Consider the following 55,896-nt stretch of genomic DNA (forward strand, 5'->3'; position numbering starts at 1 on the left):
GGATCAAACTCTCCATAAAATGAATTTGAATCCCAACCAAAAAGGAATCCGTCACAGAAATACATGACGGGGTTGTGCATCATGCACTGGCTTTTAACACACTGTTGAGTTCTCAAGAAACGGACGCTTGCGGGCGTTTCGCTTCGTCTTTATCTTCGCACCCCCTCGAATCCGTGTCAAATTGACTCGAATCCTTAAAGGTGGAGGAATGTCGCCGGACGCGCCGACTCCATAAGATTAGCAGCGCCTCCGAGTGCTCACGCCGCGTTCACCCGCCACGTAGGCCACGAATCGATCACGGCCGACCATAGACTCCCCACGTGAGCAGCTACACGCCGCCCGTGGCGAAGAAGATCCCGGCTGAACGCGTCCATCACGGCGACACCGTGATCGACGAGTACGCGTGGCTGGCCGGCAAAGACGACCCCGACACGATCTCCTACCTGGAGGCGGAGAACGCCTACCTGGAGCAGGAGACCTCTCATCTGACGGAGCTGCGCGAGCGAATATTCCAGGAGATCAAGGGCCGCACCCAGGAGACCGACCTGTCGGTGCCGAGCCGCAAGGGCGCGTGGTGGTACTTCACCCGCACCGAGGAGGGCAAGCAGTACGCCGTGTCGTGCCGGGTGCCCGCCGACAGCGAGACGCCTCCGGACATCACCGTCGGCGAGCGCCTGGACCACGAGCAGACCCTCCTCGACGGCAACGAGCTGGCCGGCGACAGCCCGTTCTTCTCCATGGGCACCAGCGCCGTCTCCCCCGACGGCACGATGCTCGCCTACTCGACCGACTTCACCGGCGACGAGCGGTTCACGCTCCGGTTCAAGGACCTGCGGACCGGTGAGCTGTTGCCCGACGAGATCGAGGGCATCTTCTACGGCGGCGCCTGGTCGGCCGACGGCTCGACGTTCTTCTACACCCGCGTCGACGACGCCTGGCGGCCGTTCCAGGTCTACCGCCACACCCTGGGCACCGGCGAGGACACCCTCGTCTACCAGGAGGACGACGAGCGGTTCTGGGTCGGCATCGCGCTGACGCGCAGCGAGCGCTACCTCGTGCTCGGCGCGGGCAGCAAGATCACCAGTGAGGTGCGCCTCCTCGACGCGGCGACGCCGTCCGGCGAGTTCCAGCTCGTGCGACCCAGGAAGACCGGCGTCGAGTACGGCGTCGACCACGCGGGCGGCTTCTTCTACGTGCTGCACAACGAGAACGCGCGCGACTTCGAGCTGGCCACCGCGCCGCTCGACGACCCCGGCGAGTGGACCCCGCTGGTCCCGCACCGCGACGACACCCGCCTGCTGGAGATCGACGCGTTCGCCGGGCACGCCGTGCTGCACTTCCGCCGTGACGGGCTGACCGGGCTCCGCGTGCTGCCGCACAACGGCGAGCCCCCGTACGAGATCGAGTTTCCCGAGCCGCTGTACGACGTCGGGCCGGCCGGCAACCCCGAGTTCGTGACGAACCGGCTCAGGCTGGCCTACACCAGCATGGTGACGCCCGCCAGCGTCTACGACTACGACCTGGCCACCCGCGAGCTGATCCTGTTGAAGCGGCGGCCGGTGCTGGGCGGTTACGACCCGGACGACTACGAGCAGTTCCGCGACTGGGCGACGGCCGAGGACGGCACCGAGGTGCCGGTCTCGATCGTCAAGCGCAAGGACAGCACGCTCCCGGCGCCGACGGTGCTCTACGGGTACGGCAGCTATGAGACGTCCATCGACCCGGCGTTCTCGGTGCCCAGGCTGTCGCTGCTCGACCGGGGGTTCGTGTTCGCGGTCGCGCACGTGCGCGGCGGCGGTGAGATGGGCCGCCGCTGGTACGAGGACGGCAAGCTCACCAGGAAGCGGAACACGTTCACCGACTTCGTGGCCGTGGCCCGGCACGTCAAGCAGGCCGGGTGGAGCTCGAAGGTGATCGCGCGCGGCGGGTCGGCGGGCGGGCTGCTCATGGGCGCGGCGGTGAACCTGGCGCCGGAGGAGTTCGCGGGCGTGGTGGCCGAGGTGCCGTTCGTGGACGCGCTCAACACCATCCTGGATCCGTCGCTGCCGCTCACCGTGATCGAGTGGGACGAGTGGGGCGATCCGCTGCACGATCCGGAGGTGTACGCCTATATGAAGGGGTACACGCCGTACGAGAACGTCGACGGCAGGACGTACCCGCCTATCCTCGCGATCACCAGCCTGAACGACACCCGCGTGCTGTACCACGAGCCGGCCAAGTGGATCGCGCGGCTGCGTGAGACGGCCGCGGGCGGGCCGTTCCTGCTCAAGACGGAGATGGGCGCCGGCCACGGCGGGCGCAGCGGGCGCTACGACGCCTGGCGGGAAGAGGCGTTCGCGCTCTCCTGGATAGTGGAGAGGGGCACGGCATGACCTATCTGGCCGATCCGGGGCGCTACGAGCGGCAGCCGTACAACCGGAGCGGGCGCAGCGGGCTCAGGCTGCCGGCGGTGTCGCTGGGGCTCTGGCACAACTTCGGCGACGACCGCCCGTTGTCGAACTCGCGGGCGATCCTGCGCCGCGCGTTCGACCTGGGCGTCACGCACTTCGACCTGGCCAACAACTACGGGGTGCCGTACGGGTCGGCGGAGCGGAACTTCGGCGCGATCTTCCGGCGGGACTTCAGGCCGTACCGGGACGAGCTGATCATCTCGACGAAGGCCGGCTACGACATGTGGCCCGGCCCGTACGGCGAGTGGGGGTCGCGCAAGTACCTGCTGGCCAGCCTGGACCAGTCGCTGGAGCGGATGGGCCTGGAGTACGTCGACATCTTCTACAGCCACCGGCCGGATCCCGACACGCCGCTGGAGGAGACGATGGGGGCGCTGGACCGGGCGGTGCGCTCGGGCAAGGCGCTGTACGCGGGCATCTCCAACTATCCGGCGGAGCGGACGGCGCAGGCCGCGAGGATCATGCGGGAGCTGGGCACGCCGCTGCTCATCCACCAGCCGTCCTACTCGATGATCAACCGATGGATCGAGGACGGGCTGCTGGACGTGCTGGAGGAGGCGGGCATGGGGTGCATCGTGTACTCGCCGCTGGCGCAGGGCCTGCTGACCGACCGCTATCTGCAGGGCGTGCCGGCGGACTCGCGGGCGGCCACCAGCCGGTTCCTCAGCCCCGACCGGATCGACGCGGAGCTGACCCGCGCGCTGAACGAGCTGGCCGGGGAGCGGGGCCAGACGCTGGCCCAGATGGCGCTGTCGTGGACGCTCAGGGACCCGCGGGTGACGAGCGTGCTGATCGGCGCGAGCAGCGTGCGTCAGCTGGAGGACAACGTGGCGTGCGTGGAGGGCCCGGTGTTCACGGAGGACGAGCTGAAGGCGATCGACGCGATCACAGCGCCTCGTGCCGCTGAAGGTAGGTGAACGCCGCCCAGCCGGGGAGCACCGGCAGCCAGAACGTGAGCAGCCGGTAGAGCAGCACGGCCGAGGTCGCCAGTTCCGCGGGCACCCCGGCCACGGTCAGGCCCGCCGTGAGCGACAGCTCGACCGCGCCCAGGCCACCAGGCGTGGGCGCGGCCGAGCCGATGGCGTTGGCCGTGAGGTAGACGACCGCCACCGTGGTGAAGCCGATCTCCCAGTTGAAGGCGTGCACGCACGCGTACAGGCAGAGCACGAACGTGAGCGTGATCAGGAGAGTGCCGATCGAGCCCTCGATCAGCTTGCGCGGCGACTGGAGCACGTCCAGCAGCCGGGGCAGCACGTTGGAGAACAGCCGCTTCATCCGCCGGGTCACCAGGCGGCGCAGCGGCGGCACCCCCAGCAGCACCACGACCAGCAGGGCGACCGCCAGCAGCGCCACGACCAGGCCGCGTGACGGGGTGAAGGTGCTGGCGGTGTTGGAGCCGGTGATGTAGGCGAACAGCAGCAGCAGCCCGATGTGGAAGGCCAGCATGACGAGCTGCGAGGCGCCCACGCTGGCCACCGCGAGGGCCGGCGCGATCCCGCGCTTCTGCAGGTAGCGGGTGTTGATGGCGACGCCGCCGACGGCGGCGGGCGCGACGAGCTTCACGAACGAGGCCGCGAACTGCACGAGCGTGGTCCGCCACAGCGGCAGGGAGTAGGGCACGAAGCCCCTGAGCATGACCGCGGCGGCCACGAAGCTGACGAACGAGGCGACCAGCGCGAGCACCGACCAGGCCCAGTTGGCCTGGACGACCACCTGCACCAGGTTGACCTGGCTGAGCTGGGAGAGCAGGAAGTAGGCGGCGAGCGTGCTGGCGATGATGGTGACCAGGGTGCGCGGCCGGAATCTCTCCAGCCGCATCTCCTCGACCTTGACCTCGGGTTCGAGTGCGACGATCTGCTCGCGGATGACGCCGAGGAGGTTCTTGTCCTTGGCCAGGGCCGAGCGGGTCTCGCGGGTCAGCGCGATGCGCTGGAGCAGCGGCATGGCCGCGGCGAGCGACTCCGTGCCCATGACCGCGTTCGCCGCGCGCACCGACCGCTCGGCGCCGACGCGCAGCGACAGGTAGACCAGGAGCTGGGCGATGTCGAGCCGGAGCAGCAGGTCACCGGCGGCGATCTCGCCGCTGCGGGCGTCGGTGAGCACGACCCGGCCGGCCTTGTCGAGGTGGATGCCCTCGCCGGTGAGCCGCCGGTGGGCGAGGCGCTGGATCTGCAGCAGGGACACCTGCTCCCAGATCTGGTGGAGGATGTCGTCGTCGATCTCCTCGGTGGGCACCTCGTCGAGCGGACGGGTGTCGATGTGCTCGTAGACGAGCAGCGCCGCTTCGGTGCCGATCTCGCTGGTGCCGAGCAGCCTGGGCGTGCTGGCTCCCGCCGCCTGCGCGGCGTACGCCATCAGGGCCTCGCGTTCGAGCTCGGCGCGGAGCGAGCGGATGGCTCTTCGCCTGGTCTCGGTGCTGAGCCGGAAGCGCCGCCACAGCCGGTACGGCAGGCCCGCCACCTGGCGGTCGCGGTCGAGCACGGTGACGTCGATCCGGGCGCCGTCGGCGAGCCCGACGGAGTAGCGGCGGCTGCCCTGGTGGTCGTCCTCGATGCGGCGGGCCGACACCGGCGCGAACGACAGCTTGCGCAGGGCCGCCACCACCGCGTTTCCCGGCGGCCTGGTGTTGGGGCTGCCGATCCCGTACAGGGTGGCGTAGCCGATGGCCATGCCGACCAGGACGGTGACGATGGCGCCCGGCAGGGTGATCTGCCTGCCGGAGTAGAGGGCGAGGATGTAGAGCGCGATCACCGTCCACATGAGCGCGCGCCAGGTCGGCCGGCGGGAGACGCGCACCGCGGTGGTGTAGGCGAGGACGGACGTGAGCAGCGTGTTGAGCGGCTCGATGCTGCGGCCGCCGGTGAGCAGCTGGCTGAGGTCGTCGGCGTTGCCCGCGAGGAGCCACTGGCCAGTCAGGAACGCGCCGACCATGCCGATGATGGCGGCGATCAGTCCTTCGGCGACGCGCAGGCCGTCGCGGTGGAAGACGCGCTCCACGGCGAAGGCGACGGGCACGATGAGCACCGCGGCGCCGCCGATGAACGTGGCGATCCGGCTGAGCAGCGGGACGAGGGTGGTGCCCTCCGTGACGTCCCGTTCCAGTCCGTACAGGGTCTGCTTGGCGACCAGGGCCAGCAGGATCACGGCGCCGAGCGCGGCCAGGGTGGCCAGCAGGCGCAGCAGGTCGGAGGGGCGGCGCAGGCGCTGCGGCAGGAGCGGCTCGACGACGTACACGTCAGGCTCGGCGCGCGCTCCGGCGGCGGACGGGCTCCTCTCGGGAGATCCCTCCGCGTCCTCGTGTTCATTGATGTCGGCCACCGACAGCGATTCTGCACCTTCCTCGCGGGACCGTACGTTCTTGCGGCCTTAGTGTCCCGAATCGTCACCTGGGATCGGGCATCGGGTACCCGACCTCTTGCCCGTAGTCTGTCTCTTATGCCAGGTGAATTGAGGGTTCTGGGGGCCTGTCCGCTCGATTGTCCTGACACCTGCTCCTGGGTGGTCACCGTGCGTGACGGCCAGGCCGTCTCGATGCGCGGCAATCCCGATCATCCTTACACCCGCGGCGCGCTGTGCGTGAAGGTCAACCGTTATCTGGAACACTCCAGGGCTGCCGACCGCATCCTTTACCCGATGCGACGGGTCGGGCCCAAGGGGTCGGGCCGGTTCGAGCGCATCAGCTGGGACGAGGCGCTGGAGGAGATCTCCGTACGGCTGCGCGGCATCGTCGAGGAGCACGGCGGTCAGGCGATCTGGCCCTACCTCGGCACCGGGTCGCTCGGTTACCTCCAGGGCTGCGAGGGCGTGGCGGGGCGGCGATTCTGGAACATGCTGGGCGCGTCCCGGCACTGGCTGAACATCTGCTCGACCGCCGGCAACTCCGGGCTGACGCTGACCAATGGCACCCCCGGCGGCATGGACCCGGAGAACTTCGCGCAGGCGAAGCTGATCCTGCTGTGGGGCACGAACCCGCTCACCAGCGGCCACCACCTGTGGAAGTTCATCCAGGACGCGCGCGCGGACGGCGCCCACGTCGTGGCCATCGACCCGATCCGCACCCGCACGGCCGACCAGGCGGACGAGCACCTGGCGATCCGGCCCGGCACGGACGCGGCGCTCGCGCTCGGCCTGCTCAACGTGGTGCTGGCCGAGGGCGCCCAGGACGAGGAGTTCCTGACCGCGCACACCGAGGGCTGGGAGAGCTTCCGGGAGGAGATCCTGGAGTATCCGGTCGAGCGGGTGGCGGAGATCACCGGCATCCCGGCCGAGGCGGTCCACAGGCTGGGGACGAGGCTGGCGCGCACCCGCCCCACCGCCATCCGCGCCACCATGGGCATCCAGCGGCACGCGGGCGGCGGCACCGCCCTGCGCACGATCGCCGCGATCCCCGGCGTGACCGGCGACTGGCGCCACCCCGGCGGCGGGGTGGCCTACTCGACCAGCGGCCACGCGCACCTCTCCATCGACACCCGTGACGACCTGCTGCCCGGCCCGGTGCGCACGCTCACCATGACCCGGCTGGGCTCGGAGCTGGCCAAGCCGGACTCGGTCAAGTGCCTGTGGGTGTACGCGGCCAACCCGGCGGGCTCGACCTCCGACGGCAACGCCGTGCGGGCGGGCCTGGCCCGCGAGGACCTGTTCACGGTGGTGGTGGAGCAGTTCCCGACCGACACCGTGGACTACGCCGACATCGTGCTGCCCGTCACCATGCAGACCGAGCACTTCGACCTGCACGCCGGCTACGGGCACCTCTACCTGCTGTGGAACGAGCCCGCGGCGTCCCCGCCCGGCGAGTGCCTGTCCACCACCGAGACGTTCCGGCGGCTGGCCGCGCACATGGGGATGACCGAGCCGTCGCTGTTCGACTCGGACCTGGAGCTGGCCGAGGACCTGCTGTCGAGCGGCCACCCGTCGCTGGAGGGCATCACGGTCGACCGGCTGCGCAAGGAGGGCTGGGTGCGGATGAACTACCCCGAGCCCTTCACCCCGTTCGCCGAGGGCTTCCCGACCAGGTCCGGCCGGATGCGCTTCCCGCCGCGTGGCAAGGCGTACGTCCCGTCGCGGTCCTCGCAGACCGACGGCGGGCTGGTGCTGATCACCCCGGCGCCGCACACCTTTCTGAACACCACGTTCGCGAACAACCCGGAGCTGCTGCGGCGGGCCAAGGACCCGGTGGTGCTGGTGCATCCGGCCGACGCGGCGGCCCGCGGGCTGTCGGACGGGCAGCGGGTACGGGTGCGCAACGCCTTCGGCGAGTTCCTGGCCGACGTGGAGGTCAGCGACCGGGTGGCGCCCGGCGTGGTGGCCTCGCCCAAGGGGCGCTGGCCCAAGCTCAGCCCCGGCGGCGCGAACGCGAACGCGGTGGTCGAGGAGCGCGACGCCGACCTGGGCAGGGGCGCGGTCTACCACGACAACCGGGTGGAGCTCATCCCCTGTGCCGGTCCATGAACGCGACGATCCGGTCGATGACCTCGCCGCCGTAGGAGCCGCGGAACAGCTCTGAGGCGTGCACGCTCTCGCCCTGGATGACATGGATCTGCCGGTCGGGGGCGCGGGTGGCGGCGTCATGGGCCGCCTGGAGGTCGTCGGCGCCGCCGTAGCCGTCGTTCTCGGTGCCGATCTGGAGCAACGGCACGGTGAGCTCGGCCGCGTCCTCGGCGTCGATGGCGCCGGACAGGGCGATCACCCCGGCCGCGCGCTCGCCGAACTTCGTCGCGGCGGGGACGGCGGTGGTGGCGCCGATGGAGCCGCCGGCGAAGAACACCCGCTCGGCGCCCTTCTTGGCCAGCCTGCGTGCCATGGCCAGCGCGGTGTCCTCGGGGCTGGCGTCGAACTTCCTGGCGTAGAGCAGCACGCGGTAGCCGGCGGCGACCAGCCGGTCGGAGAGCGGGCGCCAGGTGCACACGTTGCCGTTGTTCTCGTAGGAGATGACCACGCCGATTTCGCCGTCGCCGGTGATGACGCCCGGCAGACCGTCCCCGTACGTGAAGATCTCGCCATCGTCGCGGGTGTAGCAGCCGCTCACGTTCGGCCCCTTGGCCTTGGTCTTCGTGGGCGTGGGCGTGGTGGGCGTCGGAGTGGCCATGGGCGGACTCGGCGCCGGCTGTGCGGCGCGGTCCGTGCCCCCGCAAGCGGTCAACGCCAAGACGAGTAACACCGAGCCCGCGATCATGCGCATGGCCGCCCCTCTCCACCAGAAACTATGTCAGTTCTGACATAGTGTCCGGCACAATACCCTGGACGGACCATGACCTCAACGCTGGGATTCGCGATCCTCGCCGTGCTGGCCCGCGGCGAGCGCACCGGGTACGACATCGCCGCGTCCATGCGCAGGCCGCTGTCGTACTTCTGGACGGCAGGCCACAGCCAGATCCACACCGAGCTGCAGAAGCTGCTGGCCGAAGGGCTGGTGTCTTACGAGACGGAGGCCGGGCCGGGGCCGCAGGACAAGAAGATCTACCGCCTGACCGGCGAGGGCACCGCCGCGCTGCGCGGATGGATCACCGATCCGCCGCGCGAGCGGCCCGAGCGTGACGAGCTGGTGCTCAAGACGTACGCCGCCGCGCTCGCCGACCCGGCGGCGCTGCGCCGGCTCTTCGCGGACCAGCTCGCCAAGCACGAGGCGCGGCTGACCGAGTACGAGCGCGAGGAGGAGGCCATCGGTGGGCCGCCCGGGTTCGGCGACCCGCGCTGGGGCAACTACGCGGCGCTGCGCTGCGGACTCGGGTACGAGCGCCACCGGGCCGAGTGGTGCAGGTGGATGCTCGATCAGCTCAGCGAGAGCTTGTAGCCCTCGTGGGAGGCGGTGAAGCCGAGCGCGTCGTAGAAGCGGTGCGCGCCGGCGCGTGACTTGTCGGAGGTGAGCTGCACCATCGCGCAGCCGCGGGCGCGGGCGCGGTCGATCCCCCACTGGATCATCTTCCGGCCCAGCCCCTGCCCCCGCGTCGAGGCGGCCACGCGCACGGCCTCGATCTGGCAGCGCTCGGCGCCCAGCCGAGACAGCCCGGCCAGGTAGGTCAGCTGCATGGTGCCGACCACCTTCCCGTCGCGCTCGGCCACGATCAGCTCGTCCCACGGGTCCGCGTCGATGCGCTCGAAGGCGGCCAGATAGCGCGGGTCGCCGGGGTCGCCCTCGCGCTCGGCCCCCAGCGGGTCGTCGGCCAGCATGGCCACGATCGCGGGCACGTCGTCCGCACGGGCCGTCCGGAAGAGCAGTGACAGGACATAGTGGGATTCGGGGATGTCGGGGTTGGACGGCAGGCCCATGGTCTTCCCGGTGGGCGCGAACCCCTTGCCCGCGTAGAGCGCCCTGGCGACGGTGTTGTGGTCGACGCACCACAGCTCGACCTCGTCCAGGCCCTCCTCCCGGGCCCGCCCGATCGCCGCGTCCACCAGCCGCGAGCCGACGCCGCGGCCCCTGGCCTCCGGCGCGACCCACATGGACAGCAGGTGCGCCCGGCCCTCCTCGACCCGCACGCAGACCAGCCCCACGTCGCCGCCCTCGGCGACGGCCACCCGCCACCACGACCCGGACAGCCGCTCCCGCCACGTATCGGGGGTGAACCCGCTCTCCCTCTCGTAAGACGACCCAAAGGCGTCAGGCGCGTCTTGCAGCGCCCGCAACCGGACCGCCTTCAACCGCTCCCACTCGTCCGCGCCGAACCGCTCGATCACGACTTCGCTCATGGCCCGCATCATGCCAACACCGTCGTACCAGGGTCGAAATCAGGGTGCATCCCCGATGTGGGCAAGGGACGCCGAAAGGCACGCTGAGGACATGAACGAAATCACCCGACGCGATGAAGTCTCCCTGTCCGGCGCGGCGCTGCGCGGGGCCCCGTGGAAGGCCGCCGCCGTCGGCGGCGGCGCGATCGCCGCGGCGAGCTTCGGCACCGGCCTCATCACCGGCGGCGGTGACCTGTCGTGGGCGCTGGGCCTGGGCATCGCCCTGTTCGCGCTCATCGCCTCCATCGGCGCGGTGACCAAGCCGAACGAGGGCGACCGAGTGACCCGCCAGGCACGCCAGTGGGGGCTGAACCATCCGTGGAAGTTCGCGCTGATGCCCGCCGGCATGGCCGCGGTGCTCGACTATCCGGTGCAGCTCGTCTTCGACGACGCGCACTGGCTCGGCGGGCTCTTCGACGCCGGGTGGCACGGCCTGCTCGTGTACGTCATCGCGGGCATCCTGACGACGACACTCAAGGGACGCGCCCTGACGCGATGACCTCTCACGCCTCGCGCTCGGCCTGGCTCCGGCACACGCAGAACTCGTTGCCCTCCGGGTCGAGCATCGTGACCCAGCCCTTGCCGTCCTCGGTGCGGTGGTCCTCGTACACGGTCGCGCCGAGCCCGAGCAGCCGCTCGACCTCCTGCTCGCGGGTGCTGCCCGCGGTGGCGCTGACGTCGAGGTGGAGCCGGTTCTTGACCTGCTTGCCCTCCGGGACGCGGATGAAGAGCAGGAACGGGTAGCGGCCGGTCTCCAGCATCACCTCGTCGTCACCCGGGACGTCGCCCTCGCCGAGCGGGAGCCCGAGGGCCTCACCCCACCACGAGGCGAGTTTGTACGGGTCGGCACAGTCGACGCTCACGCACTGAAGCTCGATCATGTCGTCCACCCAATCGCGGCACCGGCGACCGCGTCAAACCGGTCGGTCCCACCAGACGGTGACCCAGCGGTCGCGGGGCAGCGGCCACATGCCGAGCTCAAGCGCCGTCCGCCCGACCTCCTCGGCCCTGGCCGGCTCCAGGCAGATGCGGTGGCAGGCGCTCGCCGCCAGCTCCTCCAGCGAGTCGAAGCGCTCCAGCGGGGATTCGCGCTCCTCGACGTGCACGTCGAAGCCGAGCGCGGCCGCCAGCGCCACGCAGTCTTCCGCGATGGGCCGCACCGGGCGGACGATGCCGTGGAAGTGTTCCCACAGCGGCGAGATCCAGCTCATCGGGTGTCGGTTCGGCAGCTCCAGCACCACCCGGCCGCGGGTCCGCTCGTCCAGCGCCCGCAGGAAGCGGTCGAGGTCGGGCACGTTGTAGACCACGTGGGCGGCCACCGTCACGTCGACCTCGGGCACCCGCCCGGCCACGTCGGGCCAGCGGCCCTCGACGGTGGTGGCGGGCACGCCCAGCTTGTCGGCGCGGGCCGCCAGCTCCTCCAGCATCTCGCCCGAGGTGTCGACCGCGTACAGGTGACCGATCCGCTCGTGCAGCGGCAGGGACGCGGCTCCAGGGCCGGATCCGACGTCCAGCAGCGTGCCCCCGGCGGGCAGCGCCTCCGACATCCGGGTCAGCGTGGGACCGTCGTCGCGCTCGGCGAGCGCCCTGTCGGTGCGGCTGGTGAAGCGCGCCAGCGGATAGGACCAGGGATCGGCCGGCGCGGCGGCCAGGATCTCCTCCGGAATGGCCCAGGATCCCAGGCGCTCTCGCCACAGCGCGGCGAGTTCATCGGCGTCCATGGAGTCGAGCATGCCATGCATATCTCTGGTTACCCGCGGGTAGCATTCCTAGTAAGGTTACTGGCCAGTAGAGAAACGCACCGGTTCAAGGAGAGCTGCACCCATGGGCCACTACAAGAGCAACCTTCGTGACCTCGAATTCAACCTCTTCGAGGTCTTCGGGCGCCGCGAGATCCTCGGCAGCGGTCCCTATGCGGAGATCGACGAGGACGTCGCGCGCAGCATCCTGGACGAGGTCAACCGGCTGTCCACCACCGTGCTGGCCGACTCGTTCGAGGAGGGCGACCGCCACCCGCCCGTGTTCGACCCCGCGACCGGCTCGGTGACGTTGCCCGAAGGCTTCAAGAAGTCGTACAAGGCGCTGGTCGACGGCGGCTGGGCGCACCTCGACCTGCCTCCGCACCTGGGCGGCCCCGGCATCCCGCGCAGCCTCGCCTGGGCGACGGCCGAACTGGTGCTCGGCGCGAACCCCGCGCTCTACATGTACGCGGCCGGCCCCAGCTTCTCCTACACCCTGTGGAAGGTGGGCACCCCCGAGCAGAAGCGCTTCGCCGAGCTGGCCATCGAGCGCAACTGGGGCGCCACCATGGTGCTCACCGAGCCCGACGCGGGCTCCGACGTCGGCGCGGGCCGCGCCAAGGCGGTACGGCAGGACGACGGCACCTGGCACGTCGAGGGCGTCAAGCGCTTCATCACCAGCGCCGAGCAGGACATGACGGAGAACATCTTCCACCTGGTCCTGGCCAGGCCCGAGGGCCACGGCCCCGGCACCAAGGGCCTGTCGATGTTCCTGGTGCCGAAGTACCACGTCGACCTGGAGACCGGCGAGCTCGGCGAGCGCAACGGCGTGTACGTGACCAACGTCGAGCACAAGATGGGCCTGAAGGTCTCCACGACCTGCGAGCTGACCTTCGGCGAGAAGCACCCGGCGATCGGCTGGCTGGTCGGCGAGGTGCACGAGGGCATCAAGCAGATGTTCATGGTCATCGAGCACGCCCGCATGATGGTCGGCACCAAGGCCATCGCCACCCTGTCCACCGGTTACCTCAACGCCCTGGAGTTCGCCAGGTCGCGGGTGCAGGGCGCCGACCTGACCAGGCAGGCCGACAAGACCGCGCCCCGGGTCACCATCACCCACCACCCGGACGTGCGCCGCGAGCTCATGCTGCAGAAGGCCTACGCCGAGGGCATGCGGGCGCTCGTGCTCTACACGGCCACCTTCCAGGACGCCGTCCAGATCGACCCGGACGACCGGCACGCGCACGAGATGAACGACCTGCTGCTGCCCCTGGTCAAGGGGGTCGGCTCGGAGCGCTCGTACGAGCTGCTGTCGCGCTCGCTGCAGACCCTGGGCGGCTCCGGCTACCTGCAGGACTACCCGATCGAGCAGTACATCAGGGACGCCAAGATCGACTCCCTGTACGAGGGCACGACCGCGATCCAGGGCCTGGACCTGTTCTTCCGCAAGATCCTGCGCAACCAGGGCTCGGCCATCGGCAAGCTGCTGAGCGAGATCAACGAGTTCGCCGCCTCCGAGGCCGGCAACGGCCGGCTCAAGGAGGAGCGCAAGCTGCTCGCCGAGGCCGCGGCCGAGGTCAAGGTCATGGGCGACACCATGGCGGGCTGGGCGCTCGGTTCGATGGAGAAGCCCCAGGAGGTCTACAAGGTCGGCCTGAACAGCACGCGGTTCCTGCTGGCGCTGGGCGACCTGGTGATCGGCTGGCTGCTGCTGCGCCAGGCCGAGGTGGCCCTGGCCAAGCTGGCCGACGGCGAGGACCCGTTCTACCAGGGCAAGGTCGCCGCCGCCGGGTTCTTCGCGGAGACGGTTCTGCCGCGCCTGGCCGCCGAGCGCCGCGTGCTCACCGGCACCGGCCTGGAGCTCATGGAGCTTCCGGAGGAGGCTTTCTAGCGGATCCTCACCCCAGGACGCCCGTTCCGGACACGGAGCGGGCGTCCCGCGTTTCCAGGCGAGGTAGTGATCGCCCATACTCGGGTATGACCGTGGGCGTACGCACTGTTTGCCGTCTGGAGGTCGTGATGGGTGTCGGGGTCAGCATCTTCTTCCTCACGCTCGGCGCCATCCTGAGGTTCGCGATCGAGCCCGACGTGTTCGGCGACAGCGTCCACATGGACGTCATCGGTCTCATTTTCATGATCGTGGGCGGGGTCGGCGTCGTGCTGAGCATCGTGCTGGCGCCCAGGCGCGGCCAGACCTCGGAGGGCCGGCTGATGCACCGGGAGAACCACCCGCCGGAGATCTAACAGCCGAACTGCACGGCGGCCCGGGTCGCCAGGATGGGCTTGATGTGCTCCGCGATCACCGCCTGGTGGCGCGGGTGGTCGCGGTAGGCGCGGTAGTCGTCCTCGCTGTCGAAGTCGGCGACGACGGCGAAGTCGTGGTTGCCGGGGTTGATGCCGGCGTCGGGGCCCAGCAGATAGGAGCGGATCTCGGGGATCTGGCCGGGGAGCTCGCGCAGCTCGGCCGCGACCGCGGCCTTCTGCTCCTCGGTTGCCTCCGGTGACCAGGTGAACAGCACCACGTGACGAATCATGGGCGAACCCTATCGACAACGATCGACCGCCTCATTATTCTCACTGCGAGATTTACTCGTACTGAGAAAGACGATGGTGCATGGAAGACTCCCTCGCCTCCCGGCTGCACGCGCCGGTCGCGGTGACCGTCGACGTGGTGGCGCTGACCATCCGCGACCGGCGGCTGCACGTGCTCATCGTCGAGCGCGACGCCGAGCCGTACGCGGGATCCTGGGCGCTGCCGGGCGGGTTCCTCGAGCCCGGCGAGGACCTGGCGGAGGCGGCGACGCGGGAGCTGGCCGAGGAGCGCGGGCTCGGCACCCGGCCCGCCCACATCGAGCAGCTCGGCAGCTACGGCGACCCGGCGCGCGACCCCCGCATGCGGGTCGTGTCCGTGTCGTACCTCGCCTTCGCCCCCGACCTGCCCGACCCCCGGGCCGGGGCCGACGCGGCGACGGCCGGCTGGCACGCCGTCGACGACCTGCCCCCGCTGGCGTTCGACCACGCGCGGATCGTGGCCGACGGGGTCGAGCGGGCCCGCGCCAAGCTGGAGTACACGCCGCTGGCCACGGCGTTCGCGGGCGCCACGTTCACTGTCTCCGAGCTGCGGCTGATCTACGAGACCGTGTGGGGGACGCGGCTGCACGCGGGCAACTTCCACCGCAAGGTCCTCTCGGTGCCGGGCTTCGTCGAGGGCACCGGCGAGACCACCGAGACCGGCGGCACGCGCGGCGGCCCCCGGGCCAGGCTCTACCGGGCCGGCGACGCCCGCCTCCTCCACCCGCCGCTGCTCAGACCGGCGAGGGAGGAGGCGATCCGATGACGGGTGTCAGCTCCAGGCCAGCATGTGGAGGGGGTCCTCCAGCATGGCGCCGACGTCGCGCAGGAACAGGGAGCCCAGCTCGCCGTCGACGACCCGGTGGTCGAAGGAGAGGGCCAGCGTCGTCACCTTGCGCACCGCCAGCTCGCCGTCGACCACCCACGGCATGTCCCGCACCTGGCCGAAGGCGAGGATGGCGCTCTCGCCCGGGTTCAGGATCGGGGTGCCGGTGTCGACGCCGAACACGCCCACGTTGGTGATCGTGATCGTGCCGCCGGCCATCTCCGCCGGTTGGGTGCGGCCCTCCCGCGCCGTCTCCGCCAGCTCGTTGAGCGCGCGGGCCAGGGCGGGGAGCGGGAGCCGGTGGGCGTTCTTGATGTTCGGCACCAGCAGGCCGCGCGGGGTGGCGGCGGCGATGCCCAGGTTCACGTAGCGCTTGACCACGATCTCCTGGCTCGCCTCGTCCCACACCGAGTTGATCATCGGGTGGCGGGCGGCCGCGACCAGGACGGCTTTGGCCACCAGGAGCAGCGGCGAGACCCTGACCTCGGCGAAGTCGGGCATCGCGCGCAGGCGGCGGACGGCGGTCATCGTCTCCGTCACGTCGACCTGGAGGAACTCGGTGACGTGCGGAGCGGTGAAGGCGCTGCCGACCATGGCCTGGGCGGTCATCTTCCGCACGCCCTTGACGGGGACGCGCTCCTCGTCCGGGGTCTCCGCGGGCGTCACCTGGGCGACGGCCGCGTGCACGTCCTCGCGGGTGATGGTCCCCTGGGGGCCGGTGCCGGTGAGGGTGGTGAGGTCCACCCCCAGGTCCTTGGCCAGCTTCCGGACGGGCGGCTTGGCCAGCACGGCCACCCGGCCCGGCGCCGCAGGCGCGGGTTCCTCGGCCTCGGCGGTTTCGCCCGCGCCCGGGGTGGCGGTCCTGGCGGGGTTGGCCACGGGAGGGGCCGGGATCGTGGCGGGGGTGGGCGTCTTGCGGGGACGGCGTCGGGTGGTGCCGGTCTTGACGCCGTAACCGACCAGGACCGCCTGGCGCTCCTCCTTGGGCGCGGGGCCGCCGTGGGCGCCGGGTTCGACCGCGCCCTCCTCGGGCGGGCTGGGGACGAGGTCCTCCGCCAGCCTCTCCTGGGTGCCGGCTTCCTCCAGGGTGTCGACCGCGATGACGGGGACGCCGACGTCCACCGTCTGGCCCTCCTCCGCCATCAGGGCCGCCACCACGCCGTCCCACGGGATGGGCAGCTCGACGATGGACTTGGCCGTCTCGATCTCGACGACTATCTGGTTGACCTTGACCTCGTCGCCCGGCTGGACGCGCCAGCGGACGATCTCCGCCTCCGTCAGCCCTTCGCCGACGTCGGGGAGCCTGAACTCGCGTCTCATCTGCACAACCCCCTGTCAGTACGCGAAGGCGCGGTCGACGGCGTCGAGCACCCGGTCCAGGTCGGGAAGGTAGTGCTCCTCCAGTTTGGACGGCGGGTAGGGGGTGGAGAAGCCGCCGGCCCGCAGCACCGGGGACTCCAGGTGGTAGAAGCACCGCTCGGTGATCCTGGCGGCCAGCTCGGCGCCGAACCCGTTGTTGACCGGCGCCTCGTGCACCACGACCGCCCGCCCGGTCTTCCGTACGGAATCCATCACCAGCGGCTGGTCGAGCGGGTTGAGCGAGCGCAGGTCGATCACCTCAAGGGAGCGGCCCTCCTCCTCGGCGGCCTGGGCGGCCTCCAGGCAGGTCTTGACCATCGGCCCGTGGGTCAGCAGGGTGAGGTCGGTGCCGGGGCGCACCACCAGGCCCTTGTCCATGGGGGTCCACCAGCCGGTGTCGGCGGTGTCGACGTCGGCTTTCTCCCAGTAGCGCCGCTTGGGCTCGAAGAAGATCACCGGGTCGTCGGAGCGGATCGCCTGCTGGATCATCGAGTAGGCGTCGGCGGGGTTGGAGCAGGCCACCACGCGCAGCCCGGCGGTGTGCGTGAAGTACGCCTCGGGAGACTCGCTGTGGTGCTCGACGGCGCCGATGCCGCCCCCGCACGGGATCCGTACGACGACCGGGAGTTTGATCGCGCCGAGCGAGCGCATCGGCATCTTGGCCAGCTGGGTGATGATCTGGTCGGCGGCCGGGAACACGAACCCGTCGAACTGGATCTCGCACACCGGCCGGTAGCCGCGCAGCGCCAGCCCGATCGCGGTGCCGATGATGCCGGACTCGGCCAGCGGCGTGTCGATCACGCGGTCCTCGCCGAAGTCCTTCTGCAACCCGTCGGTCACCCGGAACACGCCGCCGAGCTTGCCGACGTCCTCGCCCATGATGAGGACCTTGGGGTCGTCCTCCATGGCCTTGCGCATGCCCTCGTTGAGCGCCTTGGACAGGCTCATCACCGTCATCGCTCGAACCCCTCCAGGTAGGCGGCGAACTGGGCGCGTTCCTCGTCGATCAGGGCGTGCGGCTCGGCGTACACGTGCTCGAAGATGGCCGTCGGCTCGGGGTCGGGCAGGGCCAGGCAGCGCCGGCGCAGGTCGGCGCCGAGCTGGTCGGCCTCCGCCTCGACGGCGTCGAGGAACTCCTGGTCGGCCAGCTCGTTCTTGAACAGGTAGGCCTTGACGCGCTCGATCGGGTCCTTGAGCTTCCACGCCTCCAGCTCGCTGGCCACGCGGTAGCGGGTGGGGTCGTCGGTGGTGGTGTGGGCGCCCATCCGGTACGTGAACGCCTCGATGAGCATGGGCCCCTGGCCCTCGCGGGCGTTCTTGAGCGCCTGGCGGGTGACGGCGAGGCAGGCGAAGACGTCGTTGCCGTCGACCCGGACGCCGGGGAAGCCGAACCCGGACGCCCTGCGGTAGAGCGGGATGCGGGTCTGCTTCTCCAGCGGCTCGGAGATGGCCCACTGGTTGTTCTGGCAGAAGAACACGATCGGCGCGTTGAACACGCTGGCCCAGATGAACGACTCGTTCACGTCGCCCTGCGAGGTGGCGCCGTCGCCGAAGTAGACGATCGTCGCGGCGTCGGCGTCGTCTCGCTGGATGCCCATGGCGTAGCCGACGGCGTGCAGCGTCTGGCTGCCGATGACGATCGTGTAGAGGTGGAAGTTGTGCTCCTTCGGGTTCCACCCGCCGTGGTTGACGCCGCGGAACAGGCCCAGGAGCTTGACCGGGTCGACGTCGCGGCACCACGCCACGCCGTGCTCGCGGTAGGTGGGGAAGGCCATGTCGGCGTCGGTCAGCGCCCGGCCGGAGCCGATCTGCGCGGCCTCCTGGCCGAGCAGCGAGGCCCAGATGCCGAGCTCGCCCTGGCGCTGCAGGGCGACGGCCTCCAGGTCGACGCGCCTCACGAGGACGAGGTCGCGGTAGAGGGACCTGACCTCTTCCGGTGTCAGGTCGATGTCGTAGTCGGGGTGCTGGACCCGCTCGCCCTCGGGGGTGAGTAGCTGGACGAGCTCCGGGGGTGCTTCGGCACCACGAGAGGCGTCGATGGTCACGTGCCACTCCTGTGCAATCGGGACCGGTGTCGATGGGTTTTCCACCTCTGACCGGCCTTTGGGTGCGTCGGACCGTGTGATGGTGGTTCGTACGCGCTTGAGGCCATGGTGGCAGACGTCACAGTCCTTCGCGCAAGCCCCATGCCCTCCCCGTTCCCCACGTTCTGGCGGCGAACACACGCCGGTAGGCTGTGGTTTGCCAACCCCGCCGTACCCAGGAGGAACGCAGTGGCGCGCGTGATCGTTGACGTGATGCTGAAGCCCGAGATCCTCGACCCGCAGGGCCAGGCGGTCGCCCGAGCGCTGCCCCGGCTGGGCTTCTCCGGTGTGTCGGCCGTGCGCCAGGGCAAGCGGTTCGAGCTGGAGCTCGACGGCCCCGCCGACGAGGCGGCCATTGCGGACGTCCGAAAGATGGCCGAGACTCTTCTCGCCAACACCGTGATCGAGGACTTCACGGTCAGAGTGGAAGAGTAGGACAGCACATTTCACATAGGGCCTGACGTGGCTAAAGCCGCATTCCGGCGTACCACAATGCCACGGGCATGCCAACAGTAAATAACAACCGCGTGATTTTGCGGTTAGCCCCGATTTCACGGGGAAACCTACTCCAGGTGACATTCCGGAGCCCGGAGGAGTCCGGTGGACATTGAGTTCTCGTTGGCACTGCCACGGGATGCGATCGGCATCCCGATGGTCAGGCGAGTGCTTGGCGATGCGATGCGTTCGCTGCACGTGAGTGAGTCGTGCATCGCCGACATGCTGCTCGCTGTCTCCGAGGCATGCTCCAACGCGGTGCGCCACGGCGGCCCCGCCAACCGCTACGAGGTCTCCGCGTCGATCGGCTACGGCCGCTGCGACGTGCGCGTGGCCGACAACGGCGGCGGCCTGCCGTCGATGCCGCTCCGCTTCCCGCCCCCCGACACCGAGAACGGCCGCGGCCTGCTCATCATGCGCTCGGTGGTCGACGAGATCTCCTTCGGCATCACGCCGGGCCGGGGCACGACGGTCCACCTGCGCAAGCAGCTCGCCTGGGAGGACGAAGAGCCCGCCCGCTCCCGCGAGCTCGCCGCGGTCTGATTATCATCACCGCGTGAAAAAGCTGCTCGCCTGCGTCGCGCTGTTATCGCTGACGTCCTGCGGGCACGGCGACGACCGACACGTCGTACGATCCCTCACCGCGATGGAGCGCGTGGCCCGGACGACCGGTCCTGACGATGCGGTCCGGCCGCGGAAGGTCGGGGAGACCGAGTTCCAGGCCATCTTCCGGAAGGGTGACCGGGTCTATTTCCAGGTGGGCGAGCACGGGCCCGGAGTGGACCCGTACGGCTACGTGTGGAGTCCTGACCAGGCGCCCGTGGACGACTCCAACCCGTCGGTCGCCTCGTCCTTCGAGCACCTGCGGGGCCACTGGTACCGCTGGCGCGACAGCTACTGACAGCGCCCGGCGTCTCGCGCCGAACCGGCCGAAAGTATGATCAAAAACGCCGTGAATCCTGCTTCCGGCCGGTGTCGTCCTCTCGGTGGCCTTGCAGGATGAGGCCCCATGCCAAGCGCAGAACTCCCCCCAGAACGCCTTCCCGGCCACCCACTCACGCCCGCCGCGCCCGCGTCCGGGCGGCCCCGCATCATCGCGCTCGACGTGCTCCGCGGGTTCACCCTCTGCGAGATCCTGCTCGCCAACATCCAGCTGATGGCCACCGGCGGCACCGCCGTCGTGACCCAGCCGCTGGGCGACTGGGACCCCTGGCTCGGGCTGCCGATCTTCTCCCTGCTGTTCGGCATCGGGTTCTCGCTGCTGCTGGACTCCGCCGCCGACCGCGCCGCCCGCCCGTGGCTGGTCCTCCTGCGCCGGCTCGCGGCGCTGCTCGCGATCGGCCTGCTGCACATGCTGCTGTGGCCGGGCGAGATCCTGACCAAGTACGCCGTCGTCGGCCTGCTGGTGCTGCTGCCTTCTTCCTGGCTGCCCCGGTGGGCCGTGGCGGGCCTCGCCGCCGTGTTCATCCCCGCGGCGCTGGTCGCCGGGGGCGGGCCCCTGCTGATCGCCGGGCTGTTCCTGCTGGGCTCGGCGCTGGTCCGGTACGGGGTGATCGAGCACATCGAGCGGTCCACCCTGTGGCCGCTCCTCCTGGGGCTGGTCTTCGCGGCGGGGGCGGCCGCCGCACTGTGGACGAGGCCCGAAGCGGGCCCGTCCTTCGCGACCGGCCTGGCCGATCTGCTGGTCGCCGGCGTGGTCGTGTGCGCCCTGCTTGTGCTGCTCAGAACACCGCTGCGACCTGTGCTGCGGGTCGTCTTCGCGCCGCTGGGCAAGATGGCCCTGACCAACTACCTGACCGCCACGGTCCTCGTCCTGGCCGCCGCCCACCTCCTCGGCCTGCCGATCGGCGAGTCCTCTCAGGTGGCGTTCCTGACCGCGGGAGCCGTCCTGGCGGCCCAGTGGCTCTTCTCCGCCCTCTGGCTGCGCCGCTACCGCCAGGGACCCCTGGAGTGGCTCTGGCGCTGGGCCACGTGGGCTGAGCGCCCGCCCGGCTCACGCTGACTGGACGGCTTCTCCGGCCTGCTGCAGCCTGGGGAAGCGGGTCTGGCTGGCCAGCAGATGGCCCACGCCGACGATGGCCACGACGGGCCATTCCACGACTCCCAGCGCCCCCATGGAGACGAGGACCACGTAGAAGGCGAGGTGCGGGCCCTCCGGCACGGTGATCGTGCCGACCATGGGCAGGGTGAACTGCTTGGGGTGCTCGTCCTCAGCGGGCTTGACGACCATGATGCCCCTCCTTCGATGGACGCCTCCCCCTTCGGCTGCCCCCCGCCAGACCCGCTAACCCGCAGCAGCAGAAAGCTCCGTTCAACCCCCGGTTTCCTGAGCGCTCGCCTCTTGCGGTCAGGGATCGACGACCGGGACTGGCCGGGCGTCGCCGAATGACGTCCTTCAGATCGCGATGTACGGGCGAGTCCACGTCCACCGAGGAGCCCCGCCTGACCTGGCTCTGCACGCGTTGGGCGGGAAACGTCCGCAGAGCAATATCAGGATTGTCCCCCGCTTCATGTCAGAAACGTCCATGATCAACTGCTGTTTTCGTCCGCTCGCGCGTTCGACGCCGGGTCCCGGATCTCCTGATGCCTATGGCCGCTTGTGGGGCGTCGGGCGGTAGCCCTCTGGAAGGGCGTCCGAGCGGAGCGAGGGCCTTGGGTGGGCGTACGAAGGGCGGAGGTTGATGAGGAGCATCGGGGCGCACCCGATAACCTGAAGTGACCGCCGCCTGCCACGGAGATGGCGGCTGCGCAACTCCTCGGAGGGGACGACAGTCATGAGCGCTGCCCGCGTGGGCGTAGTGACGTTTCCAGGCACACTCGACGACCAGGATGCCGCCAAGGCCGTGCGCCTCGTGGGCGGGGAGCCGGTGCCGCTGTGGCACGCCGACCGGGATCTCAAGGGGGTCGACGCGGTCTTCCTGCCGGGCGGGTTCTCCTATGGCGACTATCTCCGGTGCGGGGCCATCTCCCGGTTCGCGCCGCTGATGGAGGAGATCGTGTCCGCCGCGCGGGCGGGGCTGCCGGTGCTGGGCACCTGCAACGGGTTCCAGATCCTGTGCGAGGCCCATCTGCTGCCCGGCGCGCTGACGCGTAACGCCTCGCTCCACTATGTCTGCCGCGACCAGCGGGTGCGGATCGAGACGGCCGACACGGCGTGGACGAACGCGTACGCGGCCGGTCAGGAGATCACGCTGCCGGTCAAGCACGGCGAGGGCCGTTACGTGGCCGACCCGGAGACGCTGGCCGAGCTGGAGGCCACCGGGCGGGTCGTGGTCCGTTACGTGGGCGGCAACCCCAACGGCTCGCTCAACGACATCGCCGGGGTGCGCAACGAGGCGGGCAACGTCGTCGGCCTGATGCCGCATCCCGAGCACGCGGTCGAGGATCTGGTCGGCGCGCCGGGCACCGACGGCCTCGGCTTCTTCACCTCCATTCTCAAGAAGCTGGTGGACGCATGAGCACCGACTCCGTCAAGCGTGCGGAGGTCACCCCCGACGAGCCGATGCCCTTCGCCGAGCTGGGCATGAAGCAGGACGAGTACGACCGGGTCCGCGAGATCCTGGGCCGCCGCCCGACCGGCTCCGAGCTGGCCATCTACAGCGTCATGTGGTCCGAGCACTGCTCGTACAAGTCGTCGAAGGTGCATCTCAAGCAGTTCGCCACCAAGGCTCCGCATTCCGACGCCCTGCTGGTGGGCATGGGCGAGAACGCGGGCGTGGTCGACATCGGCGACGGCTGGGCCGCCACGTTCAAGATCGAGTCGCACAACCATCCCTCGTACGTCGAGCCGCACCAGGGTGCGGCCACCGGCGTCGGCGGGATCGTCCGCGACATCATGTCGATGGGCGCGCGGCCGATCGCGGTGATGGACTCCCTGCGGTTCGGCGGCGCCGACCAGGCCGACACCCGCCGGGTGCTGCCCGGCGTGGTGGAGGGCATCAGCCACTACGGCAACTGCCTCGGCCTGCCCAACATCGGCGGCGAGGTCGTCTTCGACCCGTGCTACATCGGCAACCCGCTGGTCAACGCGCTCTGTGTGGGCCTGCTGCGCAAGGACCAGATCAAGCTGGCGACCGCGCCGGGGCCGGGCAACAAGGTGGTGCTCTTCGGCGCCTCGACGGGCCCCGACGGCATCGGCGGCGCGAGCGTGCTGGCCAGCGCGACGTTCGAGGACGAGTCCGCGGCCAAGCGGCCCGCCGTCCAGGTGGGCGACCCGTTCATGGAGAAGCTGCTCATCGAGTGCTGCCTGGAGCTGTACGCGGCCGACGTGGTCGTCGGCATCCAGGACCTCGGCGCGGCCGGCGTGTCCTGCGCGACCACGGAGCTGGCCGCCAAGGGCACCGGCGGCATGGACGTCGACCTCAACCTGGTCCCGCTTCGCGATCCCTCCCTGCGCCCGGAGGAGATCCTGATGAGCGAGTCGCAGGAGCGGATGATGGCCGTCGTCCGGCCCTCCGACATCCCGGCGTTCATGGCGATCTGCGAGAAGTGGGACGTCCCCGCCACCGTGATCGGCGAGGTGACCGACACCGGCCGGCTCGTGATGACCTGGAACGGCGAGGTCATCGTCGACATCCCGCCGGGCACCGCGGCCGACGACGGCCCGGTCTACGAGCGCCCCTACCACGAGCCGTCGGGGCAGGCGGCGCTGAACGCCGACACCCCCGACCGGCTGGAGCGCCCGTCCGACCTGCGCGCGACGCTGCTGCGGCTGCTCGGCTCGCCCAACCTGGCGTCGAAGGAGTGGGTGACCGGCCAGTACGACCGGTACGTACGCTCCAACACGGTCCTCGCCCAGCCCGCGGACGCGGGGATGCTGCGTGTGGCGGAGGACATCGAGGGGGCCGAGCCGACCACCCGCGGCATCGCGCTGTCGACCGACGGCAACGGCCGTTACGCCAAGCTCGACCCGTACGCGGGGGCGCAGCTCGCGCTGGCCGAGGCGTACCGCAACGTGGCCGTCACCGGCGCCAGGCCGCTGGCCGTCACCAACTGCCTCAACTTCGGCTCGCCGGAGGACCCCGAGGTGATGTGGCAGTTCGCCGAGGCGGTGCGCGGCCTGGCCGACGCCTGCCGGATCCTGGGCGTGCCGGTGACCGGCGGCAACGTGTCCTTCTACAACCAGACCGGGTCGACGGCGATCAACCCGACCCCGGTGGTCGGCGTGCTCGGCGTGATCAACGACGTGGCCAGGCGGGTGCCGACCGGGTTCACCGGCGAAGGGCTGCGGGTGGCGCTGCTGGGCGAGACGCGGGCCGAGTTCGGCGGCTCGGAGTGGGCGCACGTCGAGCACGGCCACCTGGGCGGCCTGCCGCCCGAGGCGGACCTGGAGGCCGAGCAGGGGCTGGGCCGGGTGCTGGTGACGGCGGCCGCGCGGGGCCTGCTGGAGGGGTCGCACGACCTGTCCGACGGCGGCCTGGCCATCGCGCTGGCGGAGTCCTGCATGGCGCGCGGCGTGGGCGCCCGGGTGACGCTCACCGGCGACCCGTTCACCGAGCTGTTCAGCGAGTCGGCGGCCAGGGCTCTGGTAGCGGTGCGGCCGGAGGCGTTCGACGACCTGGCCAAGCTCTGTGCCGAGCACGACGTGCCGTGCTACGGGCTGGGCGTCACGGGCGGGACGTCGCTGGTGGTCGAGGGCGTGCTGGAGGTGCCGGTCGAGGAGCTGCGGGAGACGCACGCGGCCACGCTGCCGGCGCTCTTCGGCTGAGACCGGACGCGAGAAAGGGCCGGTACGCGCCCCGTACCGGCCCTTTCGGTGTGTCAGGAGCTCTTCTTCAGGCACACCACGTAGACGGTGCCGCTCGTCTGGCCATGGCCCTGGATCGTGACGGTCCAGGTGCCGGAGCCGGTGGGGGCGCTGGCGATGACCTGCGTGCCCGAGCTGACGGCGAAGCCGCCGCCGGTCGCCAGGTCACCCTGGTTGCAGTTGGCGCTGGCGCCGCTGCGGGAGAACTGCTGGGTCTTGGTGTAGGTCGTGAAGCTGCCGCCGCCGTCCTTACCGTCCCTGCCCGGCTCGCCCTTCTCGCCCTTCGGGCCCGGGACGCCCTGCTTGCCCTGGGGACCCGCCGGCCCGGTGTCACCCTTGGGGCCCTTGTCGCCCTTCTCACCCTTCGGCCCCGCCGGGCCGCTGTCGCCCTTGGGACCGGCCGGGCCGGTGTCACCCTTGGGGCCCTTGTCGCCCTTCTCACCCTTCGGGCCCTGCGGCCCGGCGTCGCCCTTCGGGCCCTGGGCGCCCTGCTTGCCCTGGGGGCCGCGCATGCCGCGCGGGCCCTGGGCGCCGGTGTCACCCTTGGGGCCCTGCGCCCCGGTGTCGCCCTTGGGACCGGACGTGACCGCGGTCTGGGTCACCGTCTCGCCACCGCCGATCTTCATCCGGATCTCGGCCGGCTTGCACTTGCCGGACGCGTTGATGATCCGGACGTACCGCGACTTCTTGTGCACGCAGGCCGTGACCTCGCCGGCCGCGGCCGCGGCCGCGGCGGTGGTGGTGGCGGAAGAGGCGGTGGCGGCGCCCCCCACGGTGAGAAGTGAGGCGGCCAGCGCGCCCACCGCGGCCACGCGCAGAATCTTCATCGAATGGTCCCTCTCAGATACGGATGTTGCTCATGGTTCTCACGCGTCAACCGTTCCAATGGATGACAGCTCTCACATAACGTGTCGATTACGAAACAGTGCGTGACAATATGTTCTGACGTTACTTGACCTGTCATGAAGGTTGATGCGCGTAAAAAGACGCATTGGCAGGCCCGGTCCCGCGGGGATAATCAGGGCGTGCCGACGCCCGCGCCTTACCTTCCTCCCGCCACCCAGCCGGTGCGCGGGGTCGTCTGGGTGATCCACCTCTCGCTGCCGCTGCTCGGGTTCTGGCTGCTGCTCGCGCAGCCGCACCTGAACGTCGAGTGGCAGCACAACCCCAGCCATTTCTGGATGATCGTGATCGTCGCCGGGCTGAACGTCGGGCTCGGCACGCTCATCAGCGAGGCCTCGCGCAAGCGGCAGGACGCCCGCCTGTTCCTGGTCTCCATGGTGTTCATCAGCAGCGCGGGCTTCTTCTTCCTGCACGGGCTGGCCACCCCGAAGGTGATCCTGCCCACCGGGTCGCTCGGCTTCGACCTGGGGCAGACGGTCGGGCTGACGATCGCCTCCGGGTTCGCGTTCGCCTCGGCGCTGCCGCTGGGCGAGCGGGCGGCCGGCCAGGTGTTCAGGGCGCAGCACGTGATCCGCGGCGTGCTCTTCGGGTTCATGGCGCTGTGGGGGCTGGCCTCGCTGGTCCCGGACGTGACCCCGCTCAGCCGGCCGCCGCTCACGGACCCGGTGGTCTGGGTGGTGTGGCTGTCGGTGCCGGGGCTGGCGCTCTACGCGGCGGCCGCCGTGATGATGTTCGTACTCCACCGGCGGCGGCCGTCGGCCATGCTGATCAGCCTGATCACGGCGTACGCGCTGCTGGCCGAGTGCATGATCGCCGGGATGCCGCAGCTCAACTGGCACCTGACCTGGTGGGAGTGGCACGTCCTGCTGACGTTCGCCTTCGGGTTCGTCGCCTACAGCGCCTACCTGCAGTTCAGGCGGGAGGGGTCGAGCGCGGGGCTGTTCGACTCGGTGGCGCTCTCGGCGACCGTGCGGCGCATCCAGCGCGACTACGACCGCGCGCTGGAGGAGCTGGTCGAGCACGTGCGGCGGGGCGAGCCACTGGCCGCCTCCCGGCTGTCGGGCAAGTTCCGGCTGAGCGAGGGCCAGGCGGCGGTGCTCGACCGGGCGGGCCGGGCGCTGGCCGACGAACGCGAGCTGTCCGAGCGGCTGGGCGCGCTCGTCGACGTGAGCGCCCAGACCCGCGTCGGCCTGCCGGAGCAGGCGTTGCTGGCCGCGGCGCTGGACCGGGTCAGGCAGGCGTACGGTGACGTGCGGATCGGGCTGGTGTCCGACGGTCAGGCGCAGATCGGGTCGCGCTCGTACGAGTTCCCCGGCGACGTCCCCGTCAGGGGGGACGGCCGCATCGCCTTCCCGCTGACCGTCAAGAACCGGCTGGCCGGTGTGCTGGAGGTGCCGATCGGCCGCACCGAGCAGGACGAGGCGCTGGCCGCCACCCTGGCCGGGCAGCTGTCCATCTCGCTGGAGAACGCCCGCCTCTACAGCGAGCTGCACACGCTCTTCCGGCAGTACATGTCGCCCGACGTGGCGAACGCGCTGCTCGCCGACCCGGCCCAGGCCGAGCTGGGCGGCCAGGTCAAGGAGGTCACCGCGCTCTTCGCCGACCTGAAGGGGTTCACCTCGTTCTCCGAACGGGTCGCGCCGGGCGAGATCGTGGAGATGCTCAACCGCTACCACACGGCCGCGGTGCCGTGCGTCCTCTCCAACGGCGGCACGATCGTGCAGTTCGTCGGCGACGCGATGCTGGCCCTGTTCAACGCCCCGGCCACGCAGGAAGGGCACGCCAGGGCCGCCTGCGCGGCCGCGCTGGCGATGCAGCGGGCCGCCGCCGAGGTGGCCGAGGAGATGGCGTGGCGGCGGACCGGCCAGGAGCCGTGGCCGACGTTCCGGGTGGGGGTCAACACCGGGCCGGCGCTGGTGGGCAACATCGGCAGCCCGGAACTGCGCGGCTTCAACGCGATGGGCGACTGCGTGAACGTCGCCTCCCGGCTGGAGTCGCTGGCCGAGCCCGGCACGGTGGTGATCGGCTCGGCCACGCTCAAGGGTCTCGGCGACGGCGTGACCGTGCGGCCGCTGGGCAAGCTGAGCCTGAAGGGCAAGCAGGAACTCGTCGAGGCGTACGTTCTCACGTCAATGCGATAGCTACGACGCTCGTCGTACGGACATAATCGGGCGCATGAAGGCAGAGCCGGGCGAGTTCCTCTCCATGCTCACCGACGACGAGATCGAGGCCCTGCGCGCGGCCGGACGGCCGCGCAGGTGGGACCGCGGGGCGACGGTCATGTCGGAAGGCGACACCTCCGACTGGGTGCTCGTGCTGACCGAGGGCCGGGTCAAGGTGTCCTCCCACACCAGCGGCGGCACCGAGGTGGTGCTGGCCGTGCGCGGGGCGGGCGGGCTGCTCGGGGACATGTCGAGCATCGACGGCTCGCCCCGCTCGGCCACGGTGACGGCGCTGGAGCCCATCTCCGGCATCGTCGTCCGCGACTTCCCCGGCTTCCTCCAGGAGCACGGGCGGATCGCGGTGCTGCTCATGCGGATGGTCACCGACCGGCTGCGCGACTCCGACCGCAAGCGCATCGAGTACGGCGCGTTCGACACCACGGGCCGGGTGGCCACCCGGCTGATCGAGCTGGCCGAGCGCTACGGCGAGAAGACCAACAGCGGGGTGCGGGTGGCGCTGCCGCTGTCGCAGGACGAGCTCGCCGGGTGGACGGGCGCGTCCAGGGAGGCGGTCAGCAAGGCGCTGCGCACGTTACGCGACCGCGGGCTGATCGAGACCGGGCGGCGCCGGGTGGTCATCCACGACCTGGAGGGACTGCGCAAACGCGCTCGGTGAACAGAATTCTAGAATACCCCTCACCCAGCTGACCGCGGACGTACGTCGTACGTCATAGTGGAAGGCATGGTCGCCGTCTCCCCCGATCAGGCCCGGTTACGTTACGCGTGGCGTGTGTGCTCGGTCACCAGTCTGGGGCTGATCCTCATCGGCATGGCCGGCAGCACGCTCAACGTGGCGCTCCCCACCGTCGTGCGCCACTTCCACGCCACCCCGTTCCAGTCGGGGTGGATCCTGCTGGCCTTCCTCCTGACGAACACCGCGAGCCTGATGTTCTTCGGCCGGGTCGCCGACCTGCTCGGCCGGCGGGAGGTCTATCTGGCCGGGTTCGCCCTGTTCACCCTGGCCTCGCTGCTGGCCGGGTTCTCGCCGGACGTGTGGTTCCTGGTCGCCATGCGGGTGCTGCAGGCCGTGGGCGCGGCCATGATCCTGGCCAACGGCACCGTCATCATCACCGAGGCCTTCCCGCCCGACCGGCTGAGCCAGGGCATGGGCGTCTACATGGGCACCCTGTCGGTCGCCCAGCTCGCCGGGCCCACGCTGGGCGGGCTGATCGCGTCCACCGCGGGCTGGCAGTGGATCTTCTGGGTCAACGTGCCCGCCGGGCTGGCCGCGGTCGTCTGGGGAGCGGTCACGCTGCGCAAGATGCCGCGCGGGCCCCGGCGCCCGGTGGACGCGCTGGGCAACGCGCTCGTGTTCTCGGCCCTGTCGGCGGTGCTGCTGGCCCTGTCGGAGGCCGGGTCGGGCGGGCTGACCAGCCCGGTGGTGCTGGCCGGGGCCGGCGTGTTCGCGTTGCTGGTGCCGCTGATCGTGATCGTGGAGCGGCGGGCCGCCCACCCGGTGCTCGACCTGCGCCTGTTCGGCGGGCGGATGCTGGCTTGCGCGAACCTGGCCTCCTTCTGCAACGCGGTCGCCAGGGCCTCGCTGATCCTCGTGGTGGCGCTCTACTTCCAGGCGGCCCGAGGACTCGGCCCCTTCGAGGCCGGGCTGAGCGTGCTGCCTGTGCCGGTGGGCATGGGGCTGGCCTCGCCGATCGTGGGCGCGCTCGGGCGCAGGGTGTCGCCGTACGCGCTGAGCATCGGCGGGGCCCTGATGAGCTCCGCCGGGCTCGGCGCGCTCCTGCTGGCGACCGACCCCGGCACCCCGTACTGGGTGATCGGGCTCGGGCTGTTCGTGGCCGGCTGCGGCAGCGGGACCTTCCTGACCGGCAACACCACCCAGGTGATGGGCGCGCTGCCGAGCGGGAGCCTGGGCGTGGTGAACGGGTTCCGGCTCATGGTGATGAACGTCGGCGTGGTGCTCAGCGTCGGGCTGTCGCTGAGCGTGCTCGGCAGCGCCGTCGGCCCCGAGGTCCGGGCCCAGGTGTACGCGGGGACGCTGTCACGGCTCTCACCGGTGGCGCTCGACCAGCTCATGGCCGGCTTCCAGCGGACGTACGCGGTGCTGTTCGCGGTCGCCCTGGCCGGCGCCGCCCTGGCCGCCCTGGCCCGCTCCCCCCGCCGCTGAGCCGCGGGCTCACACGGCGACGACGGGCTCGGCGAACTGGGTGCGGTACAGCTCCTCGTAACGGCCGCCGGCGGCGAGCAGCTCGGCGTGCGTGCCACGCTCGGCCACCCGACCGTCCTCGATGACCAGGATGACGTCGGCGGCGCGGATCGTGGACAGCCGGTGCGCGATCACCACCGCGGTGCGCCCGTCGAGCGCCTCGGCCAGGGCCTCCTGCACGGCCGCCTCGTTGGTGGAGTCGAGCGCGGCCGTGGCCTCGTCCAGGATGACCACCCGCGACCCGGCCAGCAGCAGCCGGGCGATCGTCAGCCGCTGGCGCTCGCCTCCCGACAGCCGGTAGCCGCGCTCGCCCACGACCGTGTCCAGCCGGTCGGGCAGGGACTCGATCAGGTCGCCGAGCCTGGCCCGGCGCAGCGCGTCCCACAGCTCCTCCTCGGCGGCGTCCGGCCGGACGAACAGCAGGTTGTTCCTGATCGTGTCGTGGAACAGATGACCGTCCTGGGTGACCATGCCGAGCGTCCCCCTGATGGAGTCGGCGGCCAGGTCGCGCACGTCCACGCCGCCGATCCGCACCGCGCCCGCGTCCACGTCGTACAGCCGCGGGATGAGCTGGGCGATCGTCGACTTTCCCGCGCCCGACGAGCCCACCAGGGCGACCGTCTGGCCGGGCGCGGCGGTGAAGGAGACGCCGTGCAGCACCTCGACGCCGCCGCGGGTGTCGAGCGCGGCCACCTCCTCCAGCGAGGCGAGCGACACCTTGTCGGCCGACGGGTACGCGAAGCGCACGTCGTCGAACTCGATCGACACCGGCCCCTCGGGCACGGCCCGCGCGTCCGGCTTCTCCTTGATCAGCGGCTCCAGGTCGAGCACCTCGAAGACGCGCTCGAAGCTGACCAGCGCGCTCATCACGTCCACCCGGGCGCTGGCCAGGGCGGTCAGCGGCGAGTAGAGCCGGGTGATCAGCAGTGCCAGCGCCACCACCGAGCCCGCGTCCAGCCGTCCGGCCAGCGCGTAGAAGCCGCCCAGCCCGTAGACCAGCGCCAGGGCCAACGACGAGACCAGCGTCAGCGCGGTGATGAACGCCGACTGGGTCATGGCCGTGCGCACCCCGATGTCGCGCACCCGCCCGGCCCGCGCCGCGAACTCGGCCGACTCCCTGACAGGCCGGCCGAACAGCTTCACCAGCGTCGCCCCCGGCGCCGAGAAGCGCTCGGTCATCTGGGACCCCATGGCCGCGTTGTGGTCGGCGGCCTCCCGCCGCAGCCGGGCGATCCTGGTGCCCATCCGGCGGGCCGGCAGCACGAACACCGGGAGCAGCAGCAGCGCCAGCAGCGTGATCTGCCACGACAGCGAGATCATGACGGTGATCGCCAGCACCAGCGTCACCACGTTGCCCACGACGCCCGAGAGCGTGTCGGTGAACGCCCGCTGCGCCCCGATCACGTCGTTGTTCAGCCTGCTCACCAGCGCGCCCGTACGCGTCCTGGTGAAGAACGCGACGGGCATGCGCTGCACGTGGTCGAAGACCGCCGTGCGCAGGTCCAGGATCAGGCCCTCGCCGAGGCCGGCCGACAGCCAGCGGGCCACCAGCCCCAGCCCCGCCTCGGCCAGGGCCAGACCGGCGATCAGGCCCGCCAGCCCGATCACCACGCCCACCGGCTCGCCCGCGCCGATCGCGTCGAGCACCCGGCCGGCCAGCACCGGCGGGGCCACCGCCAGCGCCGCCATCACCACGCTCAGGCCCAGGAACAGCGTCAGTTTCCGGCGGTGCGGCCGGGCGAACCCCCACACGCGGCGGAGCGTCGCCTTCGAGATCTGGCGACGCTCCGGTTCGTTGTTCAGTGAATACAGCTGATGCCAGGCAGTCACTTCCATGCTCATGGCATGGAGGCTAAAACCTGAACCTCTCTTTAGGTCAAGCGCCGATCTTCTTGCCGCGCTCGTGCCAGACCACGGCCACCGACGGCCGCGGCTGGCTGCCCTCGCCGTCGGGCCAGCGGCTGGCGGGCCGGTCGGGCGTCGCGCCGTCCGCCTCGCCGGGGTGCTGCACCGCGACCCACACGCTGAGCTGGTCGTCGCTGATCAGCGGACCGCAGGTCTCCGCGGCGACCGGCACGGTGAGGAACTGGCGTACGTAACCGCGCTCCTTGCCCTTGACCGGCATCACGAACAGGCCGTCGTTGGTGCCGAGGGCGTTGCCGTCAGTGGAGATCCACAGGTTGCCGTCGGGGTCGAAGGCCAGGTTGTCCGGGCAGGAGATCGGCGACACCTTGGTCTTGTCGAACCCGGCGAAGTAGGTCGAGGGGTCGTTCGGGTCGCCGCAGACCAGCGGGACCGACCAGGAGAACTTCTTGGCCGCCGCGTCGTCGCGCTGCTCGATCAGCTCCACCACGTGGCCGTGCTTGTTGGCGGCGCGCGGGTTGGCCTCGTCCACCTGGGCCGGGGTGCGGTTGGAGTTGTTGGTCAGCGCGATGTAGACGCCGCCGGTGACGGGGTTGCGCTCCATGTCCTCGGGGCGGTCCATCTTGGTGGCCGACACCTTGTCGGCGGCGGCGCGGGTGTAGACCAGCACCTCCGCGGCGGTCATGCCCTCGACGAACGACCTGTCGCCGCTCACCAGCGGGATCCACTCGCCCGAGCCGTCGAAGGCGCCGTCCGACGGCAGCCTGCCCGAGCCGTCGAGCTCCTCCTTCGGGCTGTCGCCGGTGAACCTGGCGACGTACAGCGTGCCCTCGTCCAGCAGGGTGCGGTTGTGCCGGTCGTGGCCCTTGATGTAGCGGCCCTTGGAGACGAACTTGTAGACGTACTCGAAGCGCGAGTCGTCGCCCATGTAGGCGACCAGGCGGCCGTCACGGGAGATCGTCGTCGTCGCGGCCTCGTGCGCGAAGCGGCCCAGCGCGGTCCGCTTGATCGGGGTCGAGTCCGGGTCGAACGGGTCGATCTCCACGATCCAGCCGAACCGGTTGACCTCGTTCGGGTGCTTCTCCAGGTCGAACCGCTCCTCGATGCGGTCGAACCGGCGGCCCGCGGTGCCCGACGGGATGCTGTAGCGGGTGATGTACGGCTTCTGCGCCTCGGGGACCTTGTCACCGTTGACGAAGTACTGGTTGAAGTTCTCCTCGGCGGTCAGCACCGTGCCCCACGGGGTGGTGCCGCCGGCGCAGTTGTTGAGCATGCCGACCGGCTTGACGCCCTTGGGGTCGGCGGCCGTCTTCAGCAGGTCGCTGCCGGCGGCCGGACCGGAGAACCGCATCGGCGTCGACACCGTGATCCGCCGGTTGTAGCGGCGGCGCCCGTTGGTGACGAGCTTCCACTCGCCCGTGTTGCGGACCCGCTCCACCTCGACCACCGAGCCGCCGTGGGCCGCCATCGCGATCTTGATCTGCTCCTCGGTGGCCGCCGTCCCGCCGGTGTAACCGCGGAACATCAGGTTCTCGTCGGTGTACTCGTGGTTCACCCACAGCAGCCCGCGGTTGCGGTTCATCTCGAAGAGCGTCACGTAGTCACAGTTGTAGCCGAACTGCATGGCCTGCGCCTCGGCCGTCTGGTTGTCGAAGTCGAACGCGGGCGCGCCCGGCAGCACCGGGTCACCCCAGCGCACCACCGCCGACGACCTGTACCCCTTGGGCACGGTCAGCGCGTCAGCCTTGTTGGGCGCCACCGGCTCGAAGCCGAGCCCGCCCTTGCCACGCGGGGGGCCGGACCTGCCCGGGTCGGCCATCGCCGGGGCCGCCCCCATCGTCACGCCGGCGCCGGCCACCAGCGCGCCCAGCGCACCGGCGCGCAGCACGCCCCGGCGGGACAGCGCCTGCTCGGCCACCTCGCCGAAGTACGGGTTGCCGCTGGTGTTGGCCACGTCGTGCGCGCACTGGTTGCCGCATCGGAACTGACAGGTCATCGCGGATCGGCCACCCTTGTGCGGGGTGGAAAGCAGCGGCAGCAGCCGGCGCGGCGACAGGTTCGCCACAGGGTCCTCCAAGGTTGCGCGGTTCTCCCGCCGGGACGTTACGGTCACCGCACCAACCCGGGATGAACGAACGCCACCGCCTCGATGAACGCTTTACCGTCGCCCGTCAGAGGACAATGGGGCGGTGCCACCACGCAGAATCGACCCCGAGAAGCTGAGATCCGCCCTCGACGACCAGCTCGTCGCGCTCGACCGGCCGCCCTACGACGGGCCCGCCGACGCCCTCACGGGGGCGCTCGTCGCCGCCGTGCTCGCCGCCTACGACCGCGGCCTCCAGCCCGAGCGCTCAGCGGCCCGTCTGGTCGTGCGTCACCTGCTCGACCGGCTCGTCACCGCCGCGCCCGGCCGCACCGTCGAGGTCCGCGTCCCCCCGTACGCTGCCGTCCAGGCGATCGCCGGCCCCCGCCACACCCGCGGCACCCCGCCCAACGTCGTCGAGACCGACCCGCGCACCTGGATCGAGCTGGCCACCGGCCGCCTCACCTGGGCGGAAGCGGTGGCCGCCGGCACCGTCTCGGCCAGCGGCGCCCGCGCCGACCTGTCAGCCCACCTGCCGGTCTAGCGCGGGCCCCGCATCCACGGGATCCGCTCCTCGAAGCACCGGTCCGCGAGGCCCTGGGGCAACCGGCCGCAATCCTGCACGATGTCCCAGAACCAGAGGGACACCGCGCCGAACACCAGCAACGCCAGCACACTGAAGGCGATCCCGGTGATCGCCCTGCCCTTGCCCACCCGCCGGACCAGCGCCATGATGCCGAACACGATCGACAGGATCGCCGTGAGCAGGCCGATGAAGCACACGAACACCAGGAACGGGCTCGCCACCCCGAGCACCAGCGACGCGGTCGCCAGCCCGCTCCCGGGCTGCGCGGCCTGCCACTCGCCGTACCCGGGTCCCCCACCCGGCGGCCCCCCGTACGGACTCGACGGCGACGTCCCCGGCACCGGCCCCTGCTCCCCGTACGGCCCACCCCCGGCTCCCCCGTACGGCGACGGCCCCCCGTACGGCGACGCCGGCCCTCCATAAGGCGACGCCCCACCCTCCGGCCTCCCGTAGGGCGACTCCGCACCCTCCGGCCTCCCGTACGGCGACTCCGCACCCTCCGGCCTCCCGTACGGCGACTCCGCCCCCTCCGGTCTGCCGTACGGCGGCTCCGTGCCCTCTGGCCCGCCCTGAGGCGACTCCGCCCCCTCCGGTCTGCCGTACGGCGAGCCTCCGCGCTCCGGCCCGCCGTGAGGCGACTCCGCCCCCTCCGGTCTGCCGTACGGCGACTCCGCGCCCTCCGGCCCCCCGTGAGGCGGCGCTCCGCGCTCCGGTCCGCCGTGCGGCTCGGGGGCTCCTTCTGCAGTTCCTTCGTGTGGTGGGGTGGCTCCGGGGGCGGTGGGCCGGCCCTCGGAGGGCGGACGGCCGCCGGTGGGTTCTCCGCTCTCGGGATGCTTTCCGCTGTCGGCGAAGGCCCCGCGGCCTTCGCCGTGCGCCCAGTACGGCGGTTGCTCGGCCCCGCGTGGGCCCGGCCCCTCGCCGGTGGCGGGGCGCTGGCCGGGAGTTGCACCGGCTTCGCCCTCGGGCCAGTCCTCGCCGTACCTGGGAGTGTCATCGGGCGGCGGGACACGGTGCGCGCCGTAGGCCTGCGGACCGCTGCCGGGCTGCTGACGGTGCGCGCCGTAGGACTCGCCTTCCGGACGACCCGGACGCGCGCCGTGAGGCTCGTCCCCCTCCGGCCGGCCGGGACGGGGGACGTCGGGACCGCTCTCGTACGAAGGTTCCGCGAACGGCAGGGGCTCACCCGTGGAGGGCTCCTCGAAGCGGGACGGGGTGCGGTCCTCGGGCTCCTCGTAGCGGGACGGGGGCCGGGCACCGGGGGTGGTGGGCTGGTCCTCGGAGGTGCCCTCCCACCCGGGGTACGGCGGAGTGCCGCCAGGGGTGGGATAGGCGCGGCCCTTGTCGTCGTCCCTGGGCGGGACCTCGAACACCGCCGTCCGCTCGGCGTCACTCTCGTCGGGCACCTGGGCGGGTGGCGGCGTCTCCGGTGATTCGGGCAGGTCCGGATGCCGCGGCTCCCCAGGCCCTCCCCCGGGCGCCGGCCCCGGAGAGGGTTCCCCAGGAACGGGACCCGGACCGGGCGAGGGTTCAGGTTCCACGGGACCCGGACCGGGCGAGGGTTCAGGTTCCACGGGACCCGGACCGGGCGAGGGTTCCGGTTCTATGGGACCCGGTTCGGGGCGGTAGGGCCGGTCGGGTTCGGGCACGACGGGAGGCTTAGGAGCGAGAGGTTCCTCACCCTCGCCGGGCTCCTCCGTCCGGCCGCCGTCATCGCCGGCGGCCCCCTGAGGACGCTCGTCCGCGGGGTCATCCGGGGCGCCTTCGGCCCACCAGGGGCGGTCCGGTTCGGGGTGGTCGTTCGGGTCGCCAGGTGTGGTCACGTTCCGCTCTCCCGACGGGGTCTGCATGCCGGATACTTCACCTTTTCGCAGGAGCGGCACTTGAAACCTGACGACACGGGTAACCCCCCGGTCATCTTCCGTCCAAACGGGCGCGGTCCGGCGAGGACGCACCCCGGGTGCGCGAGCACGAAGCCGGCCGACCTAGACTGAACTACGTGCTGAAGGGCGACGGCCGGCTCGGCCATGACCTGGACCCCGACGACCGCGCGCCGAAAGACGCCTGCGGCGTGTTCGGCGTCTGGGCGCCAGGCGAGGAAGTGTCCAAACTCACCTACTACGGGCTGTACGCGTTGCAGCACCGCGGCCAGGAGTCCGCGGGCATCGCGGTCAGCGAGGGCAGCCGCATCCTCGTCTACAAGGACATGGGCCTGGTGGCCCAGGTCTTCGACGAGTCCGTGCTCGGCACCCTCCGCGGCCACCTGGCCATCGGCCACTGCCGCTACTCCACGACCGGTTCCAGCGTGTGGGAGAACGCGCAGCCCACGCTGAGCTCGACCGACGTGGGCGGGCTCGCGCTGGCCCACAACGGCAACCTGATCAACACCCCGGCGCTGGCCCAGCGTCTGGAGCCCGGCACGACCCGGGCGACCACCGACACCGACGTGCTCACCACGCTCCTCGCGCAGGATCGCAGCCGGTCCGTCGAGGACGCCGCCGCCGAGCTGCTGCCGCAGGTCAAGGGCGCGTACTCACTGGTGTTCATGGACGAGACGACGCTCTACGCCGCGCGCGACCCGCAGGGCATCCGCCCGCTCGTGCTGGGCAGGCTGGAGCGCGGCTGGGCGGTGGCGTCGGAGACGGCGGCGCTCGACATCGTCGGCGCCACGTTCGTCCGCGAGATCGAGCCGGGCGAGCTGCTCACGATCGACGAGCGCGGCGTCCGCTCGCGCAGGTTCGCGCTGGCGGAGCCCAAGGGCTGCCTGTTCGAGTACGTCTACCTCGCCCGCCCCGACACGACCATCGCCGGGCGCGGCGTGCAGGTCACCCGGGTCGAGGTGGGCCGGGTGCTGGCCCGCGAGCATCCGGTCGAGGCCGACCTGGTGATCCCGACGCCCGAGTCCGGCACCCCCGCCGCCGTGGGCTACGCCCAGGAGAGCGGCATCCCTTACGGCCAGGGCCTGGTGAAGAACTCCTACGTCGGCCGCACGTTCATCCAGCCGTCGCAGACGATCCGCCAGCGCGGCATCCGGCTCAAGCTCAACCCGCTGCGCGAGGTCGTCGAGGGCAAGCGCCTGGTCGTGGTCGACGACTCGATCGTGCGCGGCAACACCCAGCGGGCCATCGTGAAGATGCTGCGGGAGGCCGGCGCGAGCGAGGTGCACGTACGGATCTCGTCGCCGCCGGTCGCGTGGCCGTGCTTCTACGGCATCGACTTCGCCACCCGCGCCGAGCTGATCGCGGGCTCGCTGTCGGTGGAGGAGATCCGGGCCTCGCTCGGCGCCGACTCGCTCGGCTACATCTCGCTCGAAGGGCTCACCAAGGCCACCACGATCCCCGCCGAGCGGCTCTGCCGGGCCTGCTTCGACGGCTCCTACCCGATCCCGATCGACGAAGACAACGTCGGCAAGTTCGTCCTGGAGAGCAAGGCGTGACCACCTACGAGGCCGCGGGCGTCGACATCGAGGCGGGCGAGCGCGCGGTCGCGCTGATGAAGGACAAGGTGGCCCGCTCGCGCCGCCCGGAGGTGGTCGACGACGCCAGCGGCTTCGCCGGGCTGTTCGACGCGTCGGCGCTGCTGCGTTACCGGCGGCCGCTGCTGGCCACGTCGACCGACGGGGTCGGCACCAAGGTCATGATCGCGCAGCGCTACGGCAAGCACGACACGATCGGCGTCGACCTGGTCGGCATGGTCCTCGACGACCTGGTGGTGTGCGGGGCCGAGCCGCTGTTCATGACCGACTACATCGCCTGCGGCAAGGTCGTGCCCGAGCGGGTCGCGGAGATCGTCGGCGGGGTGGCCGAGGGCTGCCGGCTGGCGGGCGCGGCGCTGGTGGGCGGAGAGACGGCCGAGCACCCCGGTGCGATGGGGCCCGACGAGTACGACCTGGCGGGCGCCGGCACGGGCGTCGTCGAGGCCGACGCGATGCTCGGTCCCGACCGGGTCCGCGAGGGCGACGTGGTGCTGGGGCTGGCGTCGTCGGGCGTCCACTCCAACGGCTACTCGCTGGTGCGCCACGTGCTCAAGCTGGCCGACCTCTCCCTCGACGCGGAGCTGCCCGAGCTGGGCCGGCCGCTGGGCGAGGAGCTCCTGGAGCCGACGCGCATCTACTCGCTCGACTGCCTGGAGCTGGCCCGCACGGTCGAGGTGCACGCCTACGCGCACATCACCGGCGGCGGGCTGGAGGGCAACGTGTCCCGCTCGCTGCCCGGCCATCTGGACGCGGTGCTCGACCGCTCGTCGTGGACTCCTCCGGCGATCTTCCAGGTGCTGGCGGGCCACGGCCGCATCGCGCAGGCCGACCTCGACCGTACGTTCAACCTGGGTGTCGGGATGGCGGCGATCGTTCCGGCGGAGGTCGCCGACGAGGCGGTCCGCCTGCTGGAAGGGCGCGGGCTGCCCGCGTGGGTGCTGGGCGAGGTCGTGCCCGGCGAGGGCCGCGCCCGCTACCGCTGAACAGCTTCCGGTGTGCCGGGCGCTACCGGTTGATCGCGCCCGGCCATCCCGTGTCGCCGGACACGTACACCTCTCACCCGGCACGACGCGAGCGTGACGAAGCCCCACGGGTGGCCCGTGGGGCTTGCGCGCTTCGGGCTGGGCGCCCGGCGGATGCCGGGCACTCGCCACGGTCAACGGGAAGAGTGAGAACGGCTAGCGGCGGCCGGACGATCGTCCGCCGTCGTCGTCTCCGTAGTCGTCGGCGTAATCGGCATAGCGATCCGCCAGCTCGTCGTTGAGGTCGTCGGCGTCGTCGTTGCTGGAGTCTCCGACCCCGAGTTCGTCGCGAAGTCGGTCGAGATCCGTGCCACCGCTGTTGTACTTCAGCTGGCGAGCAACCTTGACCTGCTTGGCCTTTGCTCGGCCGCGCCCCATTGGCTCGACCCCCTCGTGTGGGGTCGTCTCCCGACCCCTCGTCGCTAACGCACCACACGCTGACGCCGCCCTTGCATCGGGCGTCAGCCTATCGTTCGCCTATTACCGTACCTGTTTTGTGCCCAGCTCGGTACGTCGTATGAGCGCGGGGCGTCAGCGCCCTAGCCAAATGCCCCTAATCCGCCCGACTTCCGACATTCTGCGCTCTGCCAGCCTATCCGCTGCCACCGCCGGGGGTACGCCTTCCTCCGACGCGATCGCGAAGATCTTCAGGGTCGTGTCGTAGATCCCCATCGCCTTGGCGCGGGCGCGCTCCATGTCGAAGCCGCCGATCTCGTCGGACACCTGGATCACGCCGCCGGAGTTGACGACGTAGTCGGGCGCGTAGAGGATGCCGCGCTCGTCGAGCTGCTTCTCCACGCCGGAGTGGGCGAGCTGGTTGTTGGCCGCGCCGCAGACGACCTTGGCGCGCAGCGTGGACACCGTGGCGTCGTCGAGCGCGCCGCCCAGCGCGCACGGCGCGAACACGTCGATGTCCGCCGCGGTCAGCTCCCGCGCGTCGGCGACCACGTCGACCTCGGGGTGGAGCCGCTTGACGCGGTCGATCGCCCGCTCGCTGACGTCGCAGATCACCACGTCGGCGCCGTCGTCGCGGAGCAGGCTGACCAGGCGGTGGCCGACCTTGCCGACGCCCTCGACGCCGACCCGCCTGCCGCGCAGCGTCGGGGCGCCGAAGACCCGCTCGGCCGAGGCGCGCATGCCCTGGAAGACGCCGAACGCCGTCAGGATGGAGGAGTCGCCGGCGCCGCCGTGGGCGACGGTGCGGCCCACGACGAAGCGGGACTCGCGGGCGATGAGGTCCATGTCCTCGCTGTAGGTGCCGACGTCGCAGGCCGTGATGTAGCGGCCGCCGAGTGACTCGACGAAGCGCCCGTACGCGCGCAGCAGCGGCTCGCTCTTGTCGCGGGCGGGATCGCCGATGATGACGGCCTTGCCGCCGCCGAGGTCGAGGCCGGCCAGCGCGTTCTTGTAGGCCATGCCCTTGGCGAGGTTGAGCACGTCGGCCAGGGCGGCCTGCTCGCTCTCGTACGGGTAGAACCTGGTGCCCCCGAGAGCGGGGCCGAGTGCGGTGTTGTGGATGGCGATGATGGCGCGAAGGCCGCTCTGCTCGTCGGCGCAGAAGACGACCTGCTCGTGAACGTCCTTGTGGGACGCACCGAAGACGTCGGTCACGGTAGTGACTCCCTGTCCGGTCCGCCGCCCCTTCGCGGCGGAGATCACTCAAGCGTAGTCGGCACGACGATGCACGGCGGGTTGGCTTCATGACACGATGCCTCCGTGCTGCCCTATGCCGCCTACCTCCGCGTCTATGAGCCGCTGACCGCGTTCTCCGAATCCGAGCGCAAGGTCTGGGCCGACTATGCCGATTCTCGCGACCGTCCGCGCCGGGCCAACGCGCTCCAAGCCGAGCACGGGGAGTCGGTCAGGCGCCTGCTTGGCATGCCTCCTCAAGTCGTACCCGCGCAGGAGAGCCCCAACGCCTACCTGCGGCGTGTCGAGGACCGTCTGTACGTCTGCCCCTGGCAGACCCGGTTGCGCTCGTGGCTGGCCTTCTCAAGGCTCCGGGGCAGTGTCCCTGTGAAGCTGATGGACCGGTTCGTCCCGAATGCCATCGCCGAGCAGACGGCCGACGACTTCGACCGCTACAAGCGCGGCGCCGGTTCGGACGCGCTGCGCACCCACATCCGCACCACGGCCTGGCACGTGCCACCCTCGTGGTTCGTGCCGTTCGACGGCAACGAGCGCTGGCTGGTGCTCGGCGCCTCCGTGCCCGGACAGGACGTGACGACCGCCACCGGGCGCAACCTCATCTACGTCACGTCCATGGCCCAGGCCAGGAGGCGGGCCGCGCGGGCGCTGCAGGTGCTGCGGCGCAACCTCGGCGACACCGCGCCCAACTTCGACGTGGAGGACGTGGCGCGGTGGCTGGAGGAGTTCCACCCCCACTCGCTGGTGGAGCTCGACTACGGCGGCCTGGTGCATCTGATGAACGACGAGGCGCTGCAGGCCGACCAGTCGGTGGCGGAGCTTTCCGCGGCCCTGACGGGGCTGGACACGGGTCAAGAAGAGCTTGCCTATGCCATGTACCAGAGGGTCATCCTTCGCTGGAAGTCAATGCAACTCCTGGAATCTTCCAACTGAACCCCAATACGACCGTCTGACCTGCATGAGTAGGTCATGAGTCGCGGCTGCTCACTTCTGCGAACTGAGTAGTTTGCCGTTTTCACTGCGATACCACGAAACGTGTCGCTAGAATCACCGAGCGTGACATCGCCGCAGGGGCGGGCAGTTGGGTCAAAGAAGGGCTCGCCAATCGCTCTGCGTGGCGGTATGGTCACATCGGGTGATGCCGTATATGGCCCAGAAAAGCCGCACGCTCTGGGTCATAGAGGGACATCCGTGACACGCGCAAAGGCAGTCGCAGGATCGCGAAGCCGGTCCACACGGAGGAGAGGCCGCACAAATGTCAGCTCGTACACCCGAGGCCGAGCCGCTGCTCACGCCCGCCGAGGTCGCCACCATGTTCCGGGTCGACCCCAAGACCGTCACCCGGTGGGCCAAGGCGGGCAAGTTGACGTCGATCCGCACCCTCGGCGGTCACCGGCGCTACCGGGAGACCGAGGTTCGCGCACTGCTGGCGGGGATTCCGCAGCAGCGCTCGGAGTGAGACCGGGGTCGTCACCAACCTCAGGGGGGTTCTCACGGTGGGCCAGGTCGGCGTGGCCCGGTCCACCCCAGTGACGACTCGGACGTCATACAGGGGAGTTGGCGCCGCCCGCCCGGCGCCATCCTTCCCCGGTTTCCTTCCCACGCCGCCCGCGCCGCCCACAGAGGCGCGCGGACCCATGCGCGACTGAGCGTCGCGCGGTCGAAACGCAGTCGTCGCACGCCGTCGAGCTTCTGAACGCTCCGGCCTCAACCTTGCCGACCTGCGGACATCCGGGCAATGACGGGCTTCCGGAACCCAGGCCGTACCCTGCGGCGAACTCGATCGTTTGGTGGTACAGGTGCCCCAACATCCGCATCGCGGGGGAGACACATGCCAGGACCGCCAGTGAAGTCATCGACCATCACCGAGCTGAGAGAGGTAGACGCGCTGCCTCGACCAAGGCCCACCATCCGCAACGTCGCCGAGAGAGCCGGCGTCTCGAAATCGCTGGTCTCACTCGTGCTGCGCGGATCCCCGCACGTGAGCGAGCACCGGCGCCAGGCCGTGCTGCAGGCGGCCCGTGAACTCGGCTACCGGCCGAACGCCGTCGCGCGCAGCCTCGTGGAAGGCCGCACGCACCTCGTCGGCGCACTCGTCGCCGACCTGCACAACCCGTTCTACGCCGAGTTCCTCGACGGCCTGCAGGAGAGCCTGCACGGCGACGGGCTGCGCATGCTGATCGGCAACAGCCAGTGGGACCCGGCGTTCGAGGACGAGGCCGTGGAGGCCTTCCTGGAACTCCGGGTCGACGGGCTGGTGCTCTTAGGCATCGCGCCCACCAGCGAAACCCTGATCGAGGCGACCTCGTACACCCCGACGGTGGTCGTCGGGGAACGTGACATCGAGCTCGACGGCGTCGACATCGTGGTCGACGACGACCAGCACGGCGCGCGCCTGGCGATCGACCACCTGGTCGCGGCCGGGCACAAGCGCATCGCGCACATCGAGGGCCCGCGCCCCTCCCGCTGCGAGGGCTACCTCGTGGCCATGCGCAGGCACTCGCTGGCGCCCTACATCATGGTCGAGGCGGCGGACGCCTCGGAGGACGGCGGCAGGACGGCGGCACTCGCCCTGCTGACCCGCGAACCGAGGCCCACCGCCATTTTCGCCGCCAACGACGTGGTCGCGCTCGGCGTGCTGATCGCCGCGGCCGAGCTCGGCCTGCGGGTGCCGGAAGACCTCTCGGTGATCGGCTACGACAACACCCACCTGGCGGCGTCGGACCACATCTCCCTGACCTCGGTCGACCAGCCCCGGCGCGCGATGGGGCGGACGGCCGCGGCGCTGCTGAGCGATCGCATCTCCGAGCCGGCCAAGGCCGCCCGGCTACGCGAGGTGACACCAGAGCTGATCGTGCGGCGCAGCACGGGTCCTGCCTAAGAGGATGTCAAAGGTCGGTCAACACGCTCCGTGACGCCCCGCCCGGCGGTTAACTCGCCAGGGTCATGCTAATTGTGGCCGGACTTGCGGTCCGGCCACGATCTGATCCGGGGGGACAGCCATGCGTGATCCGGAACTGGTGTCGTGCGCCCAGCGTGCCGCGGCCGAGCTCGAGCGCGCCTGGGCGCAGTGGCGCGCCGGGCGGGGCCGGGGCACCGACGTCGGCGTGGAGTCCGTCGCCAGCTACGTCGCCCACTCGCTCGACCACCCGTGGGGCCGGCCCCGCGTCGTCCTCGGCCTGGACGCCGAGGACGCGCGGGAGCTGGCCGCCCTCCTCCAGCGTCAGGAGGTCGGCGAGCACGTGTGGTGAGCGGGTTCGCGGCGTTCCGCACCCCGCGGACGAGGTTGCCGTAAGTTGGAGCGCATGCGTGCGCTTCCCGCCTCTCTTCTCGCTGCCTGCGGCCTGGTCGCCTCCGCGTGCGGCGGCACCGTTCCCGGTGCCCCCGTGGCGGACCAGATGGCGCGCCGGGACGCCGGGCCCACGTCGAGCGCCACGGCCGCCGAGCCCGCCCGGTCGGCCGGCTCGGCCCGGCCCGCCGAGAAGGCCCCCTCCGTGCGGCCGCTCGACGGCAGGGTCGTCGTCATCGACCCGGGACACAACGGAGGCAACGCCCGCGCCCCGAAGGAAATCAACCGCAAGGTCAACGTGCTGACCCAGTGGAAGGCCTGCGACACCACCGGCACCTCCACCAACAGCGGCTACTCCGAGGCGGCCTTCAACTGGGACGTGTCCACGCGCATGGCCAAGATCCTCAGGAGCCGCGGCGCGACGGTGAAGCTCACCCGCTCCAGCAACACCGGCGTCGGCCCGTGCATCACCGAGCGGGCCGCGATCGGCAACCGCAGCGAGGCCGACGCCGCGATCTCGGTCCACGCCGACGGCTCCAGCCCAGGAAACCGCGGCTTCCACGTCATCATGCCGAAGAAGATCGGCGGCCCGGTCGACCCCGTGGTGGGCGCCTCGGCCAGGCTGGGCAAGGCCGTGCGCGACGCCTTCCGCGAGGGCACCGGGCTGCCGTACTCCACCTACATCGGCAAGAAGGGGCTCGACTACCGCGGCGACCTGGGCGGGCTCAACCTGTCGACGGTGCCGAAGGTCTTCATCGAGGCCGGCAACATGCGCAACGCGGGTGAGGCGGCGAAGTTCCGCGACCCGGCGTTCCGCCAGAAGATCGCGCTGGCGCTGGCGAACGGCTTGCAGCACTATCTGAAGTCATGATCCCTCGCCCGAAGCTCAGCCGTCCCTTGTCCGCCTCCTACGAGCTGACCGCCGGGGCCGCCGTCTCGGGGCCGGCCGACCTGATCGGCGCCGTCCGCACCGCGATGCCGGGGCTGGACCTGCTGCCGGGCGACGACGGCGCGATCGACCTGCGGCTCGACCCCTCGCTCGGCGACGAGGCCTACCGGCTGACGGTGGGCTCGCGCGGCGTCGAGATCGCCACCGGCGGCCGGGCGGGCGCGTTCTACGCCGCCCAGTCGCTGCGCCAGCTGCTGCCCGACGACGCCTTCCGGTACGGTGCCGCGACGTCGTGGACCGTGCCCGGGGCGCGGATCGAGGACGAACCCCGCTTCCCGTGGCGCGGGCTCCACCTGGACGTGGCGCGCCACTTCTTCCCCAAGCGGGAGGTCATGCGGCTGGTCGACCTCATGGCGCTGCACAAGCTCAACCGCCTCCACCTCCACCTGGCCGACGACCAGGGCTGGCGGGTGGAGAGCCGGGCCTACCCGCTGCTGCACGAGATGTCCTCCCACCGGCCGCGCTCGGCCGTGCACCCGTACGGTCAGCCGGAGGCGTTCGACGGCATCCCGCACGGCGGCTACTACACCCTGGACGACCTGGCCGAGATCGCCGCCTACGCCCGCGACAGGGCGGTGACCGTGGTGCCGGAGATCGACGTGCCGGGGCACGCCTCGGCGATCCTGGCCGCCTACCCGTCGCTGGGCGCCACGGGCGAGCCGCATGACGTGCTCGACCGGTGGGGCATCTCCCCCGCCATCCTGTCGCCGCTGCCGCCGACGGTCGAGTTCCTCACCACGATCTTCGACGAGCTGCTGGGGGCGCTGGGCGAGACCCCCTACGTGCACATCGGCGGCGACGAGGTGGTGCTCGACCAGTGGGCCGCCTCGCCCGAGATCGACGCCTACCGCGAGTCGCTCGGCCTGGCCACGGTCAACGACCTGCAGGCGTGGTTCCTGCGGCGGCTGGCCGACGCGCTGGCCGAGCGGGGCAGCCGCGCGGTGGTGTGGGACGAGGCGTTCGTGAGCGGCGGGCTGCGGCCGGACACGGTCGTCATGCCGTGGCGCGGGCAGGGCGTGGCCCGCCGCGCCGCCGCCGCGGGCCACGACGTGGTGGCCACCTCGGTCTTCCCGCTCTACTTCGACTACGCGGAGGCGGCCTCGCCCGACGAGCCGCTGGCCATCGGCGAGACGATCACCGTGGCCGACGTGGCCGCGTTCGACCCCGCCCCGGACGACTGGGCTCCTCAGGAGCGTGAGCGGGTCATCGGCGTGCAGGCGCAGCTCTGGACGGAGCGCGTGCCCGACCCGCGCACCCTCGACTACCGGATGTGGCCCAGGGCGTGCGCGCTGGCCGACATCGCCTGGGGCGCCCAGGACGACTTCCCCGGCCGCCTGGAGGCCCACCTGGGGCGGCTGGACGCGCTCGGCGTCGAGTATCGCCCGCCGGCCGGGCCGCACCCGTGGCAGCGCCGCAGGCCGCACCTCCCCGGCGTCATCCGGCTCGACGAGGTGATGGACCGCATCGAGGCCATGACCCACGACCCCGAGTCGACCCGGCCCAGCATCTGACCCGTCAGGCCAGCGCGAGGGCCAGCCGCTGCGGCAGCGCGGTGTTGCGTCTGCGGCCGAGGGTGTGGACCGCCATCTCCAGGGCCTCGCGCCGGCCCACCAGCACCACCCACGACTTGGCCCTGGTCACCAGCGTGTAGAGGAGACTGCGGCGCAGCATGATGCCACCGGACTCGGCGACGATCGGGGCGACCACGAACGGGTATTCGCTGCCCTGGGAGCGGTGCACGCTGATCGCGTACGCGTGGGTCAGCTCGTCGAGCTCGCCGAAGGCGTACTCGACCGTGCGGCCGTCGTCGGTGCGCAGCTCCACCAGCCGCTCGCGCTGGTCTACGGCGGTGACCGTGGCGGTCTCACCGTTGAAGACGCCCTTGTCGTAGTTGTTGCGGATGGGCAGGACCCGGTCGCCCGCCCGGTAGACCGAGGAGCCGTACCAGTGCTCGTCGACCCCGTCGCCCGGCGGGTTGAGCCGCTCCTGCAGGCGGCGGCCCAGCTCGACGGTGCCCGTGACGCCCTTGCGCATCGGGCAGAGCACCTGCACCTGGTCGGGGCGGATGCCCTGCTTGCGGGGGATGGCCTCGGTGGCGAGGTGGATGACCCGGTCGGCCACCGCCTGCGGGTCGTCGAGCTCCTCGAACCAGAACCCGCCGCCGCCGGGCAGCCCGGGCAGCTCGCCGGCGCGCACGTGGTGGGCGGCCCTGACGATGCCGCTGCCCTGCGCCTGGCGGAAGATGTGGGTGAGCCGGACGCGCGGGATCTCCTCGACGCTCAGCAGGTCGGCCAGCACCCGGCCGGGGCCGATGCTGGGCAGCTGGTCGCTGTCGCCGACCAGCAGCAGGTGGCTGCCGGACGGGACGGCCGACGCCAGCCGGGTGGCGAGCTGCAGGTCGAGCATGGACGCCTCGTCGACCACGATGAGGTCGGCCTCGACCGGCCGCTCCTGGAACAGCGCGCCGTCGTCCTCCGGCTGCTGGGCGAGCATGCGGTGGACGGTCATCGCGGGCAGCCCGGTCAGCTCCGACAGGCGCTTGGCCGCCTTGCCCGTGGGGGCGGTGAGCGTCACCCGGCCGCCCATCGCCCGCACAGTGGCGGCGATGGCGGCCACCGTGTGGCTCTTGCCGCAGCCCGGGCCGCCGGTCAGCACCGAGACCGTGCTGGTCAGCACCAGGTTGACCGCCGCGCGCTGGTCGTCGTGGAGCCGGTCGTCCTCCTGGAAGGGCCGCAGCCGCAGCTTGGACGGGGCGCGGGCGAGCCGGGCGAGGTGAGCGGCCAGCGCGACCTCGCGGCTGTGTTCCTGCTTGCCGTAGACGACCAGGCGGCCCGGGTCGGAGGGTGACGCCTCGACGACCACCCGGCGGTCGGCGTGGAGCGCGTCGACGGCCTGCCTGATCTTCGGCTCGTCCTGCTCGACCAGCGCGGCCACCTGGGCGACGAGCGCGCGCAGCGGCACGAAGCAGTGGCCGCCGCCGGCCGCGGCCGCCTCGATCCGGTCGACCACGGCCGCCTTGACGCGCTGCGGGCTGTCCTCGGGGACGCCGGAGCGCAGCGCGATGCGGTCGGCACTCTGGAAGGCGATGCCGCGCACCCGGCCCACGAGCTGGTAGGGATCGGTGGTCAGGACACGCAGCGACTCGTCGCCGTACACCTGGTAGATCTTGGCGGCGAGCAGCGGGCTCACCCCGAAGCCCTGCAGGGCGACCATGAGGGCGGCGACGGCCTTCTGCTCGGCCCACGCCTCGACGATCTGGGCCTGACGGATGGCGCCGATGTTGACCACCTCGCGCAGCCGGCCGGGCTCGGTGTCGATGACCTTGAGCGTCTCCTCGCCGAAGTGGCTGACGATGGCGTGGGCCAGTCGCGGCCCGACGCCCCGGATGAGACCGGAGCCGAGGTAGAGGGCGATGGCGCGGACGGTCGAGGGCGCGATGCGCTCGCACCGGCGGACCTGCAGGCGGGCGCCGAAGCGGGGGTGCTCGCCCCACTCGCCGGCGAGCAGCAGCCGCTCCCCCGGCTGCGCCCCGGCCAGCGTCCGGCCGGAGGCGATGAAGGAGGGCAGGTCGTCGGCGCTCACCCGGGCGACGGTGTAGTCGTCGTCGCCGACGTGGACGAGCTGCTCGACCGTGACCTCGACCTCGTCGGGTCTCGCGCGCGCCACCACTCAACTCCCGGCCGTCGTGTCCGGCATCCGACGCTCGGACATTAGCCGCCCGTGCCGACAGTCCTACCCGGGCGGGCCGTCATGCAGGATCTTCTCGAAGAGCAGGTGGTCGCGCCACTCGCCGTCGATGTGCAGGTACTTCTCGGCCACGCCGATCTCGGTGAAGCCGCACTTGCGCAGCACGCGCTGGGAGCCGTGGTTGTCGAGGAGGGTGCCGGCCTGGAGGCGGTGCAGCCCCAGCGACTCTGCCGCGACGCGGCAGGCCTCCCGCACCGCGCCGGTGGCCAGGCCGCGGCCGTTGCGGGCGGCGTCGACCCAGTAGCCCAGGTGGCCGTTGCGGAAGGCGCCGAGCACGATGTCGTTCACGTTGAGGATGCCGACGATCAGCGGGCCGTCGGCGAGCACCCACGGGAACATCCGGTGCTCGTCGCGGATCTTGAGCATCTCCGCCACCCGTGCGGCCTGGCCCGCCGTGGTGAAGAACTCCTCCGTCCGCCTCGGCTCCCAGCGGCGCAGGTGGTCGCGGTTGCGACGGTACGCGTCCGCGAGCGGCTCGGCGTCGTCGAGCGCCAGCGGGCGCAGCACGACCCCGCCGCCGAGCTCCGCCGGACCGGTCACCGCGAGTCGTCGGAGACCGTACGACCGGCCTCCGCGGAGTCGGGGACCGTGCGGCCGATCTCTCCGGATCCGGGGTCCGTACGGCGGGAATCCGCAGGGGCCGTGCGGCCGATTATGGCGGTGATGGACGTCAGGCGGTGGCGGCGGACGCGGCGGGAGAGCTGACGGTGGATGCGGGACGCCCACAGCGGGCCGCCGTAGATCCAGCCGGTGTAGCCCTGGACCAGGGTGGCGCCGGCCAGGAGGCGCTCCCAGACGTCGTCGACGTCCTCGACGCCGCCCACGGACACCAGGGTGAGCCGGTCGCCGACGCGGGCGCGCAGCCGCCGCAGCACCTCCAGCGAGCGGGCCTTGAGGGGGCGTCCGGACAGCCCGCCGGTGGGGCCGTCGTGCGCGATCGTGGTGTTGGTCGCGATGATGCCGTCGAGCCCCAGCTCCAGCGCCAGGTCCGCGACGGCGTCGACGTCGTCGTCGGCCAGGTCGGGCGCGATCTTGACGAGCAGCGGGGTGCGCCGCGGCGTGCTGTCGCAGACCTCCTTGACCGCGGTCAGCAGGGGCCGCAGCAGCGACACCGCCTGGAGGTCGCGCAGGCCGGGCGTGTTGGGCGAGCTGACGTTGACCACCAGGTAGTCGGCCGGCGGCGCCAGCTCCTTGGCGCTGGTGACGTAGTCGGCGGCCGCCTCGGACTCGGGCACGACCTTGGTCTTGCCGATGTTGACGCCGACCACGGCGGGCACCCCACGGGTGCGGCGCAGGCGGCGGGCGGCGGCCGGGGCTCCGGCGTTGTTGAAGCCCATCCTGTTGACCACCGCGCGCTCGCGTACGAGCCTGAACAGCCGCGGGCGCGGGTTGCCCGGCTGCGCGTGCGCGGTGATCGTGCCGACCTCGACGTGCGAGAAGCCGAGCGCGGCCACGGCCTCCGCGCAGGCGGCGTCCTTGTCGAAGCCGGCGGCCAGCCCGAGCGGGCCGGGGAAGTGCACGCCGAACGCGGTGATCCGCAGCGCCGGGTCGTGCGGGGCGAGCGCCCTGTGGAGCAGGCGCTTGAGCAGGGGCAGTCTGGCGACCAACGCCAGCCCCCTGACGGTCCGGTGGTGCACGGCCTCGGCGTCGAACCGCCGCAAGACCTGCGTGAACACGAGGCGATACATCACGTGTCAGGCTACCAATCCCGCCTCGTAGGCGATGATCGCCGCCTGGACCCGGTTGCGGACGCCCAGCCGGGTGAGTATCGCGCTCACGTACGCCTTCACCGTGCCCTCGACGATGTGCAGGCGGCCGGCGATCTCCGCGTTCGACAGCCCGGCGCCGACCAGGGCCAGCACCTCGCGCTCGCGCTCGGTCAGCGACTCCAGCCGGTCGCGGGCGTGCGCGCCGCGCGCCATCCGGCCGCCGGCGAGCTGGGCGATCACCCGGTGGGCGACCTTCGGCGAGAGGTAGGCCGCGCCGTCGGCCACCGCGTGCACGCCCGCGATCAGCTCGCGCGGGTCGCCCGACTTGAGCAGGAAGCCGCTCGCGCCCACTTCCAGCGCCTTGGCGATGTAGTCGTCCTCGCCGAACGTGGTCAGCATCACCACCGCCGTGCCCGGCGCCGCCCTGCGCATCTCGGCCGCCGCGGCCAGCCCGTCGAGCACCGGCATGCGGATGTCGAGCAGCGCGACGTCCGGGTGGTGGCTGATCGCCAGATCGACCGCCTCGCGTCCGTCGCCGGCCTCGGCCACCACGTCGAGCTTCGGGTCGGACGCCAGGATGGCCCGCACCCCGGCGCGCATCATGGCCTCGTCGTCGGCCAGCAGTATGCGGATCACGGTTCTATAGTGACCGACATGGCGCAGGTGAAGGTCTACGGGCGGCGTGAGGTGTGGGCGGGGCGGCAGCGGGAGGTCTCCGACCTGCTCCAGGGATGCCTGGTCGAGGCGTGGGGGCTGCCGGAGGACAAGCGGTTCCACCGGTTCCTGCTGCTGGACGCCGACGACCTCATCTGTCCGCGGCGTTCCGGCTCGTACCTGATCATCGAGATCGTCTGCTTCACCGGCCGCAGCGACGACGCCAAGCGCGCGCTCATCCGGACGATCTACGAGCGGCTCCCGTACGAGCCAGAAGACGTGGAAATCACAATCATCGAGATGCCGCAGGTCAACTGGGGTATTCGGGGCAAGGTCGCCGACGAGCTGACACTGCCCTACCAGGTGGACGTCCAGCCGCGGGGGTGACGGTCAGGTGAGCCCTCCGGCGAGCGGTATGGTCCGAACCATGAGCACTCACTACGACGTCGTGGTCCTGGGCGCGGGTCCGGGAGGATACACGGCCGCCGTACGCGCCTCCCAGCTCGGGCTGCGCACGGCGGTCATCGAGGAGAAGTACTGGGGTGGCGTCTGCCTGAACGTGGGCTGCATCCCGTCCAAGGCGCTGCTGCGCAACGCCGAGCTGGCCCACATCTTCACCAAGGAGGCCAAGACCTTCGGCATCCAGGGTGACGTCACGTTCGACTACGGCGCCGCCTTCACGCGCAGCCGCAAGGTCGCGGACGGCCGGGTCAAGGGCATCCACTACCTGATGAAGAAGAACTCCATCACGGAGTACGACGGGCGCGGCACGTTCCTCGACGCCAACACCATCCAGGTGAACGACGAGACGATCACCTTCGACAACTGCATCATCGCCGCCGGCGCGACCACCAGGCTGATCCCCGGCACGTCGCTGTCGGACCGGGTGGTGACGTACGAGGAGCAGATCCTCTCGGAGGACCTGCCCGGCAGCGTCATCATCGCGGGCGCGGGCGCCATCGGCGTGGAGTTCGCCTACGTGCTCCACAACTACGGCGTCAAGGTCACGATCGTGGAGTTCCTCGACCGGATCGTGCCGCTGGAGGACGAGGAGGTCTCGGCCGAGCTGACCAAGCGCTACAAGCGGCTCGGCATCGAGCTGCACACCTCCACCAAGGTGGAGAACATCGAGGACACCGGCTCCTCGGTCAAGGTGACCGTGTCGCGCGACGGGCAGCAGCAGGTGCTGGAGGCCGACAAGGTGCTCCAGGCGATCGGCTTCCAGCCGCGCGTCGACGGCTACGGCCTGGAGAAGACCGGCGTCGAGCTGACCGACAGGGGCGCGATCGCGGTCGACGGCCGCCTGCGCACCAACGTGCCGCACATCTACGCGATCGGCGACGTCACCGCCAAGCTCATGCTGGCGCACGCGGCCGAGTCGATGGGCATGATCGCCGCCGAGACCATCGCGGGCGCCGAGACCATGGAGCTCGACTACGTGATGATCCCGCGCGCCACCTACTGCCAGCCGCAGGTGGCCAGCTTCGGCTACACCGAGGCGCAGGCCCGCGACCTGGGCCACGACGTCAAGGTGGTCAAGTTCCCGTTCACCGCCAACGGCAAGGCGCACGGCCTGGGCGACGCGAACGGCTTCGTGAAGATCGTCAGCGACAACGAGCACGGCGAGCTGCTCGGCGCCCACCTGATCGGCCCCGAGGTCACCGAGCTGCTGCCCGAGCTGACGCTGGCCCAGCAGTGGGACCTGACGGTGCACGAGGTGGCCCGCAACGTGCACGCCCACCCGACGCTGGGCGAGGCGGTCAAGGAGGCGATCCACGGCCTGGCCGGCCACATGATCAACATGTGACCCTGAACGGGTGATCGGTATGGGCGGGACAACTCCCGCCCTTCGCTCGATCTTCTACAGTTCCGGCCAAAAGGGGCGTACCACGCGGTAGCCTCGGGCCTCGATGGCCAATTCCACCGGGACCCGGGAGACCCTCGCGCCCGTTCCTCCTCGCGAGAGCCGCCTGGGCTGGCTGGACGCGCTGCGCGCCGTCGCCGCGCTCGTGGTCGTGTACGAGCACGCGCTCAACCCGCTCTACCCGGAGCTGCGCGCCGTCACCGGGCCCTGGTTCGACGCCGGGATCTATGGCGTCATGGTGTTCTTCCTGGTGAGCGGTTACGTGATCCCCGCCTCGCTGGAGCGGCGGGGCAGCGTGGCCGGGTTCTGGGCCGGCCGGTTCTTCCGGCTCTACCCGCTGTGGGCGGTGGCCGTGGCGGCGGCCCTGCTGCTGGCCGTCTCCGGCGTCGACCCGATGCACGTCTGGCTCACCGACCGGCCGGCATCAGCGGTGCTCGGACATCTGACCATGCTGCAGGACCTGCTCAACGTGCCGAACGTGCTCAACGTGCTCTGGACCCTCTCGTACGAGATGGCCTTCTACCTCCTGGTCACCGCCCTGTACGTGGCCGGGGTGCACCGGCGCAGCGCGGAGGTCGCCTTCGGGTTCGGGGCCGCGGCCGTGCTGCTGGGCGGGGTGCTGCCGTCGGTGCTGCTGTCGCGCGGGGCCGGGGCGACGCTCGGCACCGTGCTCGCCGTGATCGCGCTGGTGGGGTGCGGGCTGGCGGGGGTGCTGAGCGGGCGTCCTGGTGCGCGGCGGGCCGGGGCGCTGGTGCTCGGGGTGGTGGTGCTCGGGCTGATCCTGGTGAACGGGCGGATCCCGGCCTGGCAGAGCCTGACGATTCTCGCCACCATGTTCGCCGGCACGGCCCTGTACCGGGTGCGGGACGGGCAGGTCGCGCCGTGGCGGGCGGCGGCGCTGGCGGGGAGCGTGCCGGTCGCGGCCGTGGCGGCGGCGCTCTGGCACGGCGACGGCGTCCCGTGGCCGTGGGTGAGTGCGGTGCCGGCGGCGTGGGCCACGTTCGCGGCCGGGATGCTGCTGGCCCGGCGGCGGGTGCCGGCGTGGTGGGCGTGGCTGGGCATGGTGAGCTACTCGGTCTACCTGCTGCACCCGATCCTGCTGGAGATCGTGGACGGGCTGCTGGCGGATCCGGCCGCCGTCGCGTGGCCGTACCGGGCCGGGCTGGGCGTGGTGGTGCTGGGGGCGCTGCTCGGCTGCGCGGCGCTGACGTACCGGCTGGTGGAGGCGCCCGCCCAGCGCGCGGGCAAGCGGATCGCGGCGAGGTTCGCGAAGTAGGAAGCGTTCGTAAAGCGTCGGATGAGGGTGGTCGGGGCGGCTACGGTCGTGCCATGGACGAAGCCACCCCCATGCCCGGGCCGGTTCGGACCGCACGGATCCTGCTCTGGATCTACATCGGGCTGATGGCCCTGATCGCCGCCCTCATCTTTTTCTTCGCGCGGTACGCCCCGGCCGGGCCGGACACCTCGCAGATCTATCTGATCACGGGGTGGAGCGCCGCGCTCCTCGTGCTCACGGCCTTCCTGACGATCAAGCTGACCGCCCGCAGGCGCTGGGCCCGCTTCGGGCTGATCGCGATCATGGCGATGAACGTCCTGGGCTACCTTGCCAACCTGGCCGCGGGCGGCGGGCTCAGCCTTCCCGCCATCGTGGGGCTCGGCCTGGCGATCGGGGTGATCGTCCACCTCTTCCGTCAGGACAGCAGGGCCTACCTCGACCAGTAGCGGGCCATCTTGGCGGCCATCTTCGCGGCGTCCGCCCGATGCCTGGCCAGGGTGCGCAGCGGCTTGGCGTCGTTGTGCAGGTCCCAGTAGATCGCCACGGCGGAGCCCTCGCGCACGGCGACGAACTTCTGCGTCTGCGGGACCGGCGCCTTCTTCGTGGCCCGGATCGTCCGCGCCGCCTGCAGCGCCTCGTCGCCGATGCGCGGCTTCCCCACCTTGACCGTCTTGCCGCACTGCTTGAGCAGGGCGCGCATCCGGTCCATCATCTTCCCCGCGCCCTTGGCACTGGCGAACACGAACAACTGCTCGCCGCGCCTGCGGTCGGTGCGCTCACCGCCGCCGATCTCCGTGTCGTACGAGACCTCGCGGCTCTCCTTCCACCCGGAGAGCATGACGGGGCTGCACTGGATGTTCCACACGTCGTCCGCCCCGTCCAGGCCGTGGATCCAGTGCTCGTCGTCCTGCCGCGCCTGCTTCTCGTACAGCAGGAAGTCCTTCGGGATGGCGGGCGCCTGCGCGGGCGTCATCAGCGCACCGGCCACCACCAACGCGATCGTCTTCAGCATGTGAGGACGCTACCGGACCTGATCAACGCGGATGACCGCTTCGGGGGGCAAGAATGTTGAAAGCGGTGGATTCCACCTGGCAAGGGGGTTGAAAGCGGGGCGGCGCACAGTGCGGTCAGGAAAACTTGAGAAAGGACCGCACCGATGTCGCTCTCCCGCCCCGTCGCCGTTCTCGCCCTCGCCGCAGGCACCCTTCTCGCGATCGCCCCCGCCGCCCAGGCCGCGACCGCCACCACCGAAGCCGCCGCCCCGTGGGGCCCGCGTTACGCTCCCGGCCAGAAGGCCAAGGCCGTGGGCTCGCTGACGGCCAAGGGCGAGGACCACGCGGACCTCCCCACCGCCGACACCGTGAAGATCACCGGCAAGGTCTACGACTACGCCGCCTCGTCCAAGGTCTGCGGCTACGCCGTGTTCCGCATCACCTACCGGGACGGGAACCAGC

General features: G+C 71.1%; 52 protein-coding genes (1 of these 52 only partly in view). 31 read left to right on the plus strand and 21 right to left on the minus strand.

The genetic code is table 11. The annotated features are described in order from the left end of the window. The first annotated feature begins 320 nt into the window (after positions 1–320). Together ABD999_RS29190 and mgrA are read left to right on the plus strand one after the other, a co-directional pair. Positions 321–2,372, plus strand: a complete 2,052-nt coding sequence (locus ABD999_RS29190; protein WP_148035155.1) for a S9 family peptidase — start codon at positions 321–323, stop codon at positions 2,370–2,372. Next, complete coding sequence (mgrA, locus tag ABD999_RS29195) at positions 2,369–3,367, plus strand: L-glyceraldehyde 3-phosphate reductase (protein ID WP_271275704.1); 999 nt, start codon at positions 2,369–2,371, stop codon at positions 3,365–3,367. Before ABD999_RS29190 ends, mgrA begins: the two co-directional genes overlap by 4 nt. Here the strand turns inward: mgrA and ABD999_RS29200 are convergent. Next, complete coding sequence (locus tag ABD999_RS29200) at positions 3,336–5,768, minus strand: lysylphosphatidylglycerol synthase transmembrane domain-containing protein (protein WP_271275703.1); 2,433 nt, start codon at positions 5,766–5,768, stop codon at positions 3,336–3,338. The genes mgrA and ABD999_RS29200 overlap by 32 nt on opposite strands. A 117-nt stretch (positions 5,769–5,885) precedes the next feature. Between ABD999_RS29200 and ABD999_RS29205 the strand changes: the two genes are divergently transcribed. Further along, positions 5,886–7,898, plus strand: a complete 2,013-nt coding sequence (locus ABD999_RS29205; protein WP_271275702.1) for a molybdopterin-containing oxidoreductase family protein — start codon at positions 5,886–5,888, stop codon at positions 7,896–7,898. Here ABD999_RS29205 and ABD999_RS29210 read toward each other — a convergent pair. Then, on the minus strand, positions 7,876–8,535 hold the full coding sequence (locus tag ABD999_RS29210; RefSeq protein ID WP_271275701.1) for an alpha/beta hydrolase: 660 nt from the start codon (positions 8,533–8,535) through the stop codon (positions 7,876–7,878). The genes ABD999_RS29205 and ABD999_RS29210 overlap by 23 nt on opposite strands. Positions 8,536–8,697: 162 nt before the next feature. Here ABD999_RS29210 and ABD999_RS29215 point away from each other — a divergent pair, with 162 nt between their 5' ends. Then, complete coding sequence (locus tag ABD999_RS29215; protein WP_271275700.1) at positions 8,698–9,240, plus strand: PadR family transcriptional regulator; 543 nt, start codon at positions 8,698–8,700, stop codon at positions 9,238–9,240. On the opposite strand, the gene ABD999_RS44005 is transcribed toward ABD999_RS29215, so the two are convergent. Continuing rightward, the gene (locus ABD999_RS44005; RefSeq protein ID WP_425571070.1) at positions 9,219–10,148 is read right to left on the minus strand and encodes a GNAT family N-acetyltransferase; all 930 of its coding nucleotides are present in this window, start codon (positions 10,146–10,148) and stop codon (positions 9,219–9,221) included. The two genes, ABD999_RS29215 and ABD999_RS44005, sit on opposite strands and share 22 nt — an antisense overlap. Before the next feature lie 79 nt (positions 10,149–10,227). Between ABD999_RS44005 and ABD999_RS29230 the strand changes: the two genes are divergently transcribed. Continuing rightward, on the plus strand, positions 10,228–10,674 hold the full coding sequence (locus ABD999_RS29230; protein ID WP_219546683.1) for a hypothetical protein: 447 nt from the start codon (positions 10,228–10,230) through the stop codon (positions 10,672–10,674). 4 nt (positions 10,675–10,678) lie between these two features. Here the strand turns inward: ABD999_RS29230 and ABD999_RS29235 are convergent, their stop codons facing one another. Together ABD999_RS29235 and ABD999_RS29240 are read right to left on the minus strand one after the other, a co-directional pair. Continuing rightward, positions 10,679–11,056, minus strand: coding sequence for a VOC family protein (locus tag ABD999_RS29235; RefSeq protein WP_148035161.1), 378 nt, complete (start codon positions 11,054–11,056; stop codon positions 10,679–10,681). A 33-nt stretch (positions 11,057–11,089) separates the two neighbouring features. Beyond that, a complete protein-coding gene (locus tag ABD999_RS29240; protein WP_271275699.1) occupies positions 11,090–11,896 on the minus strand; it encodes a class I SAM-dependent methyltransferase in 807 nt (268 codons plus the stop codon). A gap of 103 nt (positions 11,897–11,999) precedes the next feature. On the opposite strand from ABD999_RS29240, the gene ABD999_RS29245 reads away from it, so the two are divergent. After that, positions 12,000–13,805: an acyl-CoA dehydrogenase gene (locus ABD999_RS29245; protein WP_271275698.1), complete on the plus strand. Its 1,806-nt coding sequence runs from the start codon at positions 12,000–12,002 to the stop codon at positions 13,803–13,805. A gap of 128 nt (positions 13,806–13,933) precedes the next feature. Beyond that, positions 13,934–14,158: a hypothetical protein gene (locus ABD999_RS29250; RefSeq protein WP_148035164.1), complete on the plus strand. Its 225-nt coding sequence runs from the start codon at positions 13,934–13,936 to the stop codon at positions 14,156–14,158. Here the strand turns inward: ABD999_RS29250 and ABD999_RS29255 are convergent. Continuing rightward, positions 14,155–14,448, minus strand: coding sequence for a Dabb family protein (locus tag ABD999_RS29255; protein ID WP_148035165.1), 294 nt, complete (start codon positions 14,446–14,448; stop codon positions 14,155–14,157). The genes ABD999_RS29250 and ABD999_RS29255 overlap by 4 nt on opposite strands. 80 nt (positions 14,449–14,528) lie before the next feature. Here ABD999_RS29255 and ABD999_RS29260 point away from each other — a divergent pair, with 80 nt between their 5' ends. After that, positions 14,529–15,251 (plus strand): NUDIX hydrolase, encoded by a 723-nt coding sequence (locus tag ABD999_RS29260; protein WP_271275697.1) that lies wholly within the window; start codon positions 14,529–14,531, stop codon positions 15,249–15,251. 6 nt (positions 15,252–15,257) lie between these two features. Here ABD999_RS29260 and ABD999_RS29265 read toward each other — a convergent pair whose 3' ends face one another. Genes ABD999_RS29265 through pdhA form a run of 3 tightly spaced genes read right to left on the minus strand, consistent with a single transcriptional unit; the run spans position 15,258 to position 18,715 of the window. Next, entirely contained in the window at positions 15,258–16,631 is a 1,374-nt protein-coding gene (locus ABD999_RS29265; protein WP_271275696.1) for a dihydrolipoamide acetyltransferase family protein, read from the minus strand. A gap of 15 nt (positions 16,632–16,646) precedes the next feature. Next, positions 16,647–17,627, minus strand: coding sequence for an alpha-ketoacid dehydrogenase subunit beta (locus tag ABD999_RS29270; protein ID WP_148035168.1), 981 nt, complete (start codon positions 17,625–17,627; stop codon positions 16,647–16,649). Further along, a complete protein-coding gene (pdhA, locus tag ABD999_RS29275; RefSeq protein ID WP_271275695.1) occupies positions 17,624–18,715 on the minus strand; it encodes a pyruvate dehydrogenase (acetyl-transferring) E1 component subunit alpha in 1,092 nt (363 codons plus the stop codon). The genes ABD999_RS29270 and pdhA overlap by 4 nt, the downstream gene beginning before the upstream one ends. Before the next feature lie 228 nt (positions 18,716–18,943). Here pdhA and purS point away from each other — a divergent pair, with 228 nt between their 5' ends. From purS to ABD999_RS29295, 4 genes are all read left to right on the plus strand, one after another. After that, a complete protein-coding gene (gene purS, locus ABD999_RS29280; protein ID WP_219546690.1) occupies positions 18,944–19,189 on the plus strand; it encodes a phosphoribosylformylglycinamidine synthase subunit PurS in 246 nt (81 codons plus the stop codon). 216 nt (positions 19,190–19,405) lie between these two features. Beyond that, on the plus strand, positions 19,406–19,792 hold the full coding sequence (locus tag ABD999_RS29285) for an ATP-binding protein (protein ID WP_271275705.1): 387 nt from the start codon (positions 19,406–19,408) through the stop codon (positions 19,790–19,792). 13 nt (positions 19,793–19,805) lie between these two features. Beyond that, the gene (locus tag ABD999_RS29290) at positions 19,806–20,150 is read left to right on the plus strand and encodes a hypothetical protein (protein WP_271275694.1); all 345 of its coding nucleotides are present in this window, start codon (positions 19,806–19,808) and stop codon (positions 20,148–20,150) included. Between the two features lie 108 nt (positions 20,151–20,258). Next, positions 20,259–21,251 carry a DUF418 domain-containing protein gene (locus tag ABD999_RS29295; RefSeq protein ID WP_271275693.1) on the plus strand — a complete coding sequence of 331 codons (993 nt, stop codon included), beginning with the start codon at positions 20,259–20,261 and terminating at the stop codon, positions 21,249–21,251. On the opposite strand, the gene ABD999_RS29300 is transcribed toward ABD999_RS29295, so the two are convergent. Next, positions 21,243–21,479 (minus strand): hypothetical protein, encoded by a 237-nt coding sequence (locus ABD999_RS29300; RefSeq protein ID WP_271275692.1) that lies wholly within the window; start codon positions 21,477–21,479, stop codon positions 21,243–21,245. The genes ABD999_RS29295 and ABD999_RS29300 overlap by 9 nt on opposite strands. Before the next feature lie 544 nt (positions 21,480–22,023). Between ABD999_RS29300 and purQ the strand changes: the two genes are divergently transcribed. Together purQ and purL are read left to right on the plus strand one after the other, a co-directional pair. Next, positions 22,024–22,707: a phosphoribosylformylglycinamidine synthase subunit PurQ gene (purQ, locus tag ABD999_RS29305; protein WP_271275691.1), complete on the plus strand. Its 684-nt coding sequence runs from the start codon at positions 22,024–22,026 to the stop codon at positions 22,705–22,707. Further along, complete coding sequence (purL, locus tag ABD999_RS29310) at positions 22,704–24,956, plus strand: phosphoribosylformylglycinamidine synthase subunit PurL (protein ID WP_219546696.1); 2,253 nt, start codon at positions 22,704–22,706, stop codon at positions 24,954–24,956. The genes purQ and purL overlap by 4 nt, the downstream gene beginning before the upstream one ends. A 53-nt stretch (positions 24,957–25,009) precedes the next feature. Here the strand turns inward: purL and ABD999_RS29315 are convergent, their stop codons facing one another. Beyond that, positions 25,010–25,822, minus strand: coding sequence for a collagen-like domain-containing protein (locus ABD999_RS29315; RefSeq protein WP_271275690.1), 813 nt, complete (start codon positions 25,820–25,822; stop codon positions 25,010–25,012). Between the two features lie 198 nt (positions 25,823–26,020). On the opposite strand from ABD999_RS29315, the gene ABD999_RS29320 reads away from it, so the two are divergent. The 3 genes from ABD999_RS29320 to ABD999_RS29330 all read left to right on the plus strand — a co-directional run bounded on the left by ABD999_RS29320 (position 26,021) and on the right by ABD999_RS29330 (position 30,242). Further along, a complete protein-coding gene (locus ABD999_RS29320; protein WP_271275689.1) occupies positions 26,021–28,039 on the plus strand; it encodes an adenylate/guanylate cyclase domain-containing protein in 2,019 nt (672 codons plus the stop codon). Between the two features lie 34 nt (positions 28,040–28,073). Continuing rightward, positions 28,074–28,736: a Crp/Fnr family transcriptional regulator gene (locus tag ABD999_RS29325; protein WP_148035179.1), complete on the plus strand. Its 663-nt coding sequence runs from the start codon at positions 28,074–28,076 to the stop codon at positions 28,734–28,736. 66 nt (positions 28,737–28,802) lie between these two features. After that, positions 28,803–30,242, plus strand: coding sequence for an MFS transporter (locus ABD999_RS29330; protein ID WP_271275688.1), 1,440 nt, complete (start codon positions 28,803–28,805; stop codon positions 30,240–30,242). A 9-nt stretch (positions 30,243–30,251) separates the two neighbouring features. On the opposite strand, the gene ABD999_RS29335 is transcribed toward ABD999_RS29330, so the two are convergent. Continuing rightward, on the minus strand, positions 30,252–32,123 hold the full coding sequence (locus ABD999_RS29335; protein ID WP_271275687.1) for an ABC transporter ATP-binding protein: 1,872 nt from the start codon (positions 32,121–32,123) through the stop codon (positions 30,252–30,254). A gap of 34 nt (positions 32,124–32,157) precedes the next feature. Further along, the gene (locus ABD999_RS29340; protein ID WP_271275686.1) at positions 32,158–34,209 is read right to left on the minus strand and encodes a PhoX family protein; all 2,052 of its coding nucleotides are present in this window, start codon (positions 34,207–34,209) and stop codon (positions 32,158–32,160) included. A 124-nt stretch (positions 34,210–34,333) separates the two neighbouring features. Between ABD999_RS29340 and ABD999_RS29345 the strand changes: the two genes are divergently transcribed. After that, positions 34,334–34,771 (plus strand): sterol carrier family protein, encoded by a 438-nt coding sequence (locus ABD999_RS29345; protein ID WP_148035182.1) that lies wholly within the window; start codon positions 34,334–34,336, stop codon positions 34,769–34,771. Here ABD999_RS29345 and ABD999_RS29350 read toward each other — a convergent pair. Continuing rightward, complete coding sequence (locus tag ABD999_RS29350; protein WP_271275685.1) at positions 34,768–36,216, minus strand: hypothetical protein; 1,449 nt, start codon at positions 36,214–36,216, stop codon at positions 34,768–34,770. The two genes, ABD999_RS29345 and ABD999_RS29350, sit on opposite strands and share 4 nt — an antisense overlap. A 593-nt stretch (positions 36,217–36,809) precedes the next feature. On the opposite strand from ABD999_RS29350, the gene purF reads away from it, so the two are divergent. Together purF and purM are read left to right on the plus strand one after the other, a co-directional pair. Next, complete coding sequence (purF, locus tag ABD999_RS29355; RefSeq protein ID WP_148035184.1) at positions 36,810–38,246, plus strand: amidophosphoribosyltransferase; 1,437 nt, start codon at positions 36,810–36,812, stop codon at positions 38,244–38,246. Then, the gene (gene purM / locus ABD999_RS29360; protein WP_148035185.1) at positions 38,243–39,268 is read left to right on the plus strand and encodes a phosphoribosylformylglycinamidine cyclo-ligase; all 1,026 of its coding nucleotides are present in this window, start codon (positions 38,243–38,245) and stop codon (positions 39,266–39,268) included. The genes purF and purM overlap by 4 nt, the downstream gene beginning before the upstream one ends. Before the next feature lie 195 nt (positions 39,269–39,463). Here purM and ABD999_RS29365 read toward each other — a convergent pair whose 3' ends face one another. Beyond that, entirely contained in the window at positions 39,464–39,685 is a 222-nt protein-coding gene (locus tag ABD999_RS29365; protein ID WP_148035186.1) for a DUF3073 domain-containing protein, read from the minus strand. 153 nt (positions 39,686–39,838) lie between these two features. Continuing rightward, positions 39,839–40,918: a Leu/Phe/Val dehydrogenase gene (locus tag ABD999_RS29370; protein WP_219546702.1), complete on the minus strand. Its 1,080-nt coding sequence runs from the start codon at positions 40,916–40,918 to the stop codon at positions 39,839–39,841. Positions 40,919–41,023: 105 nt separating this feature from the next. Here ABD999_RS29370 and ABD999_RS29375 point away from each other — a divergent pair, with 105 nt between their 5' ends. The 6 genes from ABD999_RS29375 (at position 41,024) to ABD999_RS29400 (ending at position 46,703) form a co-directional block, all read left to right on the plus strand. Beyond that, positions 41,024–41,887, plus strand: coding sequence for a DUF8083 family protein (locus ABD999_RS29375; RefSeq protein ID WP_148035188.1), 864 nt, complete (start codon positions 41,024–41,026; stop codon positions 41,885–41,887). Positions 41,888–42,209: 322 nt separating this feature from the next. Beyond that, positions 42,210–42,413, plus strand: a complete 204-nt coding sequence (bldC, locus tag ABD999_RS29380) for a developmental transcriptional regulator BldC (protein WP_013133571.1) — start codon at positions 42,210–42,212, stop codon at positions 42,411–42,413. Positions 42,414–42,800: 387 nt separating this feature from the next. Then, positions 42,801–43,835: a LacI family DNA-binding transcriptional regulator gene (locus tag ABD999_RS29385; RefSeq protein WP_261808923.1), complete on the plus strand. Its 1,035-nt coding sequence runs from the start codon at positions 42,801–42,803 to the stop codon at positions 43,833–43,835. Positions 43,836–43,956: 121 nt separating this feature from the next. Continuing rightward, positions 43,957–44,205: a hypothetical protein gene (locus ABD999_RS29390; protein ID WP_148035189.1), complete on the plus strand. Its 249-nt coding sequence runs from the start codon at positions 43,957–43,959 to the stop codon at positions 44,203–44,205. Positions 44,206–44,259: 54 nt separating this feature from the next. Further along, positions 44,260–45,114 carry an N-acetylmuramoyl-L-alanine amidase gene (locus ABD999_RS29395; RefSeq protein WP_271275684.1) on the plus strand — a complete coding sequence of 285 codons (855 nt, stop codon included), beginning with the start codon at positions 44,260–44,262 and terminating at the stop codon, positions 45,112–45,114. Further along, positions 45,111–46,703, plus strand: a complete 1,593-nt coding sequence (locus ABD999_RS29400; RefSeq protein ID WP_271275683.1) for a beta-N-acetylhexosaminidase — start codon at positions 45,111–45,113, stop codon at positions 46,701–46,703. Before ABD999_RS29395 ends, ABD999_RS29400 begins: the two co-directional genes overlap by 4 nt. Positions 46,704–46,707: 4 nt before the next feature. Here ABD999_RS29400 and recD2 read toward each other — a convergent pair whose 3' ends face one another. The 4 genes from recD2 to ABD999_RS29420 form a co-directional block, all read right to left on the minus strand. Further along, entirely contained in the window at positions 46,708–48,858 is a 2,151-nt protein-coding gene (gene recD2 / locus ABD999_RS29405) for an SF1B family DNA helicase RecD2 (protein WP_261808924.1), read from the minus strand. A gap of 66 nt (positions 48,859–48,924) precedes the next feature. Next, the gene (locus ABD999_RS29410; protein WP_219546706.1) at positions 48,925–49,479 is read right to left on the minus strand and encodes a GNAT family N-acetyltransferase; all 555 of its coding nucleotides are present in this window, start codon (positions 49,477–49,479) and stop codon (positions 48,925–48,927) included. Next, entirely contained in the window at positions 49,476–50,627 is a 1,152-nt protein-coding gene (locus tag ABD999_RS29415; protein WP_271275682.1) for a quinone-dependent dihydroorotate dehydrogenase, read from the minus strand. Before ABD999_RS29415 ends, ABD999_RS29410 begins: the two co-directional genes overlap by 4 nt. A 6-nt stretch (positions 50,628–50,633) precedes the next feature. After that, positions 50,634–51,284: a response regulator gene (locus ABD999_RS29420; protein WP_219546708.1), complete on the minus strand. Its 651-nt coding sequence runs from the start codon at positions 51,282–51,284 to the stop codon at positions 50,634–50,636. A gap of 18 nt (positions 51,285–51,302) precedes the next feature. On the opposite strand from ABD999_RS29420, the gene ABD999_RS29425 reads away from it, so the two are divergent. From ABD999_RS29425 to ABD999_RS29440, 4 genes are all read left to right on the plus strand, one after another. Further along, the gene (locus ABD999_RS29425; RefSeq protein WP_271275681.1) at positions 51,303–51,689 is read left to right on the plus strand and encodes a tautomerase family protein; all 387 of its coding nucleotides are present in this window, start codon (positions 51,303–51,305) and stop codon (positions 51,687–51,689) included. Between the two features lie 40 nt (positions 51,690–51,729). Further along, positions 51,730–53,109, plus strand: a complete 1,380-nt coding sequence (gene lpdA, locus ABD999_RS29430; RefSeq protein ID WP_271275680.1) for a dihydrolipoyl dehydrogenase — start codon at positions 51,730–51,732, stop codon at positions 53,107–53,109. 103 nt (positions 53,110–53,212) lie between these two features. Further along, the gene (locus tag ABD999_RS29435) at positions 53,213–54,442 is read left to right on the plus strand and encodes an acyltransferase family protein (protein ID WP_271275679.1); all 1,230 of its coding nucleotides are present in this window, start codon (positions 53,213–53,215) and stop codon (positions 54,440–54,442) included. Positions 54,443–54,495: 53 nt separating this feature from the next. Then, positions 54,496–54,888 carry a hypothetical protein gene (locus ABD999_RS29440; RefSeq protein WP_271275678.1) on the plus strand — a complete coding sequence of 131 codons (393 nt, stop codon included), beginning with the start codon at positions 54,496–54,498 and terminating at the stop codon, positions 54,886–54,888. Here ABD999_RS29440 and ABD999_RS29445 read toward each other — a convergent pair. Continuing rightward, positions 54,873–55,454: a hypothetical protein gene (locus tag ABD999_RS29445; RefSeq protein WP_271275677.1), complete on the minus strand. Its 582-nt coding sequence runs from the start codon at positions 55,452–55,454 to the stop codon at positions 54,873–54,875. The genes ABD999_RS29440 and ABD999_RS29445 overlap by 16 nt on opposite strands. Positions 55,455–55,598: 144 nt before the next feature. On the opposite strand from ABD999_RS29445, the gene ABD999_RS29450 reads away from it, so the two are divergent. Continuing rightward, positions 55,599–55,896 carry the 5' portion of a hypothetical protein gene (locus tag ABD999_RS29450; RefSeq protein WP_271275676.1) on the plus strand. Its footprint extends 179 nt past the window's final position, so only the first 298 of its 477 coding nucleotides appear in the window; it begins with the start codon at positions 55,599–55,601; its stop codon lies beyond the right edge, outside the window.

Source organism: Nonomuraea ferruginea, from assembly GCF_039540635.1.
GTDB lineage: Bacteria > Actinomycetota > Actinomycetes > Streptosporangiales > Streptosporangiaceae > Nonomuraea > Nonomuraea ferruginea.

Excerpts from the sequence above, each read along its gene's own strand:
- mgrA (WP_271275704.1), top strand. The coding sequence starts at position 2,369 with ATGACCTATCTGGCCGATCCGGGGCGCTACGAGCGGCAGCCGTACAAC.
- ABD999_RS29205 (WP_271275702.1), top strand. The coding sequence starts at position 5,886 with ATGCCAGGTGAATTGAGGGTTCTGGGGGCCTGTCCGCTCGATTGTCCT.
- ABD999_RS29210 (WP_271275701.1), bottom strand. The coding sequence starts at position 8,535 with ATGGCCACTCCGACGCCCACCACGCCCACGCCCACGAAGACCAAGGCC.
- ABD999_RS29215 (WP_271275700.1), top strand. The coding sequence starts at position 8,698 with ATGACCTCAACGCTGGGATTCGCGATCCTCGCCGTGCTGGCCCGCGGC.
- ABD999_RS44005 (WP_425571070.1), bottom strand. The coding sequence starts at position 10,148 with ATGATGCGGGCCATGAGCGAAGTCGTGATCGAGCGGTTCGGCGCGGAC.
- ABD999_RS29230 (WP_219546683.1), top strand. The coding sequence starts at position 10,228 with ATGAACGAAATCACCCGACGCGATGAAGTCTCCCTGTCCGGCGCGGCG.
- ABD999_RS29235 (WP_148035161.1), bottom strand. The coding sequence starts at position 11,056 with ATGATCGAGCTTCAGTGCGTGAGCGTCGACTGTGCCGACCCGTACAAA.
- ABD999_RS29240 (WP_271275699.1), bottom strand. The coding sequence starts at position 11,896 with ATGGACGCCGATGAACTCGCCGCGCTGTGGCGAGAGCGCCTGGGATCC.
- ABD999_RS29245 (WP_271275698.1), top strand. The coding sequence starts at position 12,000 with ATGGGCCACTACAAGAGCAACCTTCGTGACCTCGAATTCAACCTCTTC.
- ABD999_RS29250 (WP_148035164.1), top strand. The coding sequence starts at position 13,934 with ATGGGTGTCGGGGTCAGCATCTTCTTCCTCACGCTCGGCGCCATCCTG.
- ABD999_RS29255 (WP_148035165.1), bottom strand. The coding sequence starts at position 14,448 with ATGATTCGTCACGTGGTGCTGTTCACCTGGTCACCGGAGGCAACCGAG.
- ABD999_RS29260 (WP_271275697.1), top strand. The coding sequence starts at position 14,529 with ATGGAAGACTCCCTCGCCTCCCGGCTGCACGCGCCGGTCGCGGTGACC.
- ABD999_RS29265 (WP_271275696.1), bottom strand. The coding sequence starts at position 16,631 with ATGAGACGCGAGTTCAGGCTCCCCGACGTCGGCGAAGGGCTGACGGAG.
- ABD999_RS29270 (WP_148035168.1), bottom strand. The coding sequence starts at position 17,627 with ATGACGGTGATGAGCCTGTCCAAGGCGCTCAACGAGGGCATGCGCAAG.
- ABD999_RS29285 (WP_271275705.1), top strand. The coding sequence starts at position 19,406 with ATGGTCAGGCGAGTGCTTGGCGATGCGATGCGTTCGCTGCACGTGAGT.
- ABD999_RS29295 (WP_271275693.1), top strand. The coding sequence starts at position 20,259 with ATGCCAAGCGCAGAACTCCCCCCAGAACGCCTTCCCGGCCACCCACTC.
- ABD999_RS29300 (WP_271275692.1), bottom strand. The coding sequence starts at position 21,479 with ATGGTCGTCAAGCCCGCTGAGGACGAGCACCCCAAGCAGTTCACCCTG.
- purQ (WP_271275691.1), top strand. The coding sequence starts at position 22,024 with ATGAGCGCTGCCCGCGTGGGCGTAGTGACGTTTCCAGGCACACTCGAC.
- purL (WP_219546696.1), top strand. The coding sequence starts at position 22,704 with ATGAGCACCGACTCCGTCAAGCGTGCGGAGGTCACCCCCGACGAGCCG.
- ABD999_RS29315 (WP_271275690.1), bottom strand. The coding sequence starts at position 25,822 with ATGAAGATTCTGCGCGTGGCCGCGGTGGGCGCGCTGGCCGCCTCACTT.
- ABD999_RS29325 (WP_148035179.1), top strand. The coding sequence starts at position 28,074 with ATGAAGGCAGAGCCGGGCGAGTTCCTCTCCATGCTCACCGACGACGAG.
- ABD999_RS29330 (WP_271275688.1), top strand. The coding sequence starts at position 28,803 with ATGGTCGCCGTCTCCCCCGATCAGGCCCGGTTACGTTACGCGTGGCGT.
- ABD999_RS29335 (WP_271275687.1), bottom strand. The coding sequence starts at position 32,123 with ATGAGCATGGAAGTGACTGCCTGGCATCAGCTGTATTCACTGAACAAC.
- ABD999_RS29365 (WP_148035186.1), bottom strand. The coding sequence starts at position 39,685 with ATGGGGCGCGGCCGAGCAAAGGCCAAGCAGGTCAAGGTTGCTCGCCAG.
- bldC (WP_013133571.1), top strand. The coding sequence starts at position 42,210 with ATGTCAGCTCGTACACCCGAGGCCGAGCCGCTGCTCACGCCCGCCGAG.
- ABD999_RS29390 (WP_148035189.1), top strand. The coding sequence starts at position 43,957 with ATGCGTGATCCGGAACTGGTGTCGTGCGCCCAGCGTGCCGCGGCCGAG.
- ABD999_RS29395 (WP_271275684.1), top strand. The coding sequence starts at position 44,260 with ATGCGTGCGCTTCCCGCCTCTCTTCTCGCTGCCTGCGGCCTGGTCGCC.
- ABD999_RS29400 (WP_271275683.1), top strand. The coding sequence starts at position 45,111 with ATGATCCCTCGCCCGAAGCTCAGCCGTCCCTTGTCCGCCTCCTACGAG.
- ABD999_RS29415 (WP_271275682.1), bottom strand. The coding sequence starts at position 50,627 with ATGTATCGCCTCGTGTTCACGCAGGTCTTGCGGCGGTTCGACGCCGAG.
- ABD999_RS29425 (WP_271275681.1), top strand. The coding sequence starts at position 51,303 with ATGGCGCAGGTGAAGGTCTACGGGCGGCGTGAGGTGTGGGCGGGGCGG.
- lpdA (WP_271275680.1), top strand. The coding sequence starts at position 51,730 with ATGAGCACTCACTACGACGTCGTGGTCCTGGGCGCGGGTCCGGGAGGA.
- ABD999_RS29435 (WP_271275679.1), top strand. The coding sequence starts at position 53,213 with ATGGCCAATTCCACCGGGACCCGGGAGACCCTCGCGCCCGTTCCTCCT.
- ABD999_RS29440 (WP_271275678.1), top strand. The coding sequence starts at position 54,496 with ATGGACGAAGCCACCCCCATGCCCGGGCCGGTTCGGACCGCACGGATC.
- ABD999_RS29445 (WP_271275677.1), bottom strand. The coding sequence starts at position 55,454 with ATGCTGAAGACGATCGCGTTGGTGGTGGCCGGTGCGCTGATGACGCCC.